This is a genomic window from Roseateles sp., from assembly GCF_039595295.1.
Taxonomy (GTDB): Bacteria; Pseudomonadota; Gammaproteobacteria; order Burkholderiales; family Burkholderiaceae_C; genus Roseateles.
Genome location: NZ_JBCNLU010000038.1, coordinates 1 through 42,180 on the forward strand (window position 1 = coordinate 1; position 42,180 = coordinate 42,180).

Consider the following 42,180-nt stretch of genomic DNA (forward strand, 5'->3'; position numbering starts at 1 on the left):
GCATGGGACTTGTATGGTGATGCGCATGCCGACGTTGCCGCCCGAAGCTCCTCTCCCACCGAGCCCTCCCGACACACCGCCCGCGCCGAACGCGGCGAGCGTGCCGCGTGCTGGGGCACCCGTGCGCATGCTCGTCGTCCAGGCGCTGGTGGTGCAGCCGTTGGCCGCGGTGCTCGAAGAGAGCGGCTACGAGCTGCTGCGCGCCGCCGACGCGCTGGCCGCGAGCGACGGCCTCAAGGCCGGACCGGCGCTCATCGTCATGGACATGGAGCTGCCCGAGTTGCCGGGAGATGGCCCGCTGGAGCTGCTCAGGCGGCTGGCCGGCGGCGGCGTCCCGGTGCTGACCCTCAGCCGGCTGCGCGACGCCGGCCGGCTCGATGCGCTGCGGGCGGCCGGCGCGGCCGATTGCCTGGTCAAGCCGGTGCGCATGAGCGACCTGCTCCAGCGCATCGAGCGGCAACTCCGGCCCGCCCAGATCGCGGATCCGGTGGCGCCCAGCCGACCGGTCGCGAGCATGACCGTGCGCGAGCGCGACGGTCACTGCGCCTGGCAGACGCCGCGATCCCGGGCGCTGATGGCGGCCTACTTCCCGCCGCCCTGGGCCGACCACGCGCGACTGCCGCCCGAGGTCATGGCCTGGGTGCATCGCGAGGCGCTGCGCCGACGCGCGGGCGCGCCGCCCTCCACGCTGACGATCCGGCCGCCCTCGGGCGGGCCGTCGCAGCCGCTCAGCTTCAGCCTCATGCAGGCGGACGCCGCGGTCATCGGCGAGGGGCATTGGCTGCTGGTGCTCGACGGCCCCGGCTGAACTGGGACAATCCGGCCCCATGTCTTCCGGAAGTCCTCTGTTCGCCCCGTCCCCCTCCGACACCCCCGCGCCCGCCGCGCCCGACGAGCGCCAACGCTTCCTGCGCCTGCTGCGCACCGCGCTGGCGGAGCGCCGCTTTCAGCGCCTGCTGCTGAACCGGCATGAAGGCGAGGACGCCACGATCGAGCGCCTGACCGTGCGCGACATCGAGCTGCGCGGCGAACGCGCGCTCAGCTTCTTGTGGCGGCACAAGACCAAGGACATCACGAAGAACCACGCGCTCGAGGACGGGCTGGCGCTGATCGAGTCGCTGCTGGGGAGCCAGTTCATGCAGGCGCATCTGGACACGCTCGGCGAAGAGGTGCAGCTGCGCTTCAGCCGCAAGGGCAAGCCCTTGCTGCAGGTCGGGCGCAAGGGCGGCGCCGCGGCGGCGTCGAGCGAGGGAGGCGGCGCGGATGCCGAATCCGGGGGGGCGGGCGGCGCAAGCGGATCGAACTCGCCCGGCGGTCATGACCGCGAGAAGCCGCGGGCGCTGTCGCTGGACAGTCCGTTCTGGCGCGAGTTGGGCGTGACCCACGAGATCAAGGGCCGGCCGGCGCTGGTGCCCGCGATGGCGCGCAAGTGGAAGCAGATCAACAAGTTCATCGAGATCTTCGGCGCCGCGATCCGCAAGGCGGGTCTGGACGCGCCGGGCACGCCGGTGCGGCTGGCCGACTTCGGCTCCGGCAAGGGCTACCTGACCTTCGCGATGCACGACTGGCTGCGCACGCAAGGCCTGGCACCGGCGGTGCAAGGCGTGGAGCTCAAGCAGGACATGGTGGCCCTGGGCAACGCGGCGGCGGCGCGCCACGCGCTGACGGGGCTGAGCTTCGAGCACGGCGATGTGCGCGAGCGCGGCGACCAGCCTTTGGACGTGATGGTCGCGCTGCATGCCTGCGACATCGCGACGGATTACGCGATGCATTTCGGCCTGCGCAGCGGCGCGCGCGTGATCATGTGCGCCCCCTGTTGCCACAAGGAGATTCGCCCGCAGATGCACACGCCGGCCGCGCTGCGGCCGCTGCTGCAGCACGGCATCCATCTGGGCCAGGAGGCGGAGATGGTCACCGACTCGCTGCGCGCGCTGCTGCTGGAGCTGATGGGCTACGACACGCAGGTGATCGAGTTCATCGCGCTGGAGCACACGAGCAAGAACAAGATGGTGCTGGCGGTCAAGCGCGCGCAGGACACGACACCGTCGCGGCGCGCGGAGCTGCTCACGCAGCTCGAGGAGATCAAGCGCTTCTACGGCTTGCGCAGCCAGGCGCTGGAGACGCTGCTGCGGGTCGAGGGCAAGCTGGAGGCGGCTTGACGTTCCCGCCAGGCCTGCCAGCCTTGCTCGCCAGCCCTGTCGCTCAGCGACGCCGCTGTCTCCAGCAGCGTGAGCGGCGGTCCGCCGGCGCGCCCTGCCGCCGCGCGAAGATGCTCGGCGGAGAGAACGCCGTCTTCGGTCGCGAGGGTCAGCTCCCGCAGCAGGCGGCCTAGCGCCTGGCCCACCAGTTGCGGAGGCGCCGGGCTGAAGGCGTGTTCGGCCCACAGGGTCTCGGGCAGCAGGATCCGCCCGACCTCGCGCGCATCCAGTCGGCCGTCGCTGAACATCTCGCGTGTCCAGGCGAACACTGCCGCGACGGCCTGCTCGCGTCCCATCAGCAAGGCCGCGCCCAGCAGCGGGAAGGGGACCGGGAATCGCGCCTCGCTGGTCACTTGCAGCAGGGCGCCGGTCGCCTCCGGGCTCAGCGACAGCGATTCCGACAGCCGTCGCACCAATGCCAGCTCGGCGGTGATCTTGTGCTCGTTCAGAGAGAACAGGGCGGCCTCCAGGGCGCCGCTCAAGCCGCCGTCCTCGCCGATCACCGGCGGGGCGAACCGTTGGACCAGGTCGTCGGGGAGCGACCGCAGGACGCGCGCGAGCTAATCGAACGACGCCTCATCGATGCTTACGCGCGCCCGGCCGGGGGGGTGAGCGGCGGCGAAGGTCCGCGCCGCTTCGCGGCAAGCCGCCAACGGGATCTCGCCGAGCAGCAGTTCCAATCGATCCAGCAGCGCGTGCTGCGCCTGGGTCAGATCGGCTCGCAGCGAGTCGTCGGCGTCCCGGCCCGCGATGCGGGTGTCGGTGTTGCGGGCGCGGATCCAGGAGGCTTCGCGGCGAATCTGGCGCGTCCAAGACTCGGGGAAGCCGGTCCCGCGCCATTGGCGCAGCAGTTCCGCCAGCGCTGAGCCACGTCGATTGACGATCGTCGCGTCCAGGGCCTCGTCCAGCACGGGAGCGGGCCAGCGATGGACCAAGCCGCTCATCCAACCCGCCAAGGTGTCGTCGTCGGGGATGATCCGGTCGATGACGGCGCGCACGCCTTGGAGGGTCGGCTGACTCGCCACCACACGTCGGACGATCGATGGCTTGTCGAAGGCAACGATGTGATCGATCAGCGGCTCCCGTGCGCGCTCGTCCAGCGCGACCGGCGTGCCGTCGATGCTGCCGCCTTGGGCAAGAAGACCGTGGGCCTCCTCGATGGTGGGCGGCCGCTGCCGCGTTCTGCCGCCGGGGATCTCGATGGCGACGAGGCATCGACGTCCCTCGAAGAGCTGAATCCGGTGGCGCAGACCGCGGACGTCGCGGTCGTCCAGGGTTAACTGCTCCGGCGCCGGCGCCAGTTTTTTCTTCGTCATGTTGTTGCGAATGTCGACGGCGAGCAAACGGGCGTCGCCAGCCAGTCCGCACGGATAGGCGTCTTCGTTCAACTCGCAGGCGCTGTAGGGATTGAGCGGTCCATAGCGCTGCGAAAGATCGCGCACCACCCGCTCCAGTTTCTCGAAGTGCCCCTCGCCGTTGAAAAAGTCGAGCGTCTCGCCGTTCAGGCTGGCCGCCAAGTCCGCACGCAGGTCGATCAGGCATTGATCGGCCAGCCCGTCGGCCAGGACCATGGGATCCAGCTTGCGCTCCAGCCCGGCCGCGCATCGCTTGACGATGTCCGCGTGCAGACGCAGGTCCACCGCGAACCGGTCCTGCGGCGCATCGGCGGGACACATCCCCGGAATCCTCAACGCCCGCAGGAAGGGGGCCAGCACATGCGGCGTGGTGACGTCCTGGTACTGCATGCGCGGCTCGGCGCGCAGCAGGTCCTGCAGATGCGCGGTCACCAGTGGCGCGAAGGCCGCGCTGACCTCGCGCCGCAGGCCGCCCGCATGCGCGCCCATCGTGAGAGCGGCCTTGCGCAGTTCGTCGCGCACACGTTCCAGACAAAGATCCAGTCCGCTGACGCCTTCCAGGGCGAGGCACTTGTGGGCGAGTTTGATGCCGGGGTCGTCGATCATCTCGGCAAGCGCTTCCAGCGGCATCTTGATATCGGGCGACAGCAGCTCCATGTCCCGCTTTCGGCGGCTTTCAAGCGCTTCGAAGGACTCGATCGCGACGTCCATGCTGCGCGTCCGCTGCTGTCGGCGAGCAAACGCCATGACGCACTGCAGGGCAACCCGGAACTCCTCGAATGCCCGGTTGTAATCCGGGCCCTGTTTGAAGCGATCCTGGGTCTTCAAGTCCGTCGCGCGATCGCCGGTGGTCTTGGGGGCGTAGACGCGCGGCGCTTGGGTCGTGTCGTCAGGGAGGCGTGGACGCGTCACGGCGTCCAGCTCGAGCCGCATCTCATCGACACGATCGGGAACGAAGCCGAAGCCCGGCGGGGATGGCGGTTGAAAGATCATGGCGCTGGGTCCGGGACTCGGCGACGTGGTTCCGCAGGGCCGTGAACCGACCACTGCCCGAACATCGGACCGGACTGCCTAAAACGGAGGCACTGGAAGGATCCTCTTTTCCGATCAAGGACTTAAGTGCTTCGGCCTCAGCTTTTCCTCTGAGTTGTCCACAGCGGAGGTGGGCAACCGGCATGGGGATTGCCCAAGGGGCGAATCACTTATCCCCATCGCGACCCGCGATGTCCGCCTCATGTCCTCCGTGCTCGCTCCCGCGCCGTCTCCCGTCCCCTGGCTGGCCCGCATCCTCGGCGGCATGCTGATCGTGCTCGGTTTCGTGCTGCTGGGGGCGGGCGGCTGGCTCGCCTCGATCGGCGGGAGTTGGTATTACGCGGTGTCAGGCCTTGCCTGGCTTTTCGTCGGCGCCTTGATGTGGGGGCGGTTGCGCGGCGCGGTCTATGGCTATGCGCTGTACTTCGTCGGCACGCTGGTCTGGAGTCTCTGGGAAGCGGGCCTGGACTGGTGGCCGCTGGGCGCGCGACTGGGCGTGCCCTTCGTGATCGGACTGGTGCTGTTGCTGCTGCTGCCCACCATGCGCCGCCACCTCCCAGTCGACGATCCGCGCCGCGTCGCGTGGCGTAGCCCGCCGGCCACGGTGCTCGCTCTGGCGCTGGGCGCATTCGTCGTGGTGGCGCTGCTGTCGTGGTCCCGCGATGTGCATGCGGTGGAGGGGCGGATGCCGGCGGCGCCTGGCGTTCCGGCATCGCCGGACGCCGCGTCGGCGCCAAGTCCCGCCGCGAGCGGTAGCGAACCCGCCGGCGTCCCCGAGGGCGAGTGGCACGCCTACGGCCGCACTGGCTACGGCCAGCGCTACTCGCCGCTCCAGCAGATCACCGCCGCCAATGTCGGCGACTTGAAGCTCGCCTGGGAGATCCACACCGGCGACCGGCGCGGGCGACCCGGCGATCCGGAAGAAACGACCTTCGAGGTCACCCCGCTGAAGGTCGGCGAGCGCCTGTTCCTGTGCACGCCGCATCAGCAGGTGATGGCGCTGGATGCCACCACCGGACGCGAGCTGTGGCGCTACGACCCGCAGGTCAAGGGCGGACTGGCGCTGCAGCACCTGACCTGTCGCGGCTTGTCGTACCAGCCGCCCGCGGAGTCGACCGGGGCCACGGCCAGCTCGGTCAGCACGCCGGCATCGACGCAGGCATCGGCGCCGGTATCAGACCCGACCGCCTGCGTCTCCAAGCTCTTCATGCCGACCGCGGACGGCCGGCTCATCGCGCTGGACCCCGCCACCGGCAAGACCTGCCCCCGCTTCGGCCGGTCGGGCGCGGTCGACCTCTGGGCGGGCATGCCCAACGTCCGAGCCGGGGCTTACTACTCGACCTCGCCCCCGGTGGTCACTCGACAGCTGGTGATCGTCGGCGGGACGGTGCTGGACAACGCGTCGACGAAAGAACAGTCCGGCGTCATCCGCGCCTACGACGTCGAGACCGGCGCCCTGGTCTGGAACTGGGATTCGGCGAATCCGGAGGAAACCGCCCCGCTGCCGCCCGGCCGCAGCTATACGCCTAGCTCGCCCAACAGCTGGTCCATCGCCAGCGTCGACGAGGGGCTGGGACTGGTCTATCTGCCGATGGGCAACCAGCCGCCGGACCAGTGGGGCGGCAAGCGCTCGCCGGCGGTGGAGCGGCACTCGTCGGCGGTGGTGGCGCTGGCGCTCGCGACCGGTCGGGTGCGCTGGGTCTTTCAGACGGTGCATCACGACCTCTGGGATTACGACGTCCCCGCGCAGCCGACCCTGGTCGACCTGACGGTGGGCGGGCGGCGCGTGCCGGCGCTGGTGCAGGCGACCAAGCAGGGCGAGCTCTTCGTGCTGGATCGGCGCGACGGCAAGCCGATCTTCCCGGTCACCGAGACGCCGGCGCCGCAGGGCGCGGCGGCGGGCGACTTCACGGCGCCGACGCAGCCGGTCTCCGCCATCTCCTTCAATCCGCCCGAGCTCACCGAGCGCGACATGTGGGGCGTGACGATGTTCGATCAGCTCTGGTGCCGCATCGCCTTCCACCGGCTGCGCTACGAGGGCCGCTTCACGCCGCCATCCACGCAGGGTTCCATCGTGAACCCGGGTAACTTCGGCGTCTTCAACTGGGGCGGCATTGCGGTGGACCCGCAGCGCGGCATCGCGTTCACGACGCCGGCGGTGCTGGCCTTCACCTCGCAACTGGTGCCGCGGCGGGATGACACGAGCTTGTTGGTCCAGGACAAGGGCCCGCCCAGCGGATCGCTGCCGGCGCTCAACGAGAACTTCGGCGCGCCCTTCGCGTCGCGGATGAAGCCGTTCACATCGCCGCTGGGCATCCCGTGCCAGACGCCGCCCTGGGGGACGGTGGCGGGCGTGGACCTGAACGCGGGTCGGGTGGTCTGGCGCCATCGCAACGGCACGGTGCGCGATCTCTCGCCGGTGCCGCTGAAGCTGCGCTTGGGCGTGCCCAACCTGGGCGGACCGCTGCTGACGGCCGGCGGCGTGGCCTTCCTGTCCGGCAGCATGGACGACTACGTGCGCGCCTATGACGTCGAGGACGGTCGCCAACTCTGGGAGGACCGTCTGCCCGCCGGCGGCCAGGCGACGCCGATGACCTATCTGGGCGCGGACGGTCGGCAGTACCTGCTGGTGGCGGCTGGCGGGCACGGGTCCACGGGGACGAGGCCGGGCGATACGGTGCGGGCCTACGCGCTGGAGAAGCGCTGATCGAAGAAGCCGTTCGATGAAAAAAAGTGCCCGACCCCGCGTGGACGGGATCGGGCAAGAGCGCTGTGGACGCCGCCTGAACGCTCCGAACTGCGGGAGCGTGGCGCTGCGGCGTGGCGAATGAGGAGCGCATGAGCGCCGGCCATGAGGCGACCCCGGAGGGACGCGGCCTGGGCGCTTGGACGAAGGGGCGAAGCTCAGCGCCTGGGGCGAGGCGCGTGCGCCGGTCCTGGACTCCGCGAGCAGGGACGCGGGGGCGTGGTCTGCGGGGAGAGGAGGCTGCGGCGTGTCTTCATGCTTCGCATCATCGCCGTCGGCAAAGAAGTCGAGCCGAGAAGAACAGGCCCCAAATCCGGCCAAACAACTGGCCGGATTTCGCGGCTATTTCCGGGGCGTCGGTGCAGTGGGCAGTGGAACGGTTTGCTCACTGATCACGCGCTGGAACTCTGCGCCGGTCAAGGCGCCGCAGTCGTGCGCGCTCCTGGCGGCGCCTTTGAAGAGGGCAAGAGCGACGGAATGACTCTCTTCCTGAAGCGCGCCCAGCAAGGTCTGTCGGACCGGCGCCGAGCCGTCCCCGGCGTGGCGCGGGACAGGCGCCTGGAACAGCGAGACCAGATCGCCATGCGTGATGACGCCGGCCTGAGCCGCTGCGACGTAGCCGTCCATGACGGCGCCGAACTCGCTGAAGGCCGTGTTGCCTTGCTGCAGCGCCTTGTGCGGCAAGGGCAGGCCAGAAGCCACGTCCAGCAGCAGACCCGCGCATCGGTCTGACCGGATGAGATCGTGCGCCGCGAACTGGGTCACACGCGAGATCCAGCGCTGGATCGCGCCCGCGCGCTCCGCATCCTCGAACCAGAGGGTGCGAGTCATCGACGCGGGACGCGTGGATGCCAGGGCGACCGCGACCATGTTTTCCGGCCAGCGCCTCGCCGGAAGGAAGGGTAGCCTGGTCATGCCGGCCTTCAGCGTCGACAGCTCGTGCAGGTAGAGGCGCGCCGTGCGCCGCGTCGAGCTGAGGTCCGCGTCCCCCATGACGGCGAGCAGTTGATCGAGATGACCTCGAGCGTCCAGCTCGCCATTGCGACGTTGGTGTCGCAGCCAGAGCATGGACGCGTACGCATTCGCGGATTGGTCCATCGCAAGCTCCTCTCGCAGCTGATATTCCAACTGGTGGGGCGCCGGGGCGACCTTCTCCACCTCATCGATGTCGTCGACGCGATCGACGTCGTCCTCGAAGTTCAGGGCCATGGGGGTGGCGGATCGGGCCAAGCGGGAGGTGACAGGCATGAATCGCTCCATTCGACGAGGCGGGTTCAGTTGCCGTCAGACATTCCCGGTTCACGCGGGGTGCGGTCGAAAAAGAGCCCGGCGCGTCGAACACGGGCCGGGCCTGGGAGCGCGCGCCTCGGCGCGCTCGTCGTCGTTGACGCCTTACTTCACATCGACGCCGAAGGTATTGGCGATGAAGGCCAGCATGTCGGCGCGCTCCTCGATGATCTTGGAGGTCGGCTTGCCGGCGCCGTGGCCGGCCTGCGTCTCGATGCGGATCAGCTTGGGCGCGGGGCCGGTGTCGGCCGCCTGCAGCGTCGCGGTGTACTTGAAGCTGTGGGCGGGGACGACGCGGTCGTCATGATCGCCGGTGGTCACCATGATCGCCGGATAGCGCTGGCCGCTCTTGATCGTGTGCAGCGGGGAGTACTTGATCAGCGCCTGGAACTCATCCGGATTCTCCGAGCTGCCGTAGTCCGAGATCCACGCCCAGCCGATGGTGAACTTGTGGAAGCGCAGCATGTCCATCACGCCGACCTGCGGCACCGCGGCGCCGAACAGGTCCGGACGCTGGTTGACCACCGCGCCCACCAGCAGGCCGCCGTTGGAGCCGCCGTTGACGGCGAGCTTCGCGGGCTGCGTGTACTTGTTGGCCACCAGCCATTCGCCGGCCGAGATGAAGTCGTCGAACACGTTCTGCTTGCGCAGCTTGGTGCCGGCCTCGTGCCACTCGGAGCCGTACTCGCCGCCGCCGCGCAGCACCGCCAGCACGTAGACGCCGCCCATCTTCATCCAGGTCGCGGCGGTGACGTTGTAGCCCGGCGTCATCGCGACGTTGAAGCCGCCGTAGCCGTAGAGCAGCGTCGGATTGTTGCCGTCGAGCTTCAGGCCCTTGCGGTGGGCGATGAAGATCGGGAAGCGGGTGCCGTCCTTGCTGGTGACGAAGACGCGCTTGCTCTCGAACTGGTCGGCGTCGAAGGCGGTCTTGGTGCGCTTGAACAGCTCGGCCTTGCCGGTGCGGGCGTCCAGGCGCCAGATCTCGGCGGGGGTGGTCAGGCCGGTGTAGAGGAAGAAGGTCTCGGCGTCGTTCCACTTGCCGCCGAAGCCGGACGCGGTGCCCACGCCGGGCAGCTTGATGTCGCGCACCGGCTTGCCGCTGGGCGCGTGCACGCGCACCAGGGTCGAGGCGTCCTGCAGATAGCTCAGCAGCAGCTGGCCGCCGACGCCGCTGGCCTGGGACAGCGCGTCCTTGGTCTCGGGCACCAGCGTGGTCCAGGTCTTGGCGTCCTTGGCCTTCCAGTCCTTGTCCAGGTCGATCGCGATCAGGCGGCCGCGCGGCGCGTCCTTGTCGGTCTTGACGATCAGGCGCTGGCCGTCGAGCACCACGGGCGAGTACTCGGCGTCGAAGCTCAGCGTGACGGGGATGGGCTTGGCGCCGGCGTAGCCGCCGTGGCCGTCCAGCGGGAGGACCATCAGGCCGTTGGCGTGCTCGGTGCCGCGGCTGATGGTGATCAGCGCGACGCGGCCGTCATCGGTGACCTCGGTGCCGAAGCCCCATTGCTTCTCGGCCGGGTTCTCCAGCACCAGCGCGTCGGCGGACTGCGGCGTGCCCAGGCGGTGGTAGTAGACCTTCTGGAAGTAGTTGGTCCCGGTGAGCGCCTCGCCGGCCTTGGGCGCGTCGTAGCGGGCGTAGAAGAAGCCCTTGCCGTCCGGCGTCCAGGACGCCATCGAGAACTTCACCCATTCGATGGTGTCGGGCAGGTCCTTGCCCGTCTCCAGGTCGCGGACCTTCCAGGTCTGCCAGTCGGAGCCGGCGCCGGCGATGCCGTAGGCCATCAGGCGGCCGTCCCTGGACACGGCGGTGCCGGTCAGGGCGACGGTGCCGTCCTTGGACAGGGTGTTGGGGTCGAGCGCGACCTGCGGGGTGTCCTTCAGCGTGCGGGCGGTGTAGAGCACCGATTGCTGCTGCAGGCCGTCGTTGCGGCTCCAGAAGTATCGGCCGCCTTCCTTGTAGGGGACGCCGAACTTCTCGAAGTTGTAGAGCTCGGTGTAGAGCTTGCGGGTGGGCAGGCGCTGGGGCATGGCGCCGAGGAACTTCTCGGTGACCGCGTTCTCGGCCTGGACCCAGGCCTTGGTGTCGGCGCTGTTGTCGTCCTCGAGCCAGCGATAGGGGTCGGCGACGACGGTGCCGTGGTAGTTGTCGGTCTGGTCGACCTTGCGGGTGACCGGATAGGTCAGGCCTTGCGCGGGGGCGGTCGACGTGGATGACGTAGAAGGGGCGGCGGTCGTCGAGGCGCCGGTCTGCGCGTGGGCGACGACGGTGCTGCCGAGTCCGACCACCAGCGCGGCGGTCAGCGAGAGACAGGCATTCATGCGATGAGCTCCTGAGAGTCGAGGACGCCGCCGCGGGGCTCGTGGCCACGGGGCGGTGGCGCAGGATTGTGCCCCTGTCGACAGGGGGTGTCGTTCGTCAGGGCGGGCAAACGCGCAGGGCTTGCCGGGCGTGTGGCTGATGCGACTCGCACAAGTGGGTGGTCTTCGAGATGTCGCTGGCGAGACGGGTTTGCAGACGTGGCGCGGACTTGCGCTCGATTCGGGTGGGGAAGGGGGCGGCGGGCGCTGACACGTTCAAGTCGGTGAAGCGGTCCGAACGGTGTTGGGGCCGATGGCGACGGGACAAAGCGCTTCAAGAATGGTGCATCCCTTCTTCAAGAAAGTGCAGGTGCAAAATGGTTGCCCTCCTGGACCCGACCTATGTCCGCCTCCCGATGACCAAGCCCGAGACCGCCACCTTGACCCTCCGCATCGATGCGGCGCTGCTGCGCAAGCTGGAAGCGGGCGCGGCGGCTTCGAATCTCTCTCTCGACGAGCACGTCGAGTGGCTGATCGAGGAGGCCGTCTTCATCAACAGCCCGGAGTTCTTCGATCCGGACAACGAGGAGGCGCGCGAGTACCGCCTGGTGCGCGAGAGCCAGGAGTCGCTCGCGCGTGGCCGAGGTCTTCCTTTGAAGGACGTGCAGGAAGAACTGGCGGGTCGCGGAGGCGACCGCAGTGCTGCGGACGCACAGGCATCAGCGCCGTCCAAGCTGACTCTGACGATCAATGCGGAGATGATGGAACGTCTGCGCAAGTCCCCCATCGCGTTGCATTTCTCGGTCGAGGAGTACGCCCTTCGACTGATGAACGAAGCACTGTTTATCAATAGCCCCGAGTTCTTCGATCCGAATAGCTGGAGGGCATACGAGTACCGTCTCGTGCGCGAAGGCATTCGCTCGGGCATGTTGGAGCCGACGGTGTCGCTCGATGAGGTGGAGAGGGAGTTCCGCGAACGCTTCGCAGCGGCAAGGTCGAAAGATCAGCCGTCGAAGCCATGAGCGCGGTCCTGACGAGGCGGGCGCGTCGCGATTTGGCCGCCATCATTGGCCGGATCGAGGAAGACAACCCCATCGCGGCCGAGAGGATGTTCGAGGAGTTCTCTGAGAAGTTCCGACTGCTTGAGGAGTTCCCCGGCATCGGCACGCCGACCGACACTGGTGAGATTCGCATCCTGCCAGTCAAGCGCAATTACCGCGTGCACTATCGCCTGCCACCGCCGAAGCTCCAGATCGAACGCGTTGTCCACGTCGCGCGGAACTGGTCAGGCGAGGGCCTGCCCGCCTGACGCGCTCGTCGCGCTAGTAATCCCACCGCACTTCCACCTGGAACGTCCGTCCCGGATACGGATGGAAGTTCCAGTACTGGTAGTTGTTGAGGTTGTCTACGCCGGCCGCGAGCGTCCACTGGCGATCGATCTTCCACTGCGCGCGCGCATCGACGCTGAAGTACTTGCTCGCGCTCATGTACGCGAATCCGTTCGGATCGCTGTTGTCCAGCGTGCTGAACTGCCGCCCGCTGTAGCGCGCGCCCACGCTCAGATTCAGGGCATCGGTCGCCTGCCATTGCGTGAGCAGCGTCGCCCGCCAGCGCGGCACGCGCGGCTGCCATTTGCCCACCGTGTCGCCTGGCACCGTCGCATAGCCCGCATTCGCCAGGATCACCGAATCCGCGAAGGTCACGCTGCCGGTCACCGTCCAGCGCGGCCGCACCGTCGCCGTGCCGCTGAGCTCCACCCCTCGCGTCCGGATGTGATCGATGTTCTGCACCGTGTTCGCATTCGTCGCGACGTTGAGCTGCGAGTACAGCGCATCCCGGCTGTCCTCATGGAACAGCGTGATCCGCAAACCATCGCGCCCCTGACCGGTCCACTCGGCGCTGAGCTCGCTGGTCCAGCTGCGCTCGGGCTTCAGATCCGGGTTGTTGTTGATGGCCTCGCCCTTGGCGTTGAAGCCTCCCTGATACAGCTCGCTCACCGTGGGGAAACGGACCGCGCGACCGGTGCTGGCCTTCAGCACCCAGTGCTCGCCCAGTCCATAGGACAGCGCGGCCTTGGGTGACCACGCGGTCTGCGCGCGCCGCGGATGCATCAGCGTGTTGACGCCCGACTGCGTGATGCCGTCAAAGGCCTGCCAGCGCTCGCCGCGCAGGCCGAGCACCGCCGTCCAGTCCGGCGCGAAGGCCCACGCATCCTGCGCGAAGACCGATCGCAGCTGCGTGTCCCCGTCGAAGCGCGAGGTCTGCGCGCCAGGCGCGCCTCGCCGCCAATCGTCGAGCGCAAACACCCGCGTCCGCAGCCGATAGCGCTCCTGCGACAGCCCCGCGTCGATGGTGTGGTCGCTGCCCTCCGGCGTCCAGGTGGTCTTCGCGGCGAGCGTGCTCCAACCGGTCCCGCCCTGGTCCGTGAGGCGTCCCGCCTGCGGCAGCGTCGCCACCGTCGGCGCATAGGCGCGCGAGCGGTCGGACTGGTAGTCGTACAGGCTGCCGGACAACTCCCAGCCCAAGCCGTCCCGCACGCGCCGCTTCAGCGACACCGCATGCATCCGGTGCTCGAGCTCATCGCGCGTCTGCGGGAAGTCGCTGGCGCCCAGCGTGTAGCCCTTGCCGTCGATGATCACCGGCTGGCTCAACCCGCCGCTGCTGCGATGGTCGATGGTCTGGCCCTTCGCATCGGTGAGGAAGCTGCGCGAGCTCCCGTCCGAGCGGTTGCTCCACAGCCCGAAGACATACATCGCGCGCAGCCCGGCGTCCAGGTCGTAGGCGAGCTTCACTTTGGCCTGGTCCTGCACCGTGGCGTACTGCGTGCCGCTGCCGACCATCAGCCAGGGCTGGTTGCTGCGATTCAGGGCCTGGACCGCGCCGCTCACCGGGATCGCCGTCACGCCGCCGACCTTGCCGTCGACGACCGGTGCGCCGCTGCTCAGCAGCTTGGTCGCGAAGGTCTGCGGCGGGCCCTCGCTGTCGGTGCGGCCGACGTGCAGCCACCAGGAGAACGCGCCCTGGGCGCTGCCGATGGAGGCGCTGGCCTGCTGGGCGTCATAGCTGCGGTCGCCGCCGAGGAAGGAGCGCGGCTGATGGCTGTAGCCGACGCGCGCATGGGCCTCGAAGCGTGTCGGCATGCGGGTCTGGTAGTCGACGACGGCACCGACCGCATTGCCCGGGTACGCGGCAGAGAACGGCCCGTACATCACGTCGACGCGGCTGATCTCCTCGGGCGACACCAGGCCCCAGCGCGGCGCATAGGTCGCGCCGTTGCCCAGCAGGTTGGACAGCAGGATGCCGTCCGCATAGACCAGTGAGCGGGCGCTGTTGCCGGTGCCCGAGGCACGGGTGGACAGCACCGCGTGGTTGTAGTCGCCGATGTAGCGCTTGCGCACCAGCAGGCTGGGCAGGTACTTCAGCGCGTCCTCGGCGTCGGTGGCGTTGATGTCGCGGGCGATGTCCTCGCCGGTCAGGCCCTCCATCGTCGTGGGGATGCGGCTGGGCAGCGAGGTCGGCGCCGCGCCGTCGACGCGGACGACGCCGAGTGTTCGGGTGCTCGCCGCGGTCGGGGGTGGGGTCGCCGACGACGAGGCTGCGCTCGAGGGCGACGACGACGAGGAAGAGGACGCGGTGGTGCCGGCCTCATCGGCCGCATAGGCGGTGGCGATGAGCGACGCGAGCACCGTCAGCGCGCAGACGCGCGCACGGGGAATGCTGTGCATGAAAGGAAACTCCGACGGTCGAGGGCTCGCGGACGCGGGGCGCTCGGGCGCGTCGGGGGACGGCCAGGCGCGGGCGCGGTCGGCGAGAAGGCGCGGCGGGATCGCCGCGACGGGCTCAGGCCGTCAGAGGAGGCGCCCGTGCCGGCGCCGCGCGCCAGGCATGCGCGGTGACCGAGGCGCTGAAGAAGCGCTCGGGCAGGCCGTGACGCAGCTCGGTGCGCAGCGGCGCGACCTCGTGGGTCGGAGGAAGCGGAAGCGCGTCCTGATGCAGATGGCAGAACGGGCAGTGCTGGAGCAGCGAGTGCTCCTGATCGATCGCGCCGCCGGTGGGTGCGTCGTTGGCGGCGCTGGCGATCGCCGCGGTGTCAGCGCTGGATCTGCCGGAATCGGCGCTCGCCCCCAGCGCATTGAAGCTGGGGCCGCAGACGGGCGCCCAGGGCACGATGTCCTGGTCCAGCGCGCGGGCCGCCATCGACACCGCCGGCAGCAACGCCGCCAGCCAGAAGGTCAGGACGACCATCCAGCGAGCGAGGGGAGTGCGGGCGGCGAAGCGCATGGCGGCGCATTCTAGGCGCAGCCCGGAGTGGCCTTCGGCCGCTCTGAACCGCCCTGCTTCGCCCACCGCGACGTGCGACGTGCGGCGCCGCGGGTCAGAACCGATGGCGCACGCCGACCGAGACGCTGTTGCCGTTCGACTGTCCGGTCAGCTTGTCCAGCATTGCCACCGCGTAGACGTCGGTGCGCTTGGACAGCCAATGGTCGTAGCCGGCGGTGACGGTCTGGCGCTTGGCCCCGACGCTGGGCGAGATCTGCCCGTACTGCGCCAGCAGCTTGCCCACGCCGACGGGGATGGCGCCGCCGACCTCGTAGATCTTGTAGTCCACGTGGCGAGTCGTGTTGTCGACCTTGCCGATCTGTCCGAACAGCTTCACCACGCCGAAGTCGTAGGACACGCTGCCCAGCCAGGTCTTGGTGTCGTCCACCGCGGTCGCGCCGTCCTTGGCGACCTTCTGGAACACCAGCGAAGCCGCGAACGGTCCGCCCGCGTTGTACTGCCCGCTCAGCCCGGTGTTGCGGCCGCCGGCGCCTTCGCCCGCGGCGACGAAGGCGGTGCCGCTGAAGCCGGAGATCAGCGGCGTCGTGTAGAGCACCGAATCGCTCCAGCCCGAGTCCCCGGTCGTCGTGTTGCTGGAGAAGATGTGGCGGATGCTGGGCGAGTAGCCGAAGCTGTCGCCGAAGGGATTGAAGCTGAGCGTGGCCACGAACAGCGGCGTGGTGTTGCGGCCCAGCTTGATGTCGCCGAAGTCCTTGCTGCGCAGGCCGACGAAGGCGTTGCGGGCCCAGAAGGCGTCGCCGTTGAAACGGCCCTGCTGGCCGGCGTCGGCGCGCAGGAAGGCGTCGAGCTGGAAGAAGGCGCTCAGGCCGTCGCCCAGGTCCTCGTTGCCCTTGAAGCCGATGAAGCTGGTGCTCATCTTGCCGCTGTCCACGCCCTTGACGCTGGTGGTCGCGCCGGGGTTCTTGCTGGTGCCGACGCTCACGTCCATCAGGCCGTAGAGCGAGACGCTGCTCTGCCCCTGCGCGTTGCCGGACAGGGCGAGGACCGCGGCCAGCGGCAGGAGGGCGAGCGGGAGGCGTTTGCCGACGCGCTGGCCGGTGGGCTTGTGATTCATGGAGCTGCTCCGTTTGGGTTGGAATCGTTGTGGGAGTACTGCGGGAAGTAAAGCCGGGGAAAGTGCGGGGAGGGCGGGGAGGGCTGTGACCCTCACGAAGGCTGGCCTCGATGCGCCCAGCCGGTCAGGCGGCGCTCGACGACGGCGAAGAGCTCATACATGGCCATGGCCATCGCGCCGACCACGACCAGGCCGGCAAAGGCCAGGCCCATCTGCATCGACGAGCCGGCCGACACCAGCAGATAGCCGATGCCCTCGTTGGCGGCGGTCATCTCGGACACGGTGGTGCCGACGAAGGCCAGGGTGATGGCGACCTTGAGCGCGCCGAAGAAGTGGGGCATCGAGCGCGGCAGGCCGACCTTCCAGAGGATGTCCCGCCGACGCGCGCCCAACACGCGCAGCACGTCCTCCAGTTCCGGCTCCAGCGTGGCCAGGCCGGTGGCGATGTTGACCATGATGGGGAAGAAGCTGATCAGGAAGGCGGTCAGCACCGCCGGGCCCGCGCCGATGCCGAACCACACCACGAGGATGGGAACGAAGGCCGCCTTGGGCAGGGCGTTGAAGCCCGTCATCAGCGGATACATCGCGGCATAGGCCAGCCGCGAGGATCCCATCAGGCAGCCCAGCAGCACGCCCACCACGATGGACAGCGCGAAGCCCAGCATCGTCACCCAGTAGCTGCGCCAGGCGTGGGCCAGGATGACGGCGTGATGCTCGACGAGCTGCTCGCCGATGCGCCACGGGCTGGGGAAAAGGTACTCGGAGACCTCGAAGAAGCCGCATACGCTTTGCCACAGCAACAGGATGACGATGAGCAGCAGCCAGTGCGCGTGGCGCTTGAGCTGGAAGGCGGCGCGGCGGCGGACGTCGGTGCTCATTGCGCCACCTCCGCACCCTGGCGCTTCATCGCGCCGATGTGGCCGCGCAGCTCGTGAACGATGTCGCCGAAGGCCGGCGTGTAGGTGATCTCCAGATCACGCGGACGCGGCAGCGGCACCTCGCGGCGCAGCTGGATGCGGCCGGGGCTCTTGCTCATCACGTAGATGGTGTCGGCCAGGAAGACCGACTCGCGCAGGTCGTGGGTCACCAGGATCACGTTGAAACCCTGGGCGGCCTGCAGGTCGCGCAGGATGCACCAGAGCTCCTCGCGCGTGAACGCGTCCAGCGCGCCGAAGGGCTCGTCGAGCAGCAGCAGCTGCGGCTCATGGATCAGCGCGCGGCAGATGCTGGCGCGCTGCTGCATGCCGCCCGAGAGCTGCCACGGGAACTTGTCCTCGTAGCCGGCCAAGCCGACGCGTGCCAGCAGCGCGCGAGCGCGTTCCTCGAATTCCTTGCGGCGCGACTTCAGCTCCGAGCGGAAGGGCTCGACGATCTCCAGCGGCAGCATCACGTTGGCCAGCGTCGTCCGCCAGGGCAGCAGCGAGGCCGATTGAAAGGCCATGCCGCTGATCTTCAGCGGGCCGTGGACCGTGCGGCCGTCGACGCGGATCTCGCCGCGCGAAGGCGCCTTCAAGCCGGTGCTGAGCTTCATGAAGGTCGACTTGCCGCAGCCCGAGGGGCCGACGATGGCGATGAACTCGCCGCGCCCGACCTGCAGGTCGATGGCCTCGACGGCGAACTTGCCCTGCGCCAGCAGCTCGTCGTTGTAGGCGAGCCAGACATCGCGGAACTCGACAAAAGGCGCGACGAAGGGCGGGACGACGGGTGCGACGAAGGGCTCGACCGAGGGCGTGGACATGGCGCTCACTTCTTCGCCGGCGGCAGGACGTTCAGCTCGGCGGCCGAGGGCAGGAAGCTGCCGTTCCACACGGCGATCGGATCGACGCGGGTCTTGGTGCCGTAGGCGTCGGAGACCTGGCTGGCCATCAGGCTCATGCGCGGCACGGCGATCTGGCCGAAGCCCTCGGCGCGCGCGTCCGGGCTGGCGATGACGGCGTCGATGGCCATGCGTAGGCGGCGCTTCTCCAGGTCCGCGTTGGCGATGCCGTCGCGCTCCTTCACGTAGGCGATGGCGGCGTCGGGATTGGCCATGACTTCCTTGGCGCCCTTGGCGAAGGCGCGCAGGAAGGCCTTGAGCTGCTCGGGGTGTTCCTTGATGAACTTGGGCGAGGCGATGATCGCGTTGCCGTAGAGCTTCACGCCGTGATCCGGATAGGGGAAGACGACGACATCGGAGGCCTTCACGCCGCGCGCCTCCAGGCTCAGCAGCGAGGTGAAGGAGAAGCCGGTGATCGCGTCCACGTCGCCGCGCGCGAGCATGGTCTCGCGCAGCGGCGGATCCATGCTGATCCATTGCACCGGGCCGATCCGGTTGGCCTTGGCCAGCACCGGGAAGCCGCGCCGCCCGGCGTCGAAAGCCGGCGCGCCGAGCTTCTTGCCGGCGAGCTCCTGCAGGGACTTGATGCCGCTCTTCTTCAGCGCGAGCACCGCGGCCGGCGTGTTGTTATAGACCATCATCACGGCCACCGGCTTGGACGGCGCGTCCGGATTGTTGGCGTGGAATTCCATCAGCGCCGCCATGTCGGCGAAGCCCAGGTCGTAGGCGCCCGAGGCCACCCGCAGCACCGCGCCGCCGGAGCCGTTGCCCGCATCGACGGCCACGTCCAGCTTCTCCTGCTTGAAGTAGCCCTTGGCGACGGGCAGGAGGAACAGCGCCGAGGGACCCTCGAAGCGCCAGTCCAGCTGGAACTTGATCGGCGTGGTCTGAGCCTGGGCCTGGGCGACGAGGCCGGTCATCAGGCTCAGCGCGAGGGCGGCCTGGCGCAGAACGCCGCGGCGGGTTGCAAGCATCGTGGTCTCCTGTGAATCAACAGGGAAGACCAACGCAACCGTCATGCCATCTTCACGCCGCATACGCCATATGGCGTACCCAATCGTTTGCGACGGCCGATCGCCACGCATCCGTCAATGTATGCAGATCGTGCCGTGCTTTGTATACAAAACGCGAAGCACGTTCTGGGTGCATCGCGCGCCAGATTGGGGTCAGGACTTGCGCAGCAGGTCGAGGAGCGTGCGGGCGACGACCTGGGTCGCGCGGCGCAGATCGGCCAGATCGACGCGCTCGTCGGCGCGCTTGGCGTGGGACTCCAGCACGGTGCGCGGACCCGCGCCGTAGATCGCCGCCGGGATGCCGTGCTCCCCATACAGGCGCACGTCGGTGTACAGCGGCGTGCCCGAGGTCGGGATGGGCTCGCCGAAGACGGCCTCCCCGTGACGCTGCAAGGCCTCCACCAGCGGCTGGTTGCCGGGCAGCGGCTTCAGCGAGCGCGCCAGCAGCAGTCGCCGCACATCGACCGTGATGCCGGCGACGCTCGCCGCGGCCTGGGCGATGGTGTCGCGGATCTCGGCCTCGACGACGACCGGATCCTCCTCGGGAATCATCCGGCGATCGAGCTTGAGCACGACCTTGCCCGGCACCACGTTCGTGTTGGTGCCGCCCTCGATGCGGCCGACGTTCAGGTAGGGATGCTTGATGCCTTCCACCTGGGACGTGACTTTCTTGTACTCGGCATTGCGCGCATAAAGCGCGTTCAGGATCACGACGGCGCCCTGCAGCGCGTCGACGCCGGTGTCGGGAATCGCGGCATGCGCCATGCGGCCGTGTACCGTGACCTCCATCTGCAGGCAGCCGTTGTGTGCCGTCACGACCTGGTAGCTGAAGCCCGCGGCGAGCAGGAAGTCAGGCCGGGTCAGGCCTTGCTTGAGCAGCCAGCCGGGGCCCAGCTCGCCGCCGAATTCCTCGTCGTAGGTGAAGTGCAGCTCGACGCCGCCGCGCAGCGCGACGCCCTGCGCCCGCAGCGCCTCGAGCGCCCGCAGCGCGAAGGTGTAGGTCGAGAAGTCGCTCTTGCTCACCGCCGACGCGCGGCCGTAGAGCTGGCCGCCGTCGATTTCCGCGCCATAGGGATCGTGGGTCCAGCCCTCGCCGGGGGGGACCACATCGCCATGCGCATTCAGCGCGATCACCGGCCCTTGCTCATCGAAGCGGCGCCGCACGATCAAGTTGGTCAGCGACTCCAGGCCGTACTCGCGCACCTCGGCCTGCGGCACCGGATGCTGCTCCGCCTCGTAGCCCATGGCGGCGAGCAGCTCGGCGGTGCGCGCCGCATGCGGCGCGTTGTTGCCGGGCGGCGTGTCGGTGGGCACGCGCACCAGCGCTTGCAGGTAGCGGACCTGCTCGTCGAAATGCGCGTCGATCCAGGCGTCGAGCGCGTCGTAATGGGCTTGATGAGCGGGCGTGGCAGTCATGGTCGATTCAACTCAAAACGGTGGCGGCAGATTCGCGGAGGAGCTGGTCCGAGCGAAGGCGAGGGCCGGGGCCGGAGCGCCGACGGGACGAGGATGAGGACGACGCTCAGAGCGCATCGAGCAGCGCCTGGAAGGCCTGCACGCAGAGCTCGGTGTCGTCGTTGCTGACGGCCTCCAGCGGGTTGTGGCTGATGCCCAGGTTCAGGCCGCGCTGGAACAGCATGGCCTGCGGCATCGCCTGATGCAGCTTCATCGCGTCGTGGCCGGCGCCGGAGGGCATGCGGTGGATGGGGAGCCCCAGCGCGCTCACCGCGCGTTCCCAGCGCGCCTGCCAAGCGGCATCGCTGGGCGCGGCGGCGGCGGTTTCGGTGCGCTCGAGCGTGAAGGTGAGGCCGCGACGCTCGCAGATCTCGGCGAGTTTGGCTCGCACGTCGGCATCGAGCGCATCGCGTGCGGCGTCGGTGGTCGCGCGCAGATCCAGGCTGAATCGGCACCGGCCCGGGATCACGTTGATCGAGCCGTTGGGCACCTGCAGCTGGCCCACGGTGCCGACGACCTCCGGCACGGCGCCGGCGCGTTCCTCGACGAAGAGGATCAGCTCCGCCACCGCGGCGGCGGCGTCGCGGCGTCGACCCATCGGCGTCGTGCCCGCGTGCGAGGCCAGCCCGCGCAGCTCGCCGACATAGCGGATGCTGCCGTTGATCGAGGTGACGATGCCCAAGGGCAGGTCCAGCTCGTTGAGCACCGGTCCCTGCTCGATGTGGACCTCGACGAAGCCCAGATAGCGCGAGGGATCTCGTCTCAGCGCCTGGATCGCCTCCATCGTCCCGGGCAGTCCCGCGTCGCGCATCAGGTCGCGCAGGACGACGCCGTCCGCATCGGCCTGATCCAGCCACGCCGGGTCGAAGCGACCCACCAGCGCGCTGGAGCCGAGGAAGGTCGCCTTGTAGCGCTGGCCCTCCTCCTCGCTGAAGCCGATGACCTCCAGCCCGTGTTTGAGGCGACGGCCTTGACGATGCAGCTCGCGCACGCAGATCAGGGGCACGAGGATGCCGAGCCGGCCGTCGTACTTCCCGCCATTGCGGACCGTGTCGTAATGGCTACCGGTGAGCAGCCGAGGTTTGTCCTGATTCTCGCCGTGATAGACGCCGACGACATTGCCGACCGCGTCGATGGACACCTCGTCGAAGCCGCACTCCCGCATCCAGTCGGCGAGCTGCGCCGCCGCCGCGCGATGCGCCTCGGTCAGGTAGAGCGTCGTCAGCTGACCGTGCTCGGCATAGCCGGGATCGGAGAAGCGCGCGAGCGACTCCGCCCAGTCCCAGACCTGATTGCCCAGCGTCGGCGTGACGCCGAACTTGTCGTTCAGCCGGATCTCGGCGATGCGATGGATGTTGCGCAGGCACTCGGCGCGCTCGATGTCCGGATGCGCGTTCAGGCGACGGGCGAAGGTTTCGATGATCTGCGCGCGCGACAGGCCGTCGCCGCGCGGTCCGCGCACCGCCAGGATGAAGGGCCAGCCGAAGCGCGCGTTGTAGTCGGCGTTGAGCTGCTGCAAGCGCGCGAACTCGTCCGGCGTGCAATCGGTCAGACCGGCCTTGCTCTGCTCGTTCGTGGACTCTGCCGTCAGCGTCTTCGACACCATCGCCTTGCCGGCGAGCTCCGGGTGGGCGCGGATCAAACCGAGCTGCTCGTCGATCGCGGCGTGGCGGACCACGTCCGCCAGCGCGAGCTTGAGCGCCGCCAGGCTTGCGAAGCCGTCGGCCGGCCGCGCCGAGAAGGCGCGTTCGGCGATCCAGGGCGAGTGCTCGTACACGCCGTCCAGCAGCGCGACGAAACCGTCCGCGTCGGCGGCGTTGAGAAGGGGAAGGCTGAGGCGGATGGCGGTCATGATCGAGGATCCGGCGAGGTCGTGCGGGCGTGTGTCGCGATGGCGGGATCAGCCCCAGACAAAGGCCTTGTCGGCATCGAAGGGATGCGTGGCGCGCCAGTGGCGGGCGATGTCGACGCGGCGGCAGACCCAGACGCGATCGTGCTTCTCGACGTGGTCGAGGAAGCGCTGCAGCGCGCGCATGCGGCCCGGGCGGCCCAGCAGCCGGCAGTGCATGCCGATGCTCATCATCCGCGGCATCTCCGCGCCCTCGGCATAGAGCACGTCGAAGCTGTCGCGCAGGTACTCGAAGAACTCGTCGCCGTGGCTGAAACCTTGCGGCAGCGCGAAGCGCATGTCGTTGCAATCCAGCGTGTAGGGCACGACCAGATGCGGCGCCAGCGCGCCGTCGCTCTTGCGCACGTTGAGCCAGAAGGGCAGGTCGTCGCCGTAGTAATCGCTGTCGTACTCGAAGCCGCCGAAATCGGCGACGAGCCGGCGCGTGTTGGGGCTGTCACGGCCGGTGTACCAGCCCGACGGCCGCTCGCCGGTCATGCGCTGGAGGATGTCCATGCCGATCTCCATGTGCTGGCGCTCGGTGGCCTCGTCCATGCCCTGGTAATGAATCCAGCGCCAGCCGTGGCAGGCGATCTCATGGTGCAGCTCGACCAGCGCCTTCGTCAGCTCGGGGTGCCGCTCCAGCGCCATCGAGACGCCGAAGACGGTCAGCGGCAGGGCGCGGCGCTCGAACTCGCGCAGCAGCCGCCACACGCCCACCCGCGAGCCGTACTCGTAGATCCCTTCCATGCTCAGGTGCCGCGCCGGATAGGACGCCGGGTTGAACATCTCCGACAGGAACTGCTCGCTGCCGGGGTCCCCGTGCAGCACCGAGTTCTCGCCGCCTTCCTCGTAGTTGAGGACGAACTGCACGGCGATGCGGGCCTGGCCCGGCCATCGCGCCTGCGGCGGATGTTCGCCGTAGCCGATCAGGTCGCGGGGGTAGCCGGGAGAGACGACGGGTTTCATGGCTTCAGCCTTGCAGCGCGGACTTCAGGTCCTGCACGCGCGGATTGAGTCGCAGGTTGGCCTCGACGTTGCCGAGGTGCGCATCGAGCAATTTCAGCGCCGCGCGCTTGTCGCGGGCCTCGAGCGCGTCGACGATGGCTTCGTGCTCGGCCTGTGACTCGGCGGCGGAATGTGAGCTCTGGTACATGAGCGCGATCAGCGAGCTGCGCGACAGCAGGTCGGTCAGCAGCTGCGCCAGCACTTCGTTGCCCTGCATGCGTGCCAGCACCACGTGGAAGTCGGCCAGCAGCCGGGTGCGGCCGGGGACGTCGGTGCGGGTGACGGCCTCGCGCTCCTGCTTCAAGTGGCTGCGCAGCTGACGGATCTGCTGGGGAGTGATGCGCTGACAGAGGTCGGCCAGCATGGCGGCTTCCAGCATCTTGCGAACCTCGAAGACCTGACGCGCCTCCTCGACGCTGGGCTGCGCGACGAAGGCGCCGCGGGCGGGCTCCAGCTTCACGAGCCGGTCGCGGCTGAGCTGGTTCAGCGCCTGGCGCACCAGCGTGCGGGAGCAGTCGAAGATGTCGGCGAGCTGCTGCTCGACCAGCTTGGTGCCGGGCATCAGGCGGCGCTCGACGATCGCCTGCGTGATGGAGGCGGTGATGCGCTCGGTGACCGAAGCGCCGACGTCGTGATCGCGTGCGTTCATGTGTCCGATAGTGTATACACTTTGCGCTTTCCATCTCTTCAAAAGCATCCGATGGGCAAGCTCACCACCCATGTGTTGGACACCATGCACGGCAGCCCGGCCGGCGGCATGGCCGTGCGGCTGTACCGCATCGAGTCCGGCGAGCCGCGTCTGCTGCAGGTGCTGACCCTGAACGCCGACGGCCGCGCGGACGGCCCCCTGCTGGAGGGCGCCGCCTTGCAGGTTGGCCGCTACCGGCTGGTGTTCGAGGTCGCGGACTACTTTCGCTCGCGGCGCGTGACGCTGCCCGAGCCGGCCTTCCTGGACGAGGTCCCGCTCGACTTCGGCATCGCCGATCCCGGCGCCCACTATCACGTGCCCTTGCTGGCCAGCCCCTGGTCGTATTCGACCTACCGGGGCAGCTGAGCGGGGCGGGCGGCGTCTCATGCGTCCCTGGCAAACCCTGGCCCTGCGGCTCGCGCGTGAGCCCGCGGTGCTGGTGCGTGTCGACGAGGTGCGGGGCAGCGGCCCGCGCGAGGTTGGCGCGTGGATGGCGGTCACGGCCTCCGACGTGGTCGGCACCATCGGCGGCGGACAACTGGAGTTCGACGCCACCGCCCGCGCCCGCGCCGCGCTCGCGGCGGGGCGGGTGATCGATCCGCGCCAGCGATTCGCGCTCGGCCCGTCGCTGGGGCAGTGCTGCGGCGGCGTGGTGTTCCTGAGCTTCGAGTGGCTGGATGCGCAAGCGATCGCCGGTCTGTCGAATCGGCTGGGCGCCCAGGACGGTTGGCGCCGGGTGGCGCTCTTCGGCGGCGGCCATGTGGGCCGCGCCATCGTGGACCTGCTGGCGCGGCTCCCGGTCCTCGTGCATTGGATCGACAGCCGCGAGGACATGTTCCCGGAACCGCTGCCCGACAACGTCCGCGCCGAGCAGTCCGAGCCGGTGCAGGCCGCGGTGGCGTCGCTGGCGCCGGACTCTCACGTGCTGATCATGAGCTTCAGCCATGCCGAAGATCTGGACGTGCTGGCCGCCTGTCTCAAGCGCCAGCGCGAGGCCCGCGATCTGCCCTACATCGGCCTGATCGGCAGCAAGAGCAAGTGGGCGACCTTCCGACACCGGTTGGAGGCGCGCGGCTTCAGCCCGGAAGAGCTCACCCATGTGACCTGCCCGATCGGCATCCCCGGCATTCCGGGCAAGCAGCCGGAGATGGTGGCGCTGGCCGTCGTCGCTCAACTGATGCAGGCACGCTGAACGCGGCGATCGCAGGGGTCTTCACTCTCCATCCTGAGCGCCGGACTGTATACACTCGCGCTCGACGTCGCAGCGGTGCCACCGGTCTCCGGACCTTCAGAGCGCGACGCCAGCCGGTTCACAGCGCCCGCAGTGGTGGTCCGGAACTTGCAATTCGTTCGTGATGGACAGCTACCTGCTTGATTGGGCCAATCTGCTGCTGCGCTGGCTGCATGTGATCGTGGCCATCGCCTGGATCGGCGCTTCGTTCTACTTCGTCTGGTTGGACAACCACCTGCTCAAGCCGCAGGCCCCCGAGCTCAAGGCCAAGGGCGTGGACGGCGAGCTGTGGGCGGTGCACGGCGGCGGCTTCTACAACCCGCAGAAGTACATGGTCGCGCCCGCCGATCTCCCGCAGCACCTGCACTGGTTCTACTGGGAGAGCTACTGGACCTGGATGAGCGGCTTCGCGCTCTTCGCGCTGCTGTATCTCTTCAACGCCGACACCTATCTGATCGACAAGCGCGTCCACGACTGGAGCGCGCCCGCGGCCGTGGCCGGCGCGCTGGGCTTCCTGGTCGGCGGCTGGCTGATCTACGACCAGATCTGCCGGCGCTTAGGCCGCAAGGCCGACGGAGCCATCGGCAACGACGGCGTGGTGCTGGGCTTGATCGCCGTCGTTGTCGCGGTCGCGGCCTGGGGGGCGAGCCAGCTCTTCGCGGGCCGGGCCGCCTTCCTGATCGTGGGCGCGATGCTCGCCACCATGATGAGCGCCAACGTCTTCTTCTGGATCATTCCGGGCCAGAAGCAGGTCATCGCCGACATGCGGGCCGGGCGGCCGGTGGACCCGGTCCACGGCCAGCGCGGCAAGCAGCGCAGCGTGCACAACACCTACTTCACGCTGCCGGTGCTGATCGCGATGCTGTCCAACCATTACGGCATGCTCTATCAGCACGAGCACAACTGGCTGGTGCTGATCGGGCTGATGCTGGTCGGCGCGCTGGTGCGGACCTGGTTCGTGAAGCGCCACAAGGGCGTGAACGCGTGGCCGCTGCTGGTGATCGTCGCGGCGCTGCTGGCGGCGCTGATCGCCTGGCTGGCGCCGAGGCCCGTCGCGACATCGTCGGGCTCGTCGGCGACGACCTCGACCGCATCTGCCGTGGCCGCAGTGCCGGCGGTGCCGGCCAAGGTCAGCTTCGAGCAGGTGAGCAAGATCGTCACCGACCGCTGCCTCGCCTGCCACAACGCGGCGCTGGCGCCCAAGCGGATCCAGTTCCACGAGCCCCAACTGATCGAACAGCACGCCGCCGAGATCTATCAGCAGGCCGTGGTGCAGAAGACCATGCCGCTGAACAACGCCACCGGCATCACCGACGAGGAGCGCGCCACCCTGGGCCGCTGGTTCAAGGAGCGCTAGTCGAGCGGCGCCGCGGCCCGCCGGACGCGTCGGTTCCGCCGTTCACCGCATCGCGCGCGGCGGCGTCATGGGCCGCTGCTCTAATCCGCCGTCATGACCGAGATCTACATCAGCACCGACGTCGAGACCGACGGCCCGATCCCGGGGCCGCATTCGCTGCTCAGCATCGGCTCGGCGGCCTACACGGCGGACAAGCGGCTGCTGTCGACCTTCTCCGCCAACCTGGAGACGCTGGAGGGCGCGAGCCCGCACCCCAAGACGGCGGCCTGGTGGGCGACTCAGCCCGAGGCCTGGGCCGCGTGTCGGCTCGACCTGGAGTCGCCGGAAGCGGCGATGCGCCGCTATGTGGCCTGGATCGCGACGCTGCCTGGGAAGCCCGTGTTCGTCGGCTATCCGGCGGGTTTCGACTTCCTCTTCGTCTACTGGTACCTGATCCGCTTCACCGGGGACAGCCCGTTCAGCTTCTCCGCGCTGGACATCAAGAGCTATGCGATGGCGGTGCTCAAGACCGAGTTCCGCGCCACCACCAAGCGCAACATGCCCAAGAGCTGGTTCGATCCGCTGCCCCACACGCATGTGGCGCTGGACGACGCGGTGGAGCAGGGCGCGCTGTTCTGCAACATGCTGAAGGCTCACCGAGGCGAGTGAGGCCCCGGCAGCGTTGAGGTCGGGTCTCTCCGATGGTCGGATTCCCGCGCTGAATCCAGAATCTGAAACGTCGTTTCAGGGGCGCAGTCGCCAGCTGGGGCGGCCGTTCAATCGGACCTGGAAAGCGGAGCGAATCTCGATGACCAAGCGCGTGGCCGTGATCGGCGAATGCATGTTGGAGCTGCAAGGCGAGGCCTTCGGCGCGATGACGCTGGGCTACGGCGGCGACACCTTCAACACGGCGGTCTACCTGCGGCGCTGCGGCGCGGCGGCCGGCATCGAGGTGGCGTATGCGACCGCACTGGGGGAGGACGGATTGAGCGCCGGCTTGCTGGAGCGCTGGCGGGAGCAGGGCATCGATACCGGGCTGGTGCGCAGGATCGCGGGGAAGATGCCGGGGCTCTACATGATCCAGGTCGATCCGGCGGGGGAGCGCAGCTTTCACTACTGGCGGGAGAGCGCGGCGGCGCGGTCCTACTTCGATGCGGCGGTGACGCCGATCGAGGACCAGGCGGGGGAGTTCGATGCGCTGTATCTGAGCGGCATCACGCTGGCGATCCTGCCGGAGAAGGGCAGGGAGCGGCTCTTCGTGTTGATGGCGACGATGCGGGCGCGCGGGGCGCAGGTGGTGTTTGACAACAACTATCGGCCGAGGCTGTGGGCGGATCGGGAAACGGCGCGAGCGGCGTTCGAGCGCGCGTTCGAGCTCGCGACCACGGCGCTGGTGACGGCGGATGATCATCAGGTGTTGATGGGCTTGCCGGATCTTGAGGCGGCCATCGCGCATGCGAAGGGATTGAGCGCGGCGGAGGTGCTCATCAAGCGGGGGGCGGCGTCGACGCTGGTGAGAGAGGCGGGGGGCAAGACCTGGCACGAGGCGGCGACGCAACGGGTCGAGCGCGTCGTGGATACGACGGCGGCGGGGGATTCGTTCGCGGGGGGGTATCTGGCGCGGAGGCTGGCGGGGGAGGGGGCCGTTGAATCGGCTGCCCACGGCAATCGCGTGGCGGCACGGGTCATCGGGCATCGCGGGGCGATCATCTCGGCGGAGGTGATGGGGGATTTGGTTTGAGCGGCCGACGGGCATTGCGCTCTGCGGGAGCTCCCACCCTCTCCCCCGCCCTCTCCCGCCCCGCGGGAGAGGGAGTAATACGGGAGAGGGCACGAATGACCCCCTCGCCCGCTTGCGGGAGAGCGCACGAATGACCCCCTCGCCCGCTTGCGGGAGAGGGCAGGGGAGAGGGTCTTTGGGTTCAGTACACCCAGTCCCTGAGCCCCGGCACCGTCGCCGCGAGCTCTCTGGCGACCATCCCCGAAAACACCTCCGCCCCTTTCGCCCCCAAGTGCGTCCGATCAAACACCGGATTCGCCGCCCCCGCCCGCTCCGATGCTGACGTCGCCTGCGCCGGCGCGCCTGCCGGCTTCGGTGCCATGGCCAGCGTATCCGCCTCCACTTCCCCCATCGCCTGCACCGCATCCCGGCTGATCGCATTCAGATCGATCACCGCGACCTTTCGCTCCGCCGCCACGCGCAACACCGTCTCCGCCCACGGCCTCAAATCATTCTTCAGAACCCCGTGTTCATCGAAGCTCCTCCGCGTCAACGGCGTGAGCATCACCAGCCTCGCCCCCGTCCCCGCCACCTCCTGCGCATACCCCGCGAGGTTCGCCGGAAACTCCGTCGCCAGGTCTGTCGACCGCCCTGGCTTCCCCGGCTGATCGTTGTGCCCGAACTGCATCAGCACCACATCCACCTGCCCGGCGGGCCGCTCCCGCAGCAGCGTCAAGACCTGACCCCACAGTCCCTCTGCCCGATAGCTCTTCGTGCTTCTCCCCCCACGCGCCAGATTGAGACACTGCACCCCCGGCCTGAACCTCGCGCACAAGGCATCCCCATACCCGCTCTTGGTTGCCATCGTCGAATCCCCCACGAGGATCACCCGCAACGACGCGGCCCGGTCCGCAGCGATCTGCGTCCGGGCCGTGTCCTGCGCCTGGGCGGCGCCCGCCGCGAGGGCGAGCGCCGCGAGCCATGCTCGCGTCTTCATCGATCAGAACTTGTAGCTCGCCCCCAGCAGGAACTCCCGGCCGGTGACGTGATACACGACCGGGCTGTTGCGCGCCCGTGAGATGAATTGATCGTTGGCCTCGTTGGTCAGGTTCACACCCTCCAGCGTGATCGTGAGCTTCTCGTTGACCTTGTAGGACAGCGACGCGTCCACGTTGAGCGTGGCGTTCTTCCCTTCGACGTCGTTGTTGTTCTGCCCCGGCACGCGCGTCAGGAACGCCGATCGCCGCGACGCCGACACCCGCGCGCTCAGCTTGTCGTCCTCGTAATACAGCGTGGCGTTCCACGACTTGGGCGACATGTTGAGCAGGTCATCCGTGATGATTGAATCGCTGGTCGGCGAGACCAGGTAGGCGATCTTGGACTTGACGTAGGTGTAGTTCAGCAGCGTGCCGAAGTTCTTGCCCCAGCTCGGCAGGAAAGTGAAGGGCTGCTGGTAGTTCAGCTCGATGCCGCGCAGCTTGCCCCCCGGGGTGTTGATCGGCGTGGTCAGCTGGAAGACCTCTTCGCCGGTGAAGTTGGCCGGCAGCAGCGACAGCGGCAGCCCCGTCTGGTTGTACGGCGCGTTGGTGCGCAGGCTCTGGATGTAGGTGTTGATGTTCTTCTGGAACACGCCCACGCCCAGGAAGGCGTTGCGCGAGAAGTACCACTCCAGGCTGCCGTCGAAGGTCTTCGCGCGGAAGGGCTTCAGATAGGGATTGCCCGTCGTGATCGACAGCGTGCCCGTGGTGCTGATGGTGCCGCCCGGATTCAGGTTGCCCAGCTGCGGACGCGCCATCACCTTGGCCGCAGCGAAGCGCGCGATCAGGTCCGGCGCCAGGTTGGCCGAGATGTTCAGCGCCGGCAGCCAGTCCTTGTACTTCTGGCCGATCACGACCTCGGTGCCGCCGCCGGTGGCCAGGTAGCCGGTGGCCTCCTGCTCCGTCTGCACGTAGCGCACGCCCACGTTGCCCTGCACCTTCAGGCCCAGCACGCGGCCCTCGAAGTCGGCCTGCACGAAGCCGCCCTTGTCCTTCTCCACGACCGCGCGGTTGTTGCCGCGCGCATTGCCGTTGGTGGTCGAGGACAAGGTGAAATCGCCGGGGCCGCCGGCCGGCCCGCTCTTGATGCAGTTGCAGTAGATGTCGTAGGCCGCGGCGATGGCGTTGAGGTCGGGAATGACCCAGGACGTGGGCGTGCCCGCCGGCAGATTCAGACCGCGGCCGAAGCCCGTCAGCATCTTGGTCAGCACCGCCGATCCGGCCGGCGCGGCGAAGATGGTGTCGTTCTGGTTGACGCGCCGGAACTCGTAGGTGTCGAAGTCGTATTTCTTGTAATCGCCGCCGACCTTCAGCGTCAGCCGATCGGGGATCACTTCCCAGGCCAGGTCCACATGCGCGATGTCGTTGCGGTTGTTGGCGCCTTGCGGGCGAATGCGGATCTCGCTGGTCGTGGTGTTGGCCACCGTGGCCGGCTGGTTGGTCGCGACCTGCGGCACGCCCACGATCTGCAGCGCACCGCCGGGCTGCGTCGGATCGAAGGGATAGCTGATCACCGGCAGCCGGTCGTTGCCGCGGAAGTCCAGCGTGTAGCCGTTGACGTTGAGCGCGTCCAGCGTGGTCGTCGTCTGCACCGGATTGCGGAAGCGCGAATCGGCGCGGCCCACCTTGGCATTGAGCTTGAGGTGGTCGGTGATCTCCTGTTCCAGCGTCAGGCTGGGCTGGGTGAAGGTGGTGGACAGCTCGTCGTAGCGGGACTCGGCGCGGATGTCGACCCCGTTGAACACGCCGTACTGCAGCGCGCCGTTGGGCGCGTACTGCGCTTGCACCACGCTGGTCTGCGGCTTGCCGCCCTGGCTCGCGGTACGGCTGAAGGAGATCGCCTCCAGGAAGTCCTCGGCCCGCGTGGCCTTGAGCTTGGAGTACAGGATGTCGAAGGTCAGCAGCGTGCGGTCGGTGGGCTGGACCTGCACCGATCCCGTCAGGCCCAGACGGTCCTGATCATGCGTGAGCCGGCCATAGCGCGGCAGGCGCGGATGGAAGTTGGCGGTGTTGCTGGCCAGGTTGTAGGCGTCGGTGGCGCCTTGCGACGCGGGCAGGCGCGGCACATTCTGCGCGGCGGGACCGCAGGTGGTCGCCGTCGTCGTCGGATTGGCCGGGGTCACGCCTTGCGGCGAGCACCAGCCGCCCGAGGACGCGCCGTTGTCCCACCGCACCGTGCTGAAGCCCTCTTCGAAGAGCCGGCGCTTGGAGTACGCGCCCGAGACCAGCACGCCCACCTTGCGATCGGCGAAGACGTCGCTGATCAGGAAGGCCAGGCGCGGATCGGTCTCGCGCGAGAGGTCGTTGTAGCGCGCCTTGACCGAGCCGGTGATCACGCGCTTGTTGAAGTCGAAGGGCCGCGCGGCGCGCAGGTCCACCGTCGCGCCCAGCGAGCCCTCGTCCACTTCCGCCGAGCTGCTCTTGCGCACGGTAATGGTGTTGAAGAGCTCGGCCGCGAAGACGTTGAAGTCGAAGCCGCGCGAGCGGTTGGCGCCGCCGGAGCTGTCGGTGCCGCCGGTGGTGGCCAGCGCCTCGATGCCGTTGATGCGCACCCGGGTGAAGTCCGCGCCCAGGCCGCGCACCGTGATGTTGCGGCCCTCGCCGGCGTCGCGGTCGATGACCACGCCGGGCACGCGCTGCAGCGACTCGGCCAGGTTGGTGTCGGGGAACTTGGCGATGTCCTCGGCCTTGATCACGTCGACGATGCCGCGGTCCTGTCGCTTGGCATTGAGCGCGCTCGCCAGCGAGGCGCGCAGACCCGTCACGACGACGGTCTCCAGCGACTTGTCGGCGGCGTTCTTGTCAGCGGCAGCGCTGGCCGCCGAGGCGGGGGCGGGCGCGGCGGCCTGATCCTGTGCCCAGGCGGGCAGCGACAGCGTGGCCGTGCCCAGCAGGCAGGCGGCCAGCCGGGTCAGGCGCGGCGGATGAGCGGCGCGAGAGAAAGGCGCGGACGCGGACGTCCCGAGGCGGGTCCCATGGCGTTGGGGCATGTCTTGTCTCCACAAGGTTCTTCTGCGGCCGCGGGCACGGGATCGTGGCCCGTCGCTCTCGCGGCGTCGTTGTCGTCACGGGCGCGCGCAGGGCGCCGTCGGCTCGGGAGCGACCATCGCTGCAGTGCGATCGCCGCCTCGGTACTGCGTGTCGGTACTTCGAAGATCAGGGGACCCGCGGGTCGTCAGAGGTAGTCCTCGCGACGCGGGGAGAACTGGTCCAGCAAGGTGCTGTCCTGTTCCAGGGCGACCACGCCGTGCATGGTCAGGCGCGGGGCGACGAAGGCGTCGCCGGCGCGCAGCAGCTTCTTGACGCCGCCCACCTCGCATTCGAAAGCGCCGCTGATCACGAACGCGATCTGGTCATGCGCGTCATGCGCATGCGGGGTGCCGATCGCGCCCTTGTCGAAGCGCACCAGCACCGACATCAGCTCCGGCGTGTGGCCGACGATCTTGCGGCGGATGCCGTCGCCGAGCTCGGTCCACGGCTCGGCGTCGTTCTCGAAATAGGGGTCGGCGGTCGGATTCATCGGGGGGCGTCTCCTGCAGGCACGGACGGTCCGAAGCCGTCGTTGCAGGCAACTATAGCGAGGATGTCGAAAATTGAAACGCCGGTTCACTACATAGAAACCATAGTTCCGGGAAAGTCCGCAGACTCGTACGCTTCGTTCCATCAGATCCAGGAAGCGCCCCCAAGCCGGGTGTTTCCGACCCGGCAGAACCGGCCGGATGCGCCCGCCGCGCGGTCCGCATCGGACGGTCCCGCACCACCCCACCGAGGAAGACATGGAAATCCGCCAACCCATCCACAGCGAGCACGCCCGCACGCTGGACACCGAAGGCCTGCGCCGTCAGTTCCTGGTCGAGGACCTGTTCCAGCCCGACCAGGCGACGCTGACCTACAGCCAGATCGACCGGATCATCGTGGGCGGGATCATGCCGGTGACCCAGCCGGTGACCTTCGCGCCGGAGCTCGGGAAATACACCGGGACCGATTTCTTCCTGCAGCGGCGCGAGCTGGGCCTGATCAACATCGGCGGCGCGGCGCGCGTCTTCGTCGACGACACCCAGTGCGACATCGGTCCGCGCGAGGCGCTGTACGTCGGCCAGGGCGCGAAGATCATCGAGTTCAAGAGCGTCGACGCGGCCAATCCCGCCAAGCTCTACTTCAACTGCGCGCCGGCCCACACCTCGTATCCCACCCGCAAGGTCACGCTGGCCGAGGCCTCGCCCGAGACGCTGGGCTCGCCCGAGACCAGCAACCGCCGCACCATCTACAAGTTCCTGGTGCCGGACGTGCTGCCGACCTGTCAGCTGCTGATGGGCATGACGCAGCTCGAGCCGGGCAGCCTCTGGAACACCATGCCCTGCCACCAGCATGACCGCCGCATGGAGGTCTATTTCTACTTCGACATGAAGTCGGACGCGGTGGTCTTCCACATGCTGGGCGAGCCCACGCAGACGCGCCACCTGGTCGTGCGCAACGAGCAGGCGGTGATCAGCCCCAGCTGGTCCATCCACTCGGGCGTCGGCACGCAGGCCTACACCTTCATCTGGGGCATGGTGGGCGAGAACCAGGTCTTCAAGGACATGGATCACGTGCCGATGACGGCGCTGCGCTGAGCTCACCGGACGGAAGGGAACAGACATGATCCTGGATCAATTCCAGCTCGCGGGCCGCGTGGCCATCGTCACCGGCTGCAACACCGGCCTGGGGCAGGGCATGGCGGTGGCGCTGGCGCAAGCCGGCGCGGACATCGTCGGCGTCAACGTCTCCGACCCGGTGGAGACCCGCGCCGAGGTCGAGCGCCTGGGCCGCCGCTTCCTCGACCTGCGCGCCAACCTGGGCGACATCAGCTGCATCGAGGGCCTGGTCGCCGAGGCCAAGTCGCTGACCGGCCGCGTGGACATCCTGGTCAACAACGCCGGCATCATCCGCCGCGAGGACGCCATCCGCTTCAGCGAGAAGGACTGGGACGACGTGGTCGATCTCAACCTCAAGACGGTGTTCTTCTTCTCGCAGGCGGTGGCCCGGCAATACCTGGCACAGGGCGGCGGCGGCAAGATCATCAACGTGGCGTCGATGCTCTCGTTCCAAGGCGGCGTGCGGGTGCCCTCGTACACCGCCAGCAAGAGCGGCGTGATGGGCATCACCCGGCTGATGGCCAACGAATGGGCCGCGCACGGCATCAACGTCAACGCGATCGCGCCCGGCTACATGGCGACCAACAACACCGCGGCGCTGCGCCAGGACGAGACGCGCAACGCCGCGATCCTGGACCGCATCCCGGCCGGTCGCTGGGGCAGCCCGGACGACCTCGCGGGCCCGGTCGTGTTCCTTGCGTCCCAGGCGTCGGACTACGTGAACGGCTACACCGTCGCGGTCGACGGGGGCTGGCTGGCGCGCTGACATGTACGAGAACAAGCGCCTGGGCTTTCTCTTCGTGCTGCCCTTCGTGTTGGGGGTGCTGCTGTTCAAGCTCTTCCCCTTCGTGATGAGCTTCGCGCTGAGCTTCACGCAGTACGACCTGATCGACCCGCCCCAGTTCGTCGGGCTGCGGAACTATGAAGAGCTCGCCACCGCGGATCCCCTGTTCCGCCAATCGCTGGGCGTGACGCTGCTCTTCGCGGTGCTGGCGGTGCCGCTGCGCGTGGGCTTCGCGCTGTTCATCGCGCACGTCCTGAACTTCAAGCTGCGCGGCATCAACTTCTTCCGCGCCGCCTTCTACATCCCGTCCATCCTGGGCGGCTCGATCGCGGTGGCGGTGCTGTGGCGCTTCGTCTTCGCGCGCAACGGGCTGGTCAACCTGATCCTGATGAAGCTCGGCTTCGAGCCCATCGCCTGGCTGGCCGACGAGCATTACTCGATGTGGACCATCGTGCTGTTGTTCACCTGGCAATTCGGATCGGCGATGGTGATCTTCCTGGCGGCGCTGCAAAACGTGTCGATCTCGCTCTACGAGGCGGCCGAGTGCGACGGCGCCAGCCGCTGGCAGCAGTTCTGGAAGATCACGGTGCCGCTGATCACGCCGGTGATCTTCTTCAACGTGATCATGCAGATGGTCCACGCCTTCCAGGAATTCAACGGTCCCTACATGATCACCGAGGGCGGCCCGCTGCACTCGACCTACGTGTTGGCGCTCTACATCTACGACCAGAGCTTCCGCTTCTTCAACCTGGGCTACGGGGCGGCGCTGTCCTGGGTGTTGTTCGCGCTGGTCGGCGGCTTGGCGGCGCTGTCCTTCTGGAGCTCCAAGTACTGGGTCTTCTACTCCGGCGAGAAGGAGACCCAACGATGAGCCGATCCCCGATCGGGCGAGAAGGAGAGCAAGCGATGAGCCGCGCACCGATCACCACGAGCGCCTCGAAGCTCCCTCTCCCGCGTGCGGGAGAGGGCGGGGGAGAGGGTCTTCGCCTGATCCTGGGCCGCGACCGCGGCAACCGCTGGCTCCGCTACTTGGCGCTGTCCGCCGTCGCCCTCGTGATGCTCTACCCCCTGCTGTGGCTGGTAGGCGCGTCCTTCAAGAGCAACGCCGAGATCTTCAGCTCCGCCGGATTCTGGCCGGACCGTTTCGACTTCGGCGCCTACGCCAAGGGCTGGAAGACCAGCACGGAGTACAGCTTCGCGACCTACTTCCTGAACAGCTTCCTGATCACCATTCCGCGCATCGCCGTCACGGTGATCTCTTGCGTGCTGGTGGCCTACGCCTTCGCGCGCTTCGAGTTCTGGGGCCGCAAGTTCCTCTTCAGCATCATGATCGCCACGATGATGCTGCCGCTGATCGTGCTGCGGCTGCCGCAGTACCTGGTCTTCCGGGAGATCGGCTGGTTGGATTCCTATCTGCCGCTGATCATCCCCTCCGCCTTCGCGACCGACACTTTCTTCGTCTTCATGCTGGTGCAGTTCCTGCGCGGCATTCCGCGCGACATGGAGGAGGCCGCCCAGATCGACGGTTGCAACGCGCTGCAGCTGCTGTGGCACATCATCGTGCCGCTGCTCAAGCCGGCCATCATTTCGGTCATCGTCTTCCAGTTCATCTGGACGATGAACGACTTCATGGGCCCGCTGATCTATCTGGCCTCGGTCGAGAAGTACCCGGTGTCCCTGGCGCTGAAGATGAGCATCGGCGCGACCGAGGAGGTCGAGTGGGCCAACGTGATCGCGATCTCGGTGGTGGCGCTGATCCCGTCGGTGGCGGTGTTCTTCGCCGCGCAGAAGCACTTCATCGAGGGCGCGACCTCCAGCGGGGTCAAGGGATGAAGCGGGTCACCAGATAGCGCGCATCGAGCGATGACACGGCGGCGCGAGCGCTGCGTGGACGACCGGCGGGACAAGCCGGCGCCGACAAGAACAGACACGGAGACAAGACGTGGCAAGACTGAGCCTGAGCAAGATCGAGAAGGTCTACCCGAACGGATTCAAGGCCGTGCACGGCGTGGACCTGGAAGTGAAGGACGGCGAGTTCATGGTCTTCGTCGGCCCCTCGGGCTGCGCGAAGTCCACGCTGCTGCGCATGATCGCGGGGCTGGAGAGCATTTCCGGCGGCGAGCTGCGCATCGGGGATCGCAACGTCAACGCGCTGCCGCCCAAGCAGCGCGGCATCGCGATGGTGTTCCAGAACTACGCGCTGTACCCGCACATGAAGGTCTACGACAACCTGGCCTTCGGCCTGAAGCTGGCGGGCACGCCCAAGGCCGAACTGGACCAGCGCGTGCGCCATGCCGCCTCGCTGCTGGAGATGGAGCACCTGCTGGACCGCTATCCCAAGCAGCTTTCCGGCGGCCAGGCGCAGCGCGTGGCGGTGGGCCGCGCGATCGTGAAGAAGCCGGATGTCTTCCTCTTCGACGAGCCGCTGTCCAACCTCGACGCCAAGCTGCGCGCCGCGATGCGCGTGCGCCTGACCGAGCTGCACCGCACACTGCGCGAGAGCCGCCAGCCGGCGACGACCATCTACGTGACCCACGACCAGGTCGAGGCCATGACCATGGGCGAGCGCATCTGCGTGCTCAAGGACGGCGTGATCCAGCAGGTGGATACGCCGACGGCGCTCTACGACCGGCCGGCCAACAGCTTCGTGGCGGGCTTCATCGGTTCTCCGGAGATGAATCTGCTGGCGGGTCGGCTGGTGGCGACGGACGCGGGCCTGGCCGTCGAGGTCGGCGGCGCGCGTCTGCCGCTGCCGGCGGACAGAGCGACCGGTGTGGCCGCGCTGCCGCGGATCGACGAGGGCGCCGTCACCTTCGGCCTGCGGCCCGAACACATCGGCATCGTGGCGCGCGCGCAGGGCGACAGCGTCGCGGCGAGCGCGCGGCTTCGCTTCACCGAGCACATGGGCTCGGAGCTCTATCTGCATGCGGACCTCGGCTCGCTGCCGGTGACGGCGCGCGTGCCGGCCGAGCAGGCGTCGGCGCTCGCCGGCCTGTCGCGCGGCGATGCGCTGACGCTGCATTTGCAGATGTCGGCCTGCCACCTCTTCGACGCTTCCAGCGGCGTGAACCTGTTGTCGCCCGCCTGGGCTTCCGCGTCCTCCTCAGGATCGGCGCCGGCATCGCTGCGCGCCGCGCAGGGGACCTTCGCATGAGCCTGCCGCGACGACAGCTGCTGGGGCTCGCGGCGGGCTCCGCCGCGGTGGCCGCGTCCGCCGGCGTGACGGCGGCCCTGACCGCGCCCGCCTTGCTGCGCGCCGAGGATCGCAACGTCGTGCTGCGCTTCGCGTGGTGGGGCGGCGCGGGTCGGCACGAGGCGACGCTGAAGGCCCTGGCGCTCTTCGAGCGCCGCCATCCCGGCGTCAAGGTCAAGGCCGAGTACATGGGCTTCAACGGCTACCTGGAGCGTTTGACGACCCAGATCGCCGGCGGCTCCGAGCCCGACGTGATGCAGATCAACTGGGCCTGGCTGGCGATGTTCAGCAAGCGCGGGAACGGCTTCGCGGATCTGCGCCGGAGCGCCGATCTGATCGACCTGTCGCAGCTGCAGGCGGACGACATCGCCTACGGCGACGTGGCGGGCAAGCTCAATGCGCTGCCCGTGTCCTTCAGCGCGCGGGTGATGCTGTGGAACGCGGCGGCCTTCGAGCGCGCCGGGCTTGCGCTGCCCACGAGCTGGGATGAGCTCTTCGCCGCCGGGCCCGTGTTCAAGCGGGTGCTGGGCGATGACGCTTATCCGCTGGATGGCGAGCTCTACGACATGATGCTGCTGTCCCAGGCCTGGGTGCAGCAGCGCCACGGCACGCCCTACGTCGATCCGGCGAAGCCGCGCGTGGCGATGAGCGAGGCGGCGGCGCTCGATTGGGTGCGCGTCTACCAGCGGCTGATCGGCGATCACGTCGCGACGCCGCTGCCGCTGCGCGCCAGCCTGGGCGGCGCCGAGAAGCCCACCGAGCAGCAACCCGACTGGGTGGTCGGCCGCTGGGCGGGCAACTACACCTGGGACTCGGTCATCGCGCTGCGATCGTCGACGCTGGACAAGCAGCAGCGGCTCGCGCTTGGCGCCTTCCCGACGCTGCCGGGCGCGCTGGACAGCGGCATGTTCGGGCGGCCGACGGTGATGTATGCGGTCAGCCGGCATGCGGAGAAGAACGGCCGCGCCGAGATGGCCGCGCGTCTCGTCAACTTCCTGCTCACCGACCGCGAGGCCGCGACGGTGCTGGGCCGCACGCGCGGGTTGCCGTCGGCGCGCGGGCCCTATGAGCAGCTGAAGGCGGCCGGCGCATTGCCGCCGCTGGAGGTCGCGGCGCACGAGCAGATCCGCGCGCAGCGGGAGTCGGGCCGGCTCAAGCGACCGGCGCCGCTGTTCGAGCATGCACGCCTGCACAAGTTCATGCGCGAGGTCTTCGAGACCGTCGCCTACGGCAAGACCGGCGATGCGGAGGCCGCGCGTCGGCTGGTCGTCGAGGGTCAGGCCTTGCTGCAGCGGATCAAGTAAAGAACTTCCGAGGAATCATGAAAGCCACTGAACGCCAGCTCCGTTTCGTCACCCGCGAGGATCCCGACACCGGCGCGCGCGTCACGCGCCTGACGCCGACCGACGTGACCTGCCACCGCAACTACTTCTATCAGAAGTGCTTCACCAACGACGGCGCTCAGTTGATCTTCGGCGGCGAGTTCGGCCCGGGCAGCAGCTGGAACTACCACCTGCTCGACCTGCGGACGCAGCGCGCGACGCAGCTCACCGACCAGGCCGGCGAGAACACCTTCGGCGGCTTCCTCAGCCCCGACGACCGGCACCTGTACTTCGTCCGCGCCGAGCGGCGGCTGATCCGTCTGTCGCTGAGCGACCTGAGCGAGGAGGTCGTCTACACCGTGCCCGAGGGCTGGGTGGGCTACGGGACCTGGGTGTCCAACAGCGCGTGCACGAAGATGGTCGGCATCGAGATCGCGGCCTCTGACTGGTTCCCGCTCAGCGACTGGCAGAAGTTCCACCAGATGTTCCATGCCAAGCCGCGCTGCCGGCTGATCCGCATCGATCTGGCGACCGGGGCGCGCGAGGTGATCCTCGAGCAGCAAGGCTGGCTGGGCCATCCGCAGTACCGGCCCGGCGACGACCGCACGGTGGCGTACTGCCACGAGGGTCCGCATGACCTGGTCGACGCGCGCATGTGGTTCATCGACGAGGACGGCCGCAACGTGCGCTGCGGTCGCCGGCACGATGTCGGCGAGAGCTGCACCCATGAGTTCTGGGTGCCGGACGGCTCCGCGATGATTTACGTGTCCTACCTCAAGGGGCAGCGCGACCGCTGGATCTGCGCGCTGGATCCGGTGACGCTCGAATCCAGGCGGTTGACGAAGATGCCGCCGTGCTCGCATCTGATGAGCAACCACGACGGCTCGCTGCTGATCGGCGACGGCTGCGATTCGCCGGCCGACGTGGCCGACACCGGCAGTCATCAGATCGCGACCGATCCGTACCTGCATCTCTTCGATCTGAGGGCCGGCACCGAGCGCCGCGTCTCGCGGCATGACAGCTCCTGGCGCGTCTACAAGGGCAACCGGCAGGTCACGCATCCGCATCCGTCCTTCACGCCGGACGAGAAGCAGGTGCTGTTCAGCGCGGATGCCGAGGGCGAGCCGGCGCTGTATCTGGCGGATCTGTGATGCGGAGCTGGCGTGCGCGCGTGATCGAGGCCGTGGCGGCGGCTGGCGGCTGCGTGATGGCGCAGGGCCTCGCGGCTCAGGAACGTCCACAGCTGAGCGACGCGCAGGCCGCGTCGGTCACCATCGCCGCTCACCTGGGCGACTGGGCGCCCGCGCCGCTGGATCCGTTGCGCTGGACGCCGACCTTCGTGGTCGCGGCCGACGGCAGCGGCACGCACCGCTCCGTGCAGGCGGCGCTGGATGCGTTGCCGTCGAGAGCACCAGGCGCCCCGGGCACGTCGGGCGCATCGGGCGCATCGGGCGCTGCCCGCAGCTACATCCTCGTCAAGCCGGGCACCTATCGCGGCCCGCTGTGCGTGCAGGGCAAGGCGCCGTTCGCGCTTTACGGGACGGGTGATCCCTCGGCGGTCGTGCTGGTCGACGGCCGCTACAACGCGCTGCCCAAGGCGCGTGACGCCGCGGCCCAGCCTTGCATCCCCGCGCTGGGCAGCGAGATCGTCGGCACGGCCGGCAGCGCCAGCGTCGCGATCCACAGCGACGACGTGCAGCTCGCTCGGCTGACCATCGCGAACGACGCGATGGATGGCGTGCGCGGCGGCGTCGGCTATCCGCCCGGCGTGTCGGAGAGCGGCGGCGCGCAGGCCGTGGCGCTGATGACCGCCGGCGACCGCATCCAGCTGCAGGACGTGCGGCTGCTGGGCCATCAGGACACCTTCTATGCGGAGCAGCGCCATGGCGCGCGCAGCCGCGTGCTGGTGCGGCGCTCGGAGATCCGCGGCGATGTGGACTTCATCTTCGGCGCCGCGGCGCTTGTGATCGACGACAGCCTGATCGTGAGCCGCGCGGGCCGCCGCATCGCGGGACACGGCGGTCACGTGCTCGCGCCGAGCACGCCGGCCGCGCGCTCGGACGGGATGCTGGTCATCAACAGCCGGCTGTTGTCGGAGCCCGGCGTCGCGGCAGCGAGCATCAGCCTGGGCCGCGCCTGGGACCATGGCGTGAAGGCCGGCCAGTGGCGCAATGCGCCGGAAGCGCCCAACGGTCGCGCGGTGATCCGCGACAGCCTGCTCGGGCCGCATCTCACGGCGTGGTCCGCGTCGACCTCGCGTCGGCCCTTCGGCGCGAGCGGCGACGCGGCGAATCGCATGGCCGAGTACCGCAACCTCGCGCTGCCCGCCGCGGCCTTCGAGCCGATCGCCGCGGGCGACGGTTGGGCCTCGATGGCGGGCGGGACGGTCGGCGGATCGGACGCGCGGCCCGAGGCGGTCCGCTTCGTCCGCACGCGGGCGGAGCTCGACGCAGCCCTGTCGCTCGGCGACACGCCCAAGCTGATCGCGCTGGCCGCGCGCATCGACCTCGCCGCCGATGCGGCCGGCAAGCGCCTGGGCCTCGATGACTTCCGCGACCCCGCTTTCGATCTCGACGCATTCGCGCGCCAGTACGACCCGGCGAGCTGGGGACGCAAGCCGCCGGAAGGCCCGCTGGAGGAGGCGCGCAAGCGCTCGGCGAAACGGCAGGCGGCGCAGGTCGTGGTGAGGCTGCCGTCGCGCACGACGATCGTCGGCGTGACGCCGGATGCGGGCTTCGAGGGCGGCT

The 42,180-nt window shown here is 68.7% G+C and carries 34 protein-coding genes and 1 pseudogene; 18 read left to right on the forward strand and 17 right to left on the reverse strand.

What is annotated here, in order from left to right; all coding sequences use genetic code 11:
- Together ABDW59_RS20370 and ABDW59_RS20375 are read left to right on the forward strand one after the other, a co-directional pair.
- A partial coding sequence (locus ABDW59_RS20370; protein WP_343632519.1) for a response regulator occupies nt 1-808 on the forward strand: 808 nt, incomplete at its 5' end.
- Nucleotides 809-827: 19 nt separating this feature from the next.
- Complete coding sequence (locus tag ABDW59_RS20375; RefSeq protein ID WP_343632521.1) at nt 828-2,159, forward strand: SAM-dependent methyltransferase; 1,332 nt, start codon at nt 828-830, stop codon at nt 2,157-2,159.
- Here the strand turns inward: ABDW59_RS20375 and ABDW59_RS20380 are convergent.
- Nucleotides 2,093-2,680 carry a hypothetical protein gene (locus ABDW59_RS20380; RefSeq protein ID WP_343632523.1) on the reverse strand — a complete coding sequence of 196 codons (588 nt, stop codon included), beginning with the start codon at nt 2,678-2,680 and terminating at the stop codon, nt 2,093-2,095. The genes ABDW59_RS20375 and ABDW59_RS20380 overlap by 67 nt on opposite strands.
- A 78-nt stretch (nt 2,681-2,758) precedes the next feature.
- Nucleotides 2,759-4,546, reverse strand: a complete 1,788-nt coding sequence (locus ABDW59_RS20385; protein WP_343632525.1) for a hypothetical protein — start codon at nt 4,544-4,546, stop codon at nt 2,759-2,761.
- A gap of 304 nt (nt 4,547-4,850) precedes the next feature.
- Here ABDW59_RS20385 and ABDW59_RS20390 point away from each other — a divergent pair, with 304 nt between their 5' ends.
- Nucleotides 4,851-7,292: a membrane-bound PQQ-dependent dehydrogenase, glucose/quinate/shikimate family gene (locus ABDW59_RS20390; RefSeq protein WP_343632584.1), complete on the forward strand. Its 2,442-nt coding sequence runs from the start codon at nt 4,851-4,853 to the stop codon at nt 7,290-7,292.
- A gap of 381 nt (nt 7,293-7,673) precedes the next feature.
- Here the strand turns inward: ABDW59_RS20390 and ABDW59_RS20395 are convergent, their stop codons facing one another.
- Nucleotides 7,674-8,540 (reverse strand): hypothetical protein, encoded by an 867-nt coding sequence (locus ABDW59_RS20395; protein WP_343632527.1) that lies wholly within the window; start codon nt 8,538-8,540, stop codon nt 7,674-7,676.
- Between the two features lie 183 nt (nt 8,541-8,723).
- Complete coding sequence (locus tag ABDW59_RS20400; RefSeq protein ID WP_343632529.1) at nt 8,724-10,934, reverse strand: prolyl oligopeptidase family serine peptidase; 2,211 nt, start codon at nt 10,932-10,934, stop codon at nt 8,724-8,726.
- 395 nt (nt 10,935-11,329) lie between these two features.
- On the opposite strand from ABDW59_RS20400, the gene ABDW59_RS20405 reads away from it, so the two are divergent.
- On the forward strand, nt 11,330-11,935 hold the full coding sequence (locus tag ABDW59_RS20405) for a hypothetical protein (protein ID WP_343632531.1): 606 nt from the start codon (nt 11,330-11,332) through the stop codon (nt 11,933-11,935).
- Nucleotides 11,932-12,222: a type II toxin-antitoxin system RelE/ParE family toxin gene (locus ABDW59_RS20410; RefSeq protein WP_343632533.1), complete on the forward strand. Its 291-nt coding sequence runs from the start codon at nt 11,932-11,934 to the stop codon at nt 12,220-12,222. The genes ABDW59_RS20405 and ABDW59_RS20410 overlap by 4 nt, the downstream gene beginning before the upstream one ends.
- Nucleotides 12,223-12,235: 13 nt before the next feature.
- Here ABDW59_RS20410 and ABDW59_RS20415 read toward each other — a convergent pair whose 3' ends face one another.
- The 10 genes from ABDW59_RS20415 to ABDW59_RS20460 form a co-directional block, all read right to left on the reverse strand.
- The gene (locus tag ABDW59_RS20415) at nt 12,236-14,638 is read right to left on the reverse strand and encodes a TonB-dependent receptor (RefSeq protein ID WP_343632535.1); all 2,403 of its coding nucleotides are present in this window, start codon (nt 14,636-14,638) and stop codon (nt 12,236-12,238) included.
- 115 nt (nt 14,639-14,753) lie between these two features.
- Nucleotides 14,754-15,194, reverse strand: a complete 441-nt coding sequence (locus ABDW59_RS20420; RefSeq protein ID WP_343632537.1) for a DUF2946 family protein — start codon at nt 15,192-15,194, stop codon at nt 14,754-14,756.
- A 94-nt stretch (nt 15,195-15,288) separates the two neighbouring features.
- On the reverse strand, nt 15,289-16,308 hold the full coding sequence (locus tag ABDW59_RS20425) for a porin (RefSeq protein ID WP_343632539.1): 1,020 nt from the start codon (nt 16,306-16,308) through the stop codon (nt 15,289-15,291).
- Between the two features lie 92 nt (nt 16,309-16,400).
- The gene (locus ABDW59_RS20430) at nt 16,401-17,186 is read right to left on the reverse strand and encodes an ABC transporter permease (RefSeq protein ID WP_343632542.1); all 786 of its coding nucleotides are present in this window, start codon (nt 17,184-17,186) and stop codon (nt 16,401-16,403) included.
- The gene (locus ABDW59_RS20435; RefSeq protein WP_343632544.1) at nt 17,183-18,046 is read right to left on the reverse strand and encodes an ABC transporter ATP-binding protein; all 864 of its coding nucleotides are present in this window, start codon (nt 18,044-18,046) and stop codon (nt 17,183-17,185) included. The genes ABDW59_RS20430 and ABDW59_RS20435 overlap by 4 nt, the downstream gene beginning before the upstream one ends.
- A gap of 5 nt (nt 18,047-18,051) precedes the next feature.
- The gene (locus ABDW59_RS20440) at nt 18,052-19,098 is read right to left on the reverse strand and encodes an ABC transporter substrate-binding protein (protein WP_343632546.1); all 1,047 of its coding nucleotides are present in this window, start codon (nt 19,096-19,098) and stop codon (nt 18,052-18,054) included.
- Nucleotides 19,099-19,290: 192 nt separating this feature from the next.
- On the reverse strand, nt 19,291-20,553 hold the full coding sequence (locus ABDW59_RS20445) for a M20/M25/M40 family metallo-hydrolase (RefSeq protein ID WP_343632548.1): 1,263 nt from the start codon (nt 20,551-20,553) through the stop codon (nt 19,291-19,293).
- Nucleotides 20,554-20,659: 106 nt separating this feature from the next.
- Entirely contained in the window at nt 20,660-22,435 is a 1,776-nt protein-coding gene (gene uraD / locus ABDW59_RS20450; protein WP_343632585.1) for a 2-oxo-4-hydroxy-4-carboxy-5-ureidoimidazoline decarboxylase, read from the reverse strand.
- A gap of 57 nt (nt 22,436-22,492) precedes the next feature.
- Nucleotides 22,493-23,449, reverse strand: coding sequence for an allantoinase PuuE (gene puuE / locus ABDW59_RS20455; protein ID WP_343632550.1), 957 nt, complete (start codon nt 23,447-23,449; stop codon nt 22,493-22,495).
- A gap of 4 nt (nt 23,450-23,453) precedes the next feature.
- Nucleotides 23,454-24,137: a GntR family transcriptional regulator gene (locus tag ABDW59_RS20460; protein WP_343632552.1), complete on the reverse strand. Its 684-nt coding sequence runs from the start codon at nt 24,135-24,137 to the stop codon at nt 23,454-23,456.
- A gap of 51 nt (nt 24,138-24,188) precedes the next feature.
- Here ABDW59_RS20460 and uraH point away from each other — a divergent pair, with 51 nt between their 5' ends.
- The 5 genes from uraH (at nt 24,189) to ABDW59_RS20485 (ending at nt 28,484) form a co-directional block, all read left to right on the forward strand.
- Entirely contained in the window at nt 24,189-24,542 is a 354-nt protein-coding gene (gene uraH / locus ABDW59_RS20465) for a hydroxyisourate hydrolase (RefSeq protein WP_343632554.1), read from the forward strand.
- Nucleotides 24,543-24,561: 19 nt separating this feature from the next.
- Nucleotides 24,562-25,368: a xanthine dehydrogenase accessory protein XdhC gene (gene xdhC / locus ABDW59_RS20470; protein ID WP_343632556.1), complete on the forward strand. Its 807-nt coding sequence runs from the start codon at nt 24,562-24,564 to the stop codon at nt 25,366-25,368.
- A gap of 163 nt (nt 25,369-25,531) precedes the next feature.
- Complete coding sequence (locus tag ABDW59_RS20475; protein WP_343632558.1) at nt 25,532-26,764, forward strand: urate hydroxylase PuuD; 1,233 nt, start codon at nt 25,532-25,534, stop codon at nt 26,762-26,764.
- A gap of 93 nt (nt 26,765-26,857) precedes the next feature.
- Complete coding sequence (locus ABDW59_RS20480) at nt 26,858-27,412, forward strand: exonuclease (RefSeq protein WP_343632560.1); 555 nt, start codon at nt 26,858-26,860, stop codon at nt 27,410-27,412.
- A gap of 139 nt (nt 27,413-27,551) precedes the next feature.
- Nucleotides 27,552-28,484, forward strand: coding sequence for a sugar kinase (locus ABDW59_RS20485; RefSeq protein WP_343632562.1), 933 nt, complete (start codon nt 27,552-27,554; stop codon nt 28,482-28,484).
- Nucleotides 28,485-28,665: 181 nt separating this feature from the next.
- Here ABDW59_RS20485 and ABDW59_RS20490 read toward each other — a convergent pair whose 3' ends face one another.
- From ABDW59_RS20490 to ABDW59_RS20500, 3 genes are all read right to left on the reverse strand, one after another.
- Nucleotides 28,666-29,460 (reverse strand): rhamnogalacturonan acetylesterase, encoded by a 795-nt coding sequence (locus ABDW59_RS20490; protein ID WP_343632564.1) that lies wholly within the window; start codon nt 29,458-29,460, stop codon nt 28,666-28,668.
- Between the two features lie 3 nt (nt 29,461-29,463).
- A complete protein-coding gene (locus ABDW59_RS20495) occupies nt 29,464-32,490 on the reverse strand; it encodes a TonB-dependent receptor (protein WP_343632566.1) in 3,027 nt (1,008 codons plus the stop codon).
- A gap of 185 nt (nt 32,491-32,675) precedes the next feature.
- Complete coding sequence (locus tag ABDW59_RS20500) at nt 32,676-33,020, reverse strand: cupin domain-containing protein (RefSeq protein WP_343632568.1); 345 nt, start codon at nt 33,018-33,020, stop codon at nt 32,676-32,678.
- A gap of 256 nt (nt 33,021-33,276) precedes the next feature.
- On the opposite strand from ABDW59_RS20500, the gene kduI reads away from it, so the two are divergent.
- From kduI to ABDW59_RS20540, 8 genes and pseudogenes are all read left to right on the forward strand, one after another.
- Nucleotides 33,277-34,113, forward strand: a complete 837-nt coding sequence (gene kduI / locus ABDW59_RS20505; protein ID WP_343632570.1) for a 5-dehydro-4-deoxy-D-glucuronate isomerase — start codon at nt 33,277-33,279, stop codon at nt 34,111-34,113.
- A gap of 25 nt (nt 34,114-34,138) precedes the next feature.
- Nucleotides 34,139-34,900 (forward strand): 2-dehydro-3-deoxy-D-gluconate 5-dehydrogenase KduD, encoded by a 762-nt coding sequence (gene kduD, locus ABDW59_RS20510; protein ID WP_343632572.1) that lies wholly within the window; start codon nt 34,139-34,141, stop codon nt 34,898-34,900.
- Between the two features lies 1 nt (nt 34,901).
- Nucleotides 34,902-35,789, forward strand: a complete 888-nt coding sequence (locus ABDW59_RS20515) for a sugar ABC transporter permease (protein ID WP_343632574.1) — start codon at nt 34,902-34,904, stop codon at nt 35,787-35,789.
- 35 nt (nt 35,790-35,824) lie between these two features.
- Nucleotides 35,825-36,751: a carbohydrate ABC transporter permease gene (locus tag ABDW59_RS20520; protein ID WP_343632576.1), complete on the forward strand. Its 927-nt coding sequence runs from the start codon at nt 35,825-35,827 to the stop codon at nt 36,749-36,751.
- A gap of 109 nt (nt 36,752-36,860) precedes the next feature.
- Nucleotides 36,861-37,970 (forward strand): annotated as a pseudogene (gene ugpC, locus ABDW59_RS20525) (sn-glycerol-3-phosphate ABC transporter ATP-binding protein UgpC); the annotation flags it as partial.
- 98 nt (nt 37,971-38,068) lie between these two features.
- The gene (locus ABDW59_RS20530) at nt 38,069-39,415 is read left to right on the forward strand and encodes an ABC transporter substrate-binding protein (RefSeq protein ID WP_343632578.1); all 1,347 of its coding nucleotides are present in this window, start codon (nt 38,069-38,071) and stop codon (nt 39,413-39,415) included.
- A gap of 17 nt (nt 39,416-39,432) precedes the next feature.
- On the forward strand, nt 39,433-40,584 hold the full coding sequence (locus ABDW59_RS20535; RefSeq protein WP_343632580.1) for an oligogalacturonate lyase family protein: 1,152 nt from the start codon (nt 39,433-39,435) through the stop codon (nt 40,582-40,584).
- Nucleotides 40,584-42,180 (forward strand): pectinesterase family protein (locus tag ABDW59_RS20540; RefSeq protein ID WP_343632582.1); only part of this gene is annotated, 1,597 nt, incomplete at its 3' end. The genes ABDW59_RS20535 and ABDW59_RS20540, both read left to right, overlap by 1 nt.

What these genes read in the sequence shown, in the direction of transcription:
- ABDW59_RS20500 (WP_343632568.1), bottom strand. Translation starts at nt 33,020, where the DNA reads ATGAATCCGACCGCCGACCCCTATTTCGAGAACGACGCCGAGCCGTGG.
- ABDW59_RS20445 (WP_343632548.1), bottom strand. Translation starts at nt 20,553, where the DNA reads ATGACTGCCACGCCCGCTCATCAAGCCCATTACGACGCGCTCGACGCC.
- ABDW59_RS20390 (WP_343632584.1), top strand. Translation starts at nt 4,851, where the DNA reads ATGCTGATCGTGCTCGGTTTCGTGCTGCTGGGGGCGGGCGGCTGGCTC.
- ABDW59_RS20440 (WP_343632546.1), bottom strand. Translation starts at nt 19,098, where the DNA reads ATGCTTGCAACCCGCCGCGGCGTTCTGCGCCAGGCCGCCCTCGCGCTG.
- ABDW59_RS20435 (WP_343632544.1), bottom strand. Translation starts at nt 18,046, where the DNA reads ATGTCCACGCCCTCGGTCGAGCCCTTCGTCGCACCCGTCGTCCCGCCC.
- ABDW59_RS20425 (WP_343632539.1), bottom strand. Translation starts at nt 16,308, where the DNA reads ATGAATCACAAGCCCACCGGCCAGCGCGTCGGCAAACGCCTCCCGCTC.
- ABDW59_RS20420 (WP_343632537.1), bottom strand. Translation starts at nt 15,194, where the DNA reads ATGCGCTTCGCCGCCCGCACTCCCCTCGCTCGCTGGATGGTCGTCCTG.
- ABDW59_RS20385 (WP_343632525.1), bottom strand. Translation starts at nt 4,546, where the DNA reads ATGATCTTTCAACCGCCATCCCCGCCGGGCTTCGGCTTCGTTCCCGAT.
- puuE (WP_343632550.1), bottom strand. Translation starts at nt 23,449, where the DNA reads ATGAAACCCGTCGTCTCTCCCGGCTACCCCCGCGACCTGATCGGCTAC.
- ABDW59_RS20395 (WP_343632527.1), bottom strand. Translation starts at nt 8,540, where the DNA reads ATGGCCCTGAACTTCGAGGACGACGTCGATCGCGTCGACGACATCGAT.
- ABDW59_RS20530 (WP_343632578.1), top strand. Translation starts at nt 38,069, where the DNA reads ATGAGCCTGCCGCGACGACAGCTGCTGGGGCTCGCGGCGGGCTCCGCC.
- ABDW59_RS20495 (WP_343632566.1), bottom strand. Translation starts at nt 32,490, where the DNA reads ATGCCCCAACGCCATGGGACCCGCCTCGGGACGTCCGCGTCCGCGCCT.
- ABDW59_RS20430 (WP_343632542.1), bottom strand. Translation starts at nt 17,186, where the DNA reads ATGAGCACCGACGTCCGCCGCCGCGCCGCCTTCCAGCTCAAGCGCCAC.
- ABDW59_RS20460 (WP_343632552.1), bottom strand. Translation starts at nt 24,137, where the DNA reads ATGAACGCACGCGATCACGACGTCGGCGCTTCGGTCACCGAGCGCATC.
- uraH (WP_343632554.1), top strand. Translation starts at nt 24,189, where the DNA reads ATGGGCAAGCTCACCACCCATGTGTTGGACACCATGCACGGCAGCCCG.
- ABDW59_RS20490 (WP_343632564.1), bottom strand. Translation starts at nt 29,460, where the DNA reads ATGAAGACGCGAGCATGGCTCGCGGCGCTCGCCCTCGCGGCGGGCGCC.
- ABDW59_RS20405 (WP_343632531.1), top strand. Translation starts at nt 11,330, where the DNA reads ATGACCAAGCCCGAGACCGCCACCTTGACCCTCCGCATCGATGCGGCG.
- ABDW59_RS20535 (WP_343632580.1), top strand. Translation starts at nt 39,433, where the DNA reads ATGAAAGCCACTGAACGCCAGCTCCGTTTCGTCACCCGCGAGGATCCC.
- ABDW59_RS20515 (WP_343632574.1), top strand. Translation starts at nt 34,902, where the DNA reads ATGTACGAGAACAAGCGCCTGGGCTTTCTCTTCGTGCTGCCCTTCGTG.
- xdhC (WP_343632556.1), top strand. Translation starts at nt 24,562, where the DNA reads ATGCGTCCCTGGCAAACCCTGGCCCTGCGGCTCGCGCGTGAGCCCGCG.
- kduI (WP_343632570.1), top strand. Translation starts at nt 33,277, where the DNA reads ATGGAAATCCGCCAACCCATCCACAGCGAGCACGCCCGCACGCTGGAC.
- ABDW59_RS20485 (WP_343632562.1), top strand. Translation starts at nt 27,552, where the DNA reads ATGACCAAGCGCGTGGCCGTGATCGGCGAATGCATGTTGGAGCTGCAA.
- ABDW59_RS20400 (WP_343632529.1), bottom strand. Translation starts at nt 10,934, where the DNA reads ATGAATGCCTGTCTCTCGCTGACCGCCGCGCTGGTGGTCGGACTCGGC.
- kduD (WP_343632572.1), top strand. Translation starts at nt 34,139, where the DNA reads ATGATCCTGGATCAATTCCAGCTCGCGGGCCGCGTGGCCATCGTCACC.
- ABDW59_RS20410 (WP_343632533.1), top strand. Translation starts at nt 11,932, where the DNA reads ATGAGCGCGGTCCTGACGAGGCGGGCGCGTCGCGATTTGGCCGCCATC.
- ABDW59_RS20520 (WP_343632576.1), top strand. Translation starts at nt 35,825, where the DNA reads ATGAGCCGCGCACCGATCACCACGAGCGCCTCGAAGCTCCCTCTCCCG.
- ABDW59_RS20415 (WP_343632535.1), bottom strand. Translation starts at nt 14,638, where the DNA reads ATGCACAGCATTCCCCGTGCGCGCGTCTGCGCGCTGACGGTGCTCGCG.
- ABDW59_RS20475 (WP_343632558.1), top strand. Translation starts at nt 25,532, where the DNA reads ATGGACAGCTACCTGCTTGATTGGGCCAATCTGCTGCTGCGCTGGCTG.
- ABDW59_RS20480 (WP_343632560.1), top strand. Translation starts at nt 26,858, where the DNA reads ATGACCGAGATCTACATCAGCACCGACGTCGAGACCGACGGCCCGATC.
- ABDW59_RS20375 (WP_343632521.1), top strand. Translation starts at nt 828, where the DNA reads ATGTCTTCCGGAAGTCCTCTGTTCGCCCCGTCCCCCTCCGACACCCCC.